This is a genomic window from Mesorhizobium sp. M0136 (assembly GCF_040322515.1).
Classification (GTDB): domain Bacteria; phylum Pseudomonadota; class Alphaproteobacteria; order Rhizobiales; family Rhizobiaceae; genus Mesorhizobium.
This window is the reverse complement of record NZ_JAMYTP010000035.1, coordinates 1-44,090: the sequence shown is the minus strand read 5'-3', so window position 1 is coordinate 44,090 and position 44,090 is coordinate 1. Positions and strand designations below refer to the sequence as shown.

55 protein-coding genes and 1 tRNA gene are annotated in these 44,090 nt (G+C 62.7%); 26 read left to right on the top strand and 30 right to left on the bottom strand.

The genetic code is table 11. The features are described from left to right. Window positions 1-159 precede the first annotated feature (159 nt). Together NKJ35_RS28360 and ykgO are read right to left on the bottom strand one after the other, a co-directional pair. A complete protein-coding gene (locus NKJ35_RS28360) occupies window positions 160-759 on the bottom strand; it encodes a tetratricopeptide repeat protein (RefSeq protein ID WP_352454860.1) in 600 nt (199 codons plus the stop codon). 95 nt (window positions 760-854) lie between these two features. Continuing rightward, window positions 855-980 carry a type B 50S ribosomal protein L36 gene (ykgO, locus tag NKJ35_RS28355; RefSeq protein WP_006203764.1) on the bottom strand — a complete coding sequence of 42 codons (126 nt, stop codon included), beginning with the start codon at window positions 978-980 and terminating at the stop codon, window positions 855-857. A gap of 235 nt (window positions 981-1,215) precedes the next feature. On the opposite strand from ykgO, the gene NKJ35_RS28350 reads away from it, so the two are divergent. After that, window positions 1,216-1,638, top strand: coding sequence for a lysozyme inhibitor LprI family protein (locus NKJ35_RS28350; RefSeq protein WP_352504986.1), 423 nt, complete (start codon window positions 1,216-1,218; stop codon window positions 1,636-1,638). A gap of 91 nt (window positions 1,639-1,729) precedes the next feature. On the opposite strand, the gene NKJ35_RS28345 is transcribed toward NKJ35_RS28350, so the two are convergent. The 12 genes from NKJ35_RS28345 to NKJ35_RS28290 form a co-directional block, all read right to left on the bottom strand. Continuing rightward, window positions 1,730-2,806, bottom strand: coding sequence for a 5-(carboxyamino)imidazole ribonucleotide synthase (locus NKJ35_RS28345; protein ID WP_352650818.1), 1,077 nt, complete (start codon window positions 2,804-2,806; stop codon window positions 1,730-1,732). After that, on the bottom strand, window positions 2,803-3,300 hold the full coding sequence (gene purE / locus NKJ35_RS28340) for a 5-(carboxyamino)imidazole ribonucleotide mutase (protein ID WP_352504988.1): 498 nt from the start codon (window positions 3,298-3,300) through the stop codon (window positions 2,803-2,805). Before purE ends, NKJ35_RS28345 begins: the two co-directional genes overlap by 4 nt. A gap of 124 nt (window positions 3,301-3,424) precedes the next feature. Next, window positions 3,425-4,258 carry an anti-sigma factor family protein gene (locus NKJ35_RS28335; protein WP_352650816.1) on the bottom strand — a complete coding sequence of 278 codons (834 nt, stop codon included), beginning with the start codon at window positions 4,256-4,258 and terminating at the stop codon, window positions 3,425-3,427. Further along, on the bottom strand, window positions 4,255-4,815 hold the full coding sequence (locus NKJ35_RS28330) for a sigma-70 family RNA polymerase sigma factor (protein WP_352880739.1): 561 nt from the start codon (window positions 4,813-4,815) through the stop codon (window positions 4,255-4,257). Before NKJ35_RS28330 ends, NKJ35_RS28335 begins: the two co-directional genes overlap by 4 nt. A 25-nt stretch (window positions 4,816-4,840) precedes the next feature. Continuing rightward, a complete protein-coding gene (locus tag NKJ35_RS28325; RefSeq protein WP_502904687.1) occupies window positions 4,841-5,083 on the bottom strand; it encodes a cupredoxin domain-containing protein in 243 nt (80 codons plus the stop codon). Window positions 5,084-5,199: 116 nt separating this feature from the next. Next, window positions 5,200-6,147, bottom strand: coding sequence for a metallophosphoesterase family protein (locus NKJ35_RS28320; protein WP_352650813.1), 948 nt, complete (start codon window positions 6,145-6,147; stop codon window positions 5,200-5,202). Between the two features lie 166 nt (window positions 6,148-6,313). Continuing rightward, the gene (locus NKJ35_RS28315) at window positions 6,314-7,519 is read right to left on the bottom strand and encodes an aminotransferase class V-fold PLP-dependent enzyme (protein WP_352650812.1); all 1,206 of its coding nucleotides are present in this window, start codon (window positions 7,517-7,519) and stop codon (window positions 6,314-6,316) included. 26 nt (window positions 7,520-7,545) lie between these two features. Next, window positions 7,546-8,004 (bottom strand): RidA family protein, encoded by a 459-nt coding sequence (locus NKJ35_RS28310; RefSeq protein ID WP_352504994.1) that lies wholly within the window; start codon window positions 8,002-8,004, stop codon window positions 7,546-7,548. 34 nt (window positions 8,005-8,038) lie between these two features. Beyond that, window positions 8,039-8,833, bottom strand: a complete 795-nt coding sequence (locus NKJ35_RS28305; protein ID WP_254816525.1) for an amino acid ABC transporter ATP-binding protein — start codon at window positions 8,831-8,833, stop codon at window positions 8,039-8,041. 4 nt (window positions 8,834-8,837) lie between these two features. Beyond that, on the bottom strand, window positions 8,838-9,488 hold the full coding sequence (locus NKJ35_RS28300; protein ID WP_352650810.1) for an amino acid ABC transporter permease: 651 nt from the start codon (window positions 9,486-9,488) through the stop codon (window positions 8,838-8,840). Between the two features lies 1 nt (window position 9,489). Next, window positions 9,490-10,155 (bottom strand): amino acid ABC transporter permease, encoded by a 666-nt coding sequence (locus NKJ35_RS28295; protein ID WP_352650808.1) that lies wholly within the window; start codon window positions 10,153-10,155, stop codon window positions 9,490-9,492. Between the two features lie 67 nt (window positions 10,156-10,222). Beyond that, entirely contained in the window at window positions 10,223-11,104 is an 882-nt protein-coding gene (locus tag NKJ35_RS28290) for a transporter substrate-binding protein (RefSeq protein WP_254816528.1), read from the bottom strand. A 128-nt stretch (window positions 11,105-11,232) separates the two neighbouring features. Here NKJ35_RS28290 and NKJ35_RS28285 point away from each other — a divergent pair, with 128 nt between their 5' ends. Beyond that, entirely contained in the window at window positions 11,233-12,036 is an 804-nt protein-coding gene (locus tag NKJ35_RS28285; protein WP_352650806.1) for an IclR family transcriptional regulator, read from the top strand. A gap of 32 nt (window positions 12,037-12,068) precedes the next feature. Here the strand turns inward: NKJ35_RS28285 and NKJ35_RS28280 are convergent, their stop codons facing one another. Then, a complete protein-coding gene (locus tag NKJ35_RS28280; protein WP_023678480.1) occupies window positions 12,069-12,272 on the bottom strand; it encodes a YdcH family protein in 204 nt (67 codons plus the stop codon). A gap of 239 nt (window positions 12,273-12,511) precedes the next feature. Here NKJ35_RS28280 and NKJ35_RS28275 point away from each other — a divergent pair, with 239 nt between their 5' ends. The 7 genes from NKJ35_RS28275 to NKJ35_RS28245 all read left to right on the top strand — a co-directional run bounded on the left by NKJ35_RS28275 (window position 12,512) and on the right by NKJ35_RS28245 (window position 19,241). Beyond that, window positions 12,512-12,691 (top strand): YdcH family protein, encoded by a 180-nt coding sequence (locus tag NKJ35_RS28275; protein ID WP_254816530.1) that lies wholly within the window; start codon window positions 12,512-12,514, stop codon window positions 12,689-12,691. Window positions 12,692-12,898: 207 nt separating this feature from the next. Beyond that, on the top strand, window positions 12,899-14,152 hold the full coding sequence (gene ispG, locus NKJ35_RS28270; RefSeq protein WP_352650803.1) for a flavodoxin-dependent (E)-4-hydroxy-3-methylbut-2-enyl-diphosphate synthase: 1,254 nt from the start codon (window positions 12,899-12,901) through the stop codon (window positions 14,150-14,152). A 4-nt stretch (window positions 14,153-14,156) separates the two neighbouring features. Next, window positions 14,157-15,011, top strand: coding sequence for a lytic transglycosylase domain-containing protein (locus NKJ35_RS28265; RefSeq protein ID WP_352650801.1), 855 nt, complete (start codon window positions 14,157-14,159; stop codon window positions 15,009-15,011). 160 nt (window positions 15,012-15,171) lie between these two features. Beyond that, the gene (locus NKJ35_RS28260; RefSeq protein WP_352650799.1) at window positions 15,172-16,368 is read left to right on the top strand and encodes a phosphoglycerate kinase; all 1,197 of its coding nucleotides are present in this window, start codon (window positions 15,172-15,174) and stop codon (window positions 16,366-16,368) included. Between the two features lie 140 nt (window positions 16,369-16,508). After that, on the top strand, window positions 16,509-17,534 hold the full coding sequence (locus NKJ35_RS28255; RefSeq protein WP_352650796.1) for a class I fructose-bisphosphate aldolase: 1,026 nt from the start codon (window positions 16,509-16,511) through the stop codon (window positions 17,532-17,534). A 151-nt stretch (window positions 17,535-17,685) separates the two neighbouring features. Then, window positions 17,686-18,423, top strand: coding sequence for a DUF899 domain-containing protein (locus tag NKJ35_RS28250; RefSeq protein WP_352650794.1), 738 nt, complete (start codon window positions 17,686-17,688; stop codon window positions 18,421-18,423). 86 nt (window positions 18,424-18,509) lie between these two features. Next, window positions 18,510-19,241, top strand: a complete 732-nt coding sequence (locus NKJ35_RS28245) for an SGNH/GDSL hydrolase family protein (protein WP_352650792.1) — start codon at window positions 18,510-18,512, stop codon at window positions 19,239-19,241. A gap of 115 nt (window positions 19,242-19,356) precedes the next feature. On the opposite strand, the gene NKJ35_RS28240 is transcribed toward NKJ35_RS28245, so the two are convergent. Then, entirely contained in the window at window positions 19,357-19,518 is a 162-nt protein-coding gene (locus tag NKJ35_RS28240; RefSeq protein WP_008873884.1) for a hypothetical protein, read from the bottom strand. Window positions 19,519-19,721: 203 nt separating this feature from the next. Between NKJ35_RS28240 and NKJ35_RS28235 the strand changes: the two genes are divergently transcribed. From NKJ35_RS28235 to NKJ35_RS28225, 3 genes are all read left to right on the top strand, one after another. Beyond that, window positions 19,722-19,889 (top strand): hypothetical protein, encoded by a 168-nt coding sequence (locus tag NKJ35_RS28235; RefSeq protein WP_254816537.1) that lies wholly within the window; start codon window positions 19,722-19,724, stop codon window positions 19,887-19,889. A gap of 141 nt (window positions 19,890-20,030) precedes the next feature. Further along, a complete protein-coding gene (locus NKJ35_RS28230; RefSeq protein WP_352476167.1) occupies window positions 20,031-20,432 on the top strand; it encodes a hypothetical protein in 402 nt (133 codons plus the stop codon). 18 nt (window positions 20,433-20,450) lie between these two features. Continuing rightward, a complete protein-coding gene (locus tag NKJ35_RS28225; protein WP_254816539.1) occupies window positions 20,451-21,170 on the top strand; it encodes a helix-turn-helix transcriptional regulator in 720 nt (239 codons plus the stop codon). 107 nt (window positions 21,171-21,277) lie between these two features. Here the strand turns inward: NKJ35_RS28225 and NKJ35_RS28220 are convergent, their stop codons facing one another. The 3 genes from NKJ35_RS28220 to NKJ35_RS28210 all read right to left on the bottom strand — a co-directional run bounded on the left by NKJ35_RS28220 (window position 21,278) and on the right by NKJ35_RS28210 (window position 23,595). Next, a complete protein-coding gene (locus tag NKJ35_RS28220; RefSeq protein WP_254816540.1) occupies window positions 21,278-21,973 on the bottom strand; it encodes a DUF1013 domain-containing protein in 696 nt (231 codons plus the stop codon). A gap of 342 nt (window positions 21,974-22,315) precedes the next feature. Continuing rightward, on the bottom strand, window positions 22,316-22,456 hold the full coding sequence (locus tag NKJ35_RS28215) for a DUF1127 domain-containing protein (RefSeq protein WP_023720976.1): 141 nt from the start codon (window positions 22,454-22,456) through the stop codon (window positions 22,316-22,318). Between the two features lie 128 nt (window positions 22,457-22,584). After that, complete coding sequence (locus NKJ35_RS28210) at window positions 22,585-23,595, bottom strand: NAD(P)H-quinone oxidoreductase (protein ID WP_352650790.1); 1,011 nt, start codon at window positions 23,593-23,595, stop codon at window positions 22,585-22,587. Between the two features lie 124 nt (window positions 23,596-23,719). Here NKJ35_RS28210 and NKJ35_RS28205 point away from each other — a divergent pair, with 124 nt between their 5' ends. The 3 genes from NKJ35_RS28205 (at window position 23,720) to NKJ35_RS28195 (ending at window position 25,576) form a co-directional block, all read left to right on the top strand. Beyond that, window positions 23,720-23,914, top strand: coding sequence for a DUF1192 domain-containing protein (locus NKJ35_RS28205; RefSeq protein ID WP_352650789.1), 195 nt, complete (start codon window positions 23,720-23,722; stop codon window positions 23,912-23,914). 95 nt (window positions 23,915-24,009) lie between these two features. Next, the gene (locus NKJ35_RS28200) at window positions 24,010-25,257 is read left to right on the top strand and encodes an MFS transporter (protein WP_254816543.1); all 1,248 of its coding nucleotides are present in this window, start codon (window positions 24,010-24,012) and stop codon (window positions 25,255-25,257) included. Between the two features lie 31 nt (window positions 25,258-25,288). After that, window positions 25,289-25,576, top strand: a complete 288-nt coding sequence (locus NKJ35_RS28195; protein WP_254816544.1) for an ArsR/SmtB family transcription factor — start codon at window positions 25,289-25,291, stop codon at window positions 25,574-25,576. Window positions 25,577-25,719: 143 nt separating this feature from the next. On the opposite strand, the gene NKJ35_RS28190 is transcribed toward NKJ35_RS28195, so the two are convergent. Beyond that, window positions 25,720-26,376: a glutathione S-transferase family protein gene (locus NKJ35_RS28190; protein WP_352650787.1), complete on the bottom strand. Its 657-nt coding sequence runs from the start codon at window positions 26,374-26,376 to the stop codon at window positions 25,720-25,722. 49 nt (window positions 26,377-26,425) lie between these two features. Beyond that, on the bottom strand, window positions 26,426-27,277 hold the full coding sequence (locus NKJ35_RS28185) for an alpha/beta fold hydrolase (RefSeq protein WP_352650785.1): 852 nt from the start codon (window positions 27,275-27,277) through the stop codon (window positions 26,426-26,428). Window positions 27,278-27,373: 96 nt separating this feature from the next. On the opposite strand from NKJ35_RS28185, the gene NKJ35_RS28180 reads away from it, so the two are divergent. The 3 genes from NKJ35_RS28180 to NKJ35_RS28170 all read left to right on the top strand — a co-directional run bounded on the left by NKJ35_RS28180 (window position 27,374) and on the right by NKJ35_RS28170 (window position 28,734). Beyond that, a complete protein-coding gene (locus NKJ35_RS28180; protein WP_352650783.1) occupies window positions 27,374-27,898 on the top strand; it encodes a winged helix-turn-helix transcriptional regulator in 525 nt (174 codons plus the stop codon). A gap of 76 nt (window positions 27,899-27,974) precedes the next feature. Continuing rightward, the gene (locus tag NKJ35_RS28175; protein WP_352650781.1) at window positions 27,975-28,205 is read left to right on the top strand and encodes a hypothetical protein; all 231 of its coding nucleotides are present in this window, start codon (window positions 27,975-27,977) and stop codon (window positions 28,203-28,205) included. Window positions 28,206-28,302: 97 nt separating this feature from the next. After that, complete coding sequence (locus NKJ35_RS28170; RefSeq protein ID WP_352650780.1) at window positions 28,303-28,734, top strand: GlcG/HbpS family heme-binding protein; 432 nt, start codon at window positions 28,303-28,305, stop codon at window positions 28,732-28,734. A gap of 10 nt (window positions 28,735-28,744) precedes the next feature. Here the strand turns inward: NKJ35_RS28170 and NKJ35_RS28165 are convergent, their stop codons facing one another. The 3 genes from NKJ35_RS28165 to NKJ35_RS28155 form a co-directional block, all read right to left on the bottom strand. After that, window positions 28,745-29,146: a hypothetical protein gene (locus tag NKJ35_RS28165; RefSeq protein WP_023720966.1), complete on the bottom strand. Its 402-nt coding sequence runs from the start codon at window positions 29,144-29,146 to the stop codon at window positions 28,745-28,747. A gap of 199 nt (window positions 29,147-29,345) precedes the next feature. Next, window positions 29,346-29,528 (bottom strand): 50S ribosomal protein L32, encoded by a 183-nt coding sequence (gene rpmF / locus NKJ35_RS28160; protein ID WP_006203806.1) that lies wholly within the window; start codon window positions 29,526-29,528, stop codon window positions 29,346-29,348. A 139-nt stretch (window positions 29,529-29,667) separates the two neighbouring features. Then, on the bottom strand, window positions 29,668-30,426 hold the full coding sequence (locus NKJ35_RS28155; RefSeq protein ID WP_352650819.1) for a biosynthetic peptidoglycan transglycosylase: 759 nt from the start codon (window positions 30,424-30,426) through the stop codon (window positions 29,668-29,670). 79 nt (window positions 30,427-30,505) lie between these two features. On the opposite strand from NKJ35_RS28155, the gene NKJ35_RS28150 reads away from it, so the two are divergent. Then, entirely contained in the window at window positions 30,506-31,423 is a 918-nt protein-coding gene (locus NKJ35_RS28150) for a polyprenyl synthetase family protein (RefSeq protein ID WP_352650778.1), read from the top strand. 173 nt (window positions 31,424-31,596) lie between these two features. Here NKJ35_RS28150 and NKJ35_RS28145 read toward each other — a convergent pair whose 3' ends face one another. The 3 genes from NKJ35_RS28145 to tkt form a co-directional block, all read right to left on the bottom strand. Then, window positions 31,597-33,486, bottom strand: coding sequence for a potassium/proton antiporter (locus NKJ35_RS28145; RefSeq protein ID WP_352650776.1), 1,890 nt, complete (start codon window positions 33,484-33,486; stop codon window positions 31,597-31,599). Window positions 33,487-33,704: 218 nt separating this feature from the next. After that, complete coding sequence (gap, locus tag NKJ35_RS28140) at window positions 33,705-34,715, bottom strand: type I glyceraldehyde-3-phosphate dehydrogenase (protein ID WP_352650774.1); 1,011 nt, start codon at window positions 34,713-34,715, stop codon at window positions 33,705-33,707. A gap of 158 nt (window positions 34,716-34,873) precedes the next feature. After that, complete coding sequence (tkt, locus tag NKJ35_RS28135; protein WP_352650772.1) at window positions 34,874-36,865, bottom strand: transketolase; 1,992 nt, start codon at window positions 36,863-36,865, stop codon at window positions 34,874-34,876. Window positions 36,866-37,125: 260 nt separating this feature from the next. On the opposite strand from tkt, the gene NKJ35_RS28130 reads away from it, so the two are divergent. The 4 genes from NKJ35_RS28130 (at window position 37,126) to NKJ35_RS28115 (ending at window position 39,740) form a co-directional block, all read left to right on the top strand. Further along, entirely contained in the window at window positions 37,126-37,398 is a 273-nt protein-coding gene (locus NKJ35_RS28130) for a DUF4164 domain-containing protein (protein ID WP_224615501.1), read from the top strand. Between the two features lie 4 nt (window positions 37,399-37,402). Next, on the top strand, window positions 37,403-37,768 hold the full coding sequence (locus NKJ35_RS28125; RefSeq protein ID WP_254816554.1) for a cell division protein ZapA: 366 nt from the start codon (window positions 37,403-37,405) through the stop codon (window positions 37,766-37,768). A 287-nt stretch (window positions 37,769-38,055) separates the two neighbouring features. Next, window positions 38,056-38,715 (top strand): peroxiredoxin, encoded by a 660-nt coding sequence (locus tag NKJ35_RS28120; protein WP_254816555.1) that lies wholly within the window; start codon window positions 38,056-38,058, stop codon window positions 38,713-38,715. Window positions 38,716-38,867: 152 nt separating this feature from the next. Further along, window positions 38,868-39,740 carry an MBL fold metallo-hydrolase gene (locus NKJ35_RS28115; protein ID WP_352650770.1) on the top strand — a complete coding sequence of 291 codons (873 nt, stop codon included), beginning with the start codon at window positions 38,868-38,870 and terminating at the stop codon, window positions 39,738-39,740. Between the two features lie 199 nt (window positions 39,741-39,939). Here NKJ35_RS28115 and NKJ35_RS28110 read toward each other — a convergent pair whose 3' ends face one another. From NKJ35_RS28110 to NKJ35_RS28100, 3 genes are all read right to left on the bottom strand, one after another. Beyond that, the gene (locus tag NKJ35_RS28110) at window positions 39,940-40,473 is read right to left on the bottom strand and encodes a hypothetical protein (RefSeq protein ID WP_352650768.1); all 534 of its coding nucleotides are present in this window, start codon (window positions 40,471-40,473) and stop codon (window positions 39,940-39,942) included. A gap of 334 nt (window positions 40,474-40,807) precedes the next feature. Further along, window positions 40,808-41,719, bottom strand: a complete 912-nt coding sequence (rpoH, locus tag NKJ35_RS28105; protein ID WP_023678514.1) for an RNA polymerase sigma factor RpoH — start codon at window positions 41,717-41,719, stop codon at window positions 40,808-40,810. Between the two features lie 187 nt (window positions 41,720-41,906). Next, a complete protein-coding gene (locus NKJ35_RS28100; RefSeq protein ID WP_352650767.1) occupies window positions 41,907-42,947 on the bottom strand; it encodes an RluA family pseudouridine synthase in 1,041 nt (346 codons plus the stop codon). A gap of 26 nt (window positions 42,948-42,973) precedes the next feature. Between NKJ35_RS28100 and NKJ35_RS28095 the strand changes: the two genes are divergently transcribed. The 3 genes from NKJ35_RS28095 to NKJ35_RS28085 all read left to right on the top strand — a co-directional run bounded on the left by NKJ35_RS28095 (window position 42,974) and on the right by NKJ35_RS28085 (window position 43,924). Further along, the gene (locus NKJ35_RS28095; protein WP_352650765.1) at window positions 42,974-43,357 is read left to right on the top strand and encodes a fimbrial protein; all 384 of its coding nucleotides are present in this window, start codon (window positions 42,974-42,976) and stop codon (window positions 43,355-43,357) included. Beyond that, a complete protein-coding gene (locus tag NKJ35_RS28090) occupies window positions 43,354-43,761 on the top strand; it encodes a VOC family protein (RefSeq protein WP_352650763.1) in 408 nt (135 codons plus the stop codon). The genes NKJ35_RS28095 and NKJ35_RS28090 overlap by 4 nt, the downstream gene beginning before the upstream one ends. Window positions 43,762-43,849: 88 nt before the next feature. Then, window positions 43,850-43,924 (top strand) — tRNA-Glu (locus NKJ35_RS28085). Window positions 43,925-44,090: the final 166 nt, after the last annotated feature.

Here is a 44,090-nt window from a genome sequence, read left to right as displayed (position 1 = left end):
GGGGAGTAGGGGAGTAGGGGAGTAGGGGAGTAGGGGAGTAGGGGAGTAGGGGAGTAGGGGAGTAGGGGAGTAGGGGAGTAGGGGAGTAGGGGGCATGCGTTCCGCAGTGCAATCTACACCACTCACATACTGCCTTACTCCCCTATTCCCCTACTGGCCTCAAATGCCTTCGCCGGCAAGCTCCTCGGAAAGTGCGGCGACCTGGTCCTGGGCGCTGCGCATCATCGGGTAGATGCCGAGAACGCGCTGCCAGGCCTCGAGTGCCGACTGCTTGTGGCCGGTTTCGGCCATGATCTGAGCCAGGCCCGAAAGCGCGCCGAAATGGCGTGGTTCGAGCTGCAGGGTGCGGTCGATGTCCGCCATCGATTTCCCGTAGTTCTTCATCATGAAATGAACAGTAGCGCGCCGGTTCCAGCCTTCCGCATAGGTCGGCTGCAAAGTCACCACCTGATCGAGGAAGTCGAGCGCGACATCGAATTTCTGGTTTTCGATCGCCTTCTGCGACCATTGCATCATCAGGTCGATAGAGGCGCTGCCCGACTGGGACCACTCGCTGCCGATCCGTCCGGCGATGCGCTCGGCCGCCTTTTCATTGCGTTCGCGCTTGAGATCGGCAAATAGCTGATCGAGCCGCGCCTGTTTCGTCTTGACGACCGGAGGCGCTGTCGGCGGAGTTGTGGTCGGATCTTCAGCCCACGCCGGCAGCGAGACAGCGCCGGACACGAGGAAAGCCGTGAAAAATGCAAAAAGAATCCGCATCGCGGGAATCTAGCCCCCGACGCCGGATCGTCAAACTGAAATTTAGCGTGAGTGTCGTATCATGCGAACGGAGGCGCGCAGCCTCCGTCGAAAACTCAACCCTGGCGCGCCTTGTAGCGCGGCGCGGTCTTGTTGATGATGTAGATGCGGCCCTTGCGACGAACCAGCTGGTTGTCGCGGTGACGCGCCTTCAACGCCTTGAGCGAATTCTTGATTTTCATGGTCTTGCCCGTCGGTCTGGGCCCGGTCACGGGCCGAATTATTAAGGCGCGCCCACAGACGCGCCTTTGAACTGTGCGTGGCTCATAGACGAGGAGCGTTGCCCGTGTCAACCGCAAGCGCGTTGCCTAAACGATACGGACCGTTTCGTATCATCAAATATCCGCCACTGGCGCCTTGCGGCATTGCGCAGGCTTGCGACGGCTGGAATGATGCGGTTGCGAATTGGAGATCGTCATGCGCCGAATTCTTGTGTCCGCCTGTCTTGTCGTCCTCGCGGCAGGCTCTGTTGCCCATGCGCAGGAATGCGACCGCAATGACGACAGCCAGCAGATGATGAACATCTGCGCCGACGCGGACTACAAATCCGCCGACGCCAAGCTCAACAAGGCCTACCAGGATCTCATCGGCGGAAGTGACGCAAAAGCCAGGAAGCTGTTGCAGACGGCGCAGCGCGCCTGGATCGCTTTTCGCGACGCGGAATGCAGCTATTCCGCCGCGGACAGCGAAGGCGGCTCGATCTATCCGATGCTGATATCGGAATGCCTGACGCGGCTGACCGACGATCGCACCAAGCAGCTCACCGCCGATTCGACCTGCGCAGAAGGCGATGTGAGCTGCGCCAGCCCCGACGAGGACGAGAGCGGCGACATCCAGTAAGCGTAGGTTCTAACGTTGTGTTTGAGCATGATCTTTTCCGATACCGGATTCCACTTTTCGCTAGCGCGGACCTTCGGTTCGGGATCATGCTCTAGCTGCGGCGGCTCACGCGCGTAAAATGGCCCATCTTGCGGCCGGGCCGCGCCTCGGCCTTGCCATAGAGGTGCAGCATCAGATCGGGCTCGGCGAGCAGCTCAGGAACGCGCCGGATGTCGTCGCCGATCAGGTTTTCCATGACGCAGTCGAACTGCCGGGCGGGACTTCCCAGCGGCAGGCCGGCGACGGCGCGGATGTGCTGCTGGAATTGCGAGATGGTGCAGGCGGCCTCCGTCCAGTGACCGGAATTGTGGACGCGCGGCGCTATCTCGTTGACCAACAGCGAACCGTCGGCAAGGACAAAGAATTCGACGCCGATGACGCCGACATAGTCGAGCGCTGCAAGGATCTCCGCCGCCGCCGTTTGAGCCGCAGCCGCCGTCTCGGATTCTACTCCGGCCGGCAGCGTCGAGCTGTGCAGAATACCGTTGCGATGGACATTCCACGCTGGATCGTAGGCGGCGAGCGAGCCGTCGCTGCCGCGCGCGGCGATCACCGAAACCTCGCGCTCGAAGGTGACGAAGGATTCCAGGATCAACGGCACGTTGCCCATCGCCTCGCAAGTGCCGGCAAAGCCGCCTGTTTCCATGTTGCGGAAGACACGCTGGCCCTTGCCGTCATAGCCCATGCGGCGCGTCTTCAATATGCCGCTGCCGTTGAACTGTTTCAGCGCAGCCGTCAGTTCCTCGTCATTGTCGACGGGACTGAAATCCGCGGTCGGTATGCCGATACCGTTGAGGAATTTCTTTTCCGCCAGCCGGTCCTGCGCCACTTCCAGTGCGCGTGCCGGCGGATAGACCGGCACCGTAGAGGCAAGTGCCGCGGCAGCCGCGACCGGAACGTTCTCGAATTCATAAGTAACGACGGCACTGGCCGCAGCCAGCTCGCCAAGCGCGGCCGCGTCGTCGTAGGCGGCGACGATCTGCCGGTTGGCGACCTGTGCCGCCGGGCAATCCGGCTGCGGCTCCAGCACGACGATGCGATAGCCGAGGCGGGCCGCGGCCATCGCCAGCATGCGGCCGAGCTGGCCGCCGCCGATGATGCCGATGCTCGATCCCGCCGGCAGGCTCACGGCGCGTCCGTGGGCTCGGCGGCCACCTTGGCGGTCTGCGCGGCGCGCCAGCTATCCAGCCGGGCGGCGAGCTTTTCGTCGCTCAGCGCCAGCACCGCGGCGGCGAGAAGGGCAGCGTTGGCAGCGCCGGCCTTGCCGATGGCCAAAGTGCCGACCGGAATGCCGGCCGGCATCTGCACGATTGATAGCAGCGAATCCTGGCCCGACAGCGTCTTTGATTCCACCGGCACGCCGAGCACCGGCAGCGGCGTCATCGCCGCCGTCATGCCGGGCAGATGCGCCGCACCCCCGGCACCGGCGATGATCACCTTGTAGCCGGCCGCCTTGGCGCCCTTGGCGAACTCATAGAGCCGGTCGGGCGTGCGGTGGGCCGAGACAATCAGCCGCTTGTGCGAAATGCCAAGCGCCTCAAGCGTTTCGGCGGCGTGGCGCATCGTCGCCCAGTCGGACTGGCTGCCCATGATGATGGCGACGTCGGCGCGGTGATCGTCCAAGCTTCTGCTCTCCGGCGGCAAAGGCGCGCATTAGCGGAAATCGAGGGGAGCCGCAAGGATGGCCGGAAACGGCAAAGCCGCTTGTGCCGTCTGCGTGGCTACGCACATGGACTTGGGCGGTCTGTCATCGGGCGGCCGCTGCTCGGAAGCGGTTGACGAAGTCGTCAAGTTCGGGCCGTTCGGTATCGGAAATCGCCCAGTAGGAAAAGGCGCTGTCGCTCCAGTGGACCAGCGAGAAGCCACCAGCAGAAAGATCGACCGGTCCGGCTGTCGAGCCGGTTTCCTCGGGCGCGGCGACGAGAGTGATCAGGTGCTCGCGGTGCCTGTAGACCAGTGCCGGCACTGGCTGGTCGGCGATCACCTCGACGCGGCCGCCGAGCAACGCGAAGCCGTCACTGGCAAGATCAGGTGCCGGTGGTGACAGGCCGACCCTGCCATCCAGCCAGGGTTTGACCGTGTGCCGGTCCGACGAGACGACGTCCACGGGGCTGGCTGCCAGCAGGCTGCGGCGGTGGCCGTTGGCGACCGCGGCGGCAAAGCTGTCGGGCGCCCTGCTCAGCATCATCCATTGCGTCGCGCCGCTGGCCAGCACGGCGGTAACGACGATCGACGCCGCCAGCGCGCGCCAGTCGAACGCGCCAAATCGGTGCATCGCCCTGTGCGCTGGCAGCACTCGAGCGGCGGGCGCCGGCCCCGGCAGCACTTTCTCCATACCGGCTGTCCCGATTGCAGCGATGCGAGCCTTGAAATCCTCACGGACATCGAGCCTCGGCAGCCCGCTGACGACCGTCTGCAGCGCAACGATGCGGGCATGCTCGGCGGCGAGCGCCGGGTCGGCCGCGATGCGTCGCTCGACAGCCAATGCTGCTGCTGCGTCGAGCTCGCCATCGACCAAGGCATGGATCATCAGCGCCACGCTCGCCGGGTCATCGGGCAGTCCATCGTTGTGCGCGCTCATGGCGCCCTCCCAAGTTGGGATATCAGCAGACCGCGCGCCCTCGCCAGCCGCGACATCACCGTGCCTAGCGGCACGCCAAGCAGCGTCGCGATCTCGCGATAGCTGAGGCCGTTGACGTCGCGCAGCACCACAGTCTCGCGAAATTGGTGCGGCAGCGCGGCGATCGCCGCCTCGAGTGCGGCCGTGTCGGCCTTGGCGATCAGGCTTGCCTCAGGATTATCCGTATCCGGCAGGCCGGCGCCATATGCAGCCGTCATGTCATCGAGGTCGCTCAGGTCGCCGACGGCGACGATACTGCGCGGCCGGTTGCGCGCCAGCCAGGAGTAAGAGGCGTTGCGCACGATCGCTAGCAGCCAGGCGCGCGCATTGCCGCCGGCATAGCCGGCGATGCCCGCATGCGCCTTCAAACAGGCCTCCTGCACCACATCCTCCGCATCGGCGGCGTTGCCCGTCAGCCAGCGGGCAAGCGCAAGCGCATCCGCGAGATGGGGCAGAACCACCTCGCGAAAGCGCTCGGTCGCGGCCTCTTGGTTCAACACCGTCGCATCGCCCGGCATCCCGGGCAGAACCTTCCGAAAATCCTCACGGAGCGATGGTGATCCTGCCCTGCATGTGCGGGTGAAGCCCGCAGAAATAGGCATAGTCGCCCACTTTGGTGAAGGTGAAGGCATATGTGTCACCGGTGTCAAGCGCCTTGGAGCGAAACGAGGCATCGTTGGCGACCACCACATGCGGGATGTCGTCGTCATTCTCGAAGGTCACGGTAGTGCCCTGCTTTATCGTCAGCACCGCCGGTGTGAAGGCAAAGTTCTCGATCTTGACCATTGGCTGGTCTGCTGCGTTCAGTGGCATGGCAACCATTATCAGGATCGCCGCCAAACCGAACGTGACAGGGGATACGACCAAGACGCGGGATGGGAAGCGGATCATCGCATTTCCCCTCAGGCCAGCGTGCTGTCGATGATGGCGAGGTCCTGCCCGCCTTCCTTGACTGTCACGCTGCTTGTGCCGAGCAGGCTGCGCAACTGGCCGGCAGGCACCGTCATCGGCCCGGGTGAGGCTGCGGTGCCCGGCGCCGGTTGCGGGAAAGCGGTCGAGCGCGCGGTATGAAAGGTAACGTTGCCTTCGACCTTCTGCATGATCTGGTGGATATGGCCGTTGAGTACTGTGACAGAGCCGAAGCGCTTGAGCAAGGCTAAGGCCTGCGCCGCGTCATCGGTGCCCCAGCCCCATTCGGGATAAACAGCCCATAACGGGATGTGGGCAAAGACGACGATTGGCGTCGAGGCGGTGACCGCCTTCAGATCATCGGCCAACCATGCCAGCTGGTCGGCGCCGAGATTGCCCAGCCCGCCAGCCTTCAGGTTGACGACGTTGACCAGCCCGATGAAATGGACGCCGTTCTGGTCGAACGAATACCAGCCGGCGCCCTTGGTGCCTTTGCCGTAGCGGTCGAGATAGGCCTGGCCATTGCCGTCGTCGATCAGGTCGTGCTCACCGGGCACATAATGTACGTCGAAGCCTGCGCCGCCGATGATCTGGGCAGCGTTGTCGAACTGCGCGACTTTCGACAAATGGGTGATGTCGCCGGTGTGGATCATGAAAGCGGGCTTTTGCGGCAACGCCTGGATCTTGCCGATGGCCTCCTTCAGCGTGTCGATGGCGTGCGGGTTGGCAGCCTTGTCGAAGCCGATGTGGCTGTCGGAGATCTGGAGGAAAGTGAAGCCGGTGGCCAAGGCTTCTGCGGCTTGCGCCGCGCCGAGCAGGCTGAGCGAAACCGGCACGCCGGCCGAAATCGTCCATAGCACTCCCGTGCCGGCCCAGATCATGCATTCCAGTGCATGACGGCGGCTGATGCCGTCAGCTTCATTGTCGTGGTGGTGGGTCATACCGGTCTCCTGCAACGCCGGAAATGGCGTCTGCATGGGAGACCAATGGGCGGGGTGGTTTATTCCGCCCGACGACCAAAAAATCATTCACAGTGCCGTGATGGCGCACTGGCCCGATGCCAAGCCGGCGCTGGAAGGCACTGGCTCGACCACGTTCTGGCGATGTCTAGTCCGGCCAGTGCAAGGCCCCGGCGGACTGCTTGCGAGCGGGTTTCATCGCATCCGCGGGCCGATCGGCAGCACTCAGCACCGCCCGCAGGCTTTCGGCGACGATCTCCGCCTCGCCGGGATGAAGATTGCATGGATCAAGGAAGAAGTGACCGCGCTCGACCTCGTGGTTGCGCACGATGATCGGGGGCGAGCCCGCCGCCAGCGCCGAGGCAAGGCCGGCGGCGGTGAACCTGCTTTCAGGCGTAACAAACACCTGCAGGCGGTCGAGCGGATTGGCGGTCGGATCGGGAATGATATGCGCGGCGATACCAGGTAGCCCATCCAATGCGTCTTTCCACAGGCGCAAAGCCGCTTCCTCCCGCTTGCGGATGCCGGCATGGTCGCGCCGCTCCCAGGCTTCCAGAGCCGCCATGGTGCCGGCAATGCTCTCCTTGCCCACCTTCATGGCGCGCGCAACGCCGCGGTTCTGGAGATAGGCGGCCCGCACCAGATCCTTGCGCCCCGTCACGATGCCGCTTGTCGGTCCGCTGAGGAACTTGTGCCCGCTATAGACGACGATGTCAGCGCCGCGTGCGAGAAAGCCGCGCAGGTCGTATTCGGAGGCGGCGTCGACGATCACCGGCACGCCCTTGGCGTGGCAGATCTCGCAGAACTCCTCGAGCGAAAGCATGCCGTATTGCACCGTGTGGTGCGCAACTACGTAGAGGCCGGCCGCGGTGCGGTCGCGGATCGCGTCGCGCACATGATAATCCTGCGTCACGCTGACCGTGCCGGCGGGTATTGTCTTCGCCCCGGCCAACCGGATCGACTGGTCGATCGGCGCGCCGTAATTGACGATATGACCGAGCTGGACGATGACCTCCGACTTGAGGCCCTCAGTGTCGTCCGGCAGCCGCTCGATCGCAAGAAGGCTTGTTCCGGTCATCGCGCCGGCAATCGCCATCGTTATGCCGCTGGCGCAGCACGCGGTGATGAAGCCGGCCTCGCCGCCGGTGAGGCGTGCAATCACAGTACTTGCGGCGCGCTGCAGATCGTCCATCTCGACCCATTGCGAGGCGATTTCCGACATTGCGGCAATCGCTTCTGGCACGATGATCGAAGCGCCGAGCGCCGTCATCGTACCGGAAACGTTGATGATCGGGCGAAGGCCAAGCCGTTCGCGGATTGTCGTGTTGGAACGGTCAGCGGCATAGGTCGTCATCTCTGCAGATCCTGTTTCGAACGATTTCAGGCGATCTCGACGACCGCCTCGATTTCAACTGTGATGTTGCCCGGCAGCGAGCCGACACCGATTGCCGAGCGGGCATGTCCGCCGATCTTATCAAAGACGGCGGCGAAAAGATCGGAACAGCCATTCACCACCTTGGGGTGCTCGCTGAATGTCGGCGTCGCATTGACAAAGCCAAGCAGCTTGACGACTCGCACGATGCGGCCGAGGTCGCCGGCCGCCGCATGCATGACGGCGAGCAGGTTTAGGCCGGTCAGACGCGCATGCCCATAGGCCTCTTCAACGCTGACGTCGTCGCCGACCTTGCCGGTGCAGAGCGCGCCGTCGGCGCGCAACGGCCCCTGGCCGGAGAGGAAGATCAGCCGTCCGCTCTCGGCATAGGTGACGAAGTTGGCGATGGGCTTCGGCGGCTCGGGCAGTGTCAGGCCCAATTCCGCGAGCCGGATGTAAGGCGTCATAAAAGCTCCTTGCGACAGCTTTCGCCGTCCGATGTCAAAAATGCGAGGCGCGAAACCGCGCCAGGAAGCTGCGAAGGCGTTCATTGTCGAAGCCCGCCGCCAGAATCTCGGCGGGTGGTCCGACGGCGCTGACGCCGCCGTCCGCCATGAAAACGATGCGGCTCGATGCATCGCGTGCAAAAGCCATCTCATGCGTGACCATCAGCATCGTCATGCCGTCTTCGGCAAGGCTGCGAACGACCTCGAGCACCTCGCCAACCAGTTCGGGGTCGAGCGCCGAAGTTATCTCGTCGAGAAGCAGTATCTTCGGCTCCATCGCCACCGCGCGGGCGATGCCGACGCGCTGCTGCTGGCCGCCGGACAGCTCGGCCGGCAGGCTGTCGGCCTTGTGGGCGAGGCCGACCCGGCCGAGCCAGTGCTCGGCAATGGTGCGGGCCTCGGCATTGCTCTTGCCGCGCACCTTGCGCAGGCCAAGCATGATGTTGCCGGCGGCAGTCAAATGCGGAAACAGATTGAAGCTCTGGAACACCATTCCGGTCTCGGCTCGCATCGCCGCCAGGTCGCGCTCGCTGCGTCGCTGGCGTGTTCCCGTCTCGCGATAGCCGACCTCCTTGCCATCGATACGGATCGAGCCGCTGTCGTAGCTCTCCAGGAAGTTGACGCAGCGCAGAAGCGTGGTCTTGCCGCTGCCGGAAGGGCCGATGACAGTCACCACCTCGCCGCGTGTCACCTTGAGACTGACGGAGCGCAGGACCTCGACGGATCCAAAGGCTTTGGAAACCTCGGAGACATCGAGAAGTGCCGGATTCTGGTGCGGGGCATTGGACATCTTGCTATTCCCGGATGAATGAGAAACGCTGCTCCAGCCGCCGGCTGGCCAAGGAGAGGGCGTAGTTGACGGCGAAGTAGACGAGCGCACCGAGAATGTAGAGCGGCATCGCCTCATAGGTGCGGCCGATGACCTGGTTGATCGCCTGCATCAGGTCGGTGATGCCGAGCAGCGAGACCAGCGCGCTGCCCTTCACCGCGTCGGTCACGCCATTTATCCAGGGTGGCAGGAAGCGCCTGAACGCCTGCGGAAAAATGACGTAGGCCAGCCGCTGGCGAAAGGTCAGTCCGATCGCCATCGCCGCCTCGGACTGACCCTTGGGAATCGAGCCGACGGCGCCCCTCAGATATTCGACCACCTGTGCGGTCTTGAAGAGGGTGAGGGCGAGTACGGCCGCCCAAAAGGATTCCAGATGCAGCCCCACCGCGGGCAGGCCGTAATAGACGAAGAAGATCAGCACCAGGATCGGAATGCCGCGTATGGTGTCGCTGAAGATGCGCACTGCCCAGCGCAGCGGAGCCGGACCGTAGACAAGGCCGACGCCCATCAGCACGCCGGCGATGAGCGATAACACCACGACCAGCAGCGACACCCACAAGGTTACCGCAAAGCCCTGGGCGAGGAACGGCAAGGCGTAGATGATCTGGCTCAGCATCTCAGCGCGCCGCCTTGAACCGGCGCTCGACCAGCCGCAACGCGAAAAGCAGTGCATAGCCGGTCAACAGGTACATCGCCGTCACCACCAGATAGACCTCGACAATGCGGAACGTGTTGAAGTTGATCCACTGGGCGCCGTAGGTGAGCTCGGGTACCGAGATGACCGATGCCACGGACGTGTCCTTGAAGAGCGATATGAATGTGTTGGAAAGCGCCGGCAGGGTTATGCGCAGCATCGTCGGCAGGCGCACGTGGAGCAGCCTTTGCCATGGCGTCAGGCCGATTGCCTTGCCGGCGTCGAGCTGTCCGCGCGGCACCGCCTCGAGCCCCGAGCGAAACACCTCGACCAGGTAGGCGCCGCTGTAGAGCGATAGCGTGGCAATAAATGAGGTTTGCGCACTGTAGGCAATGTCGATCACCGTCGGCAGGCCGTAGAAGACCAGATAGACGAGCAGGATCAGCGGCACGTTGCGGATGAACTCGACATAGGCCGCGATGATGGTCCGCACCGCACGTCCGGCCGATACGTACCAGACCGCCAGAACGAGCCCGATGACGATGCCGATCGCGATCGAGATGACGGCCAGTTCGAGGCTTAACAGCAGTCCGCCCCAGAGCTTGTCGAAATGCCGCCAGATCAGGTTGAAGTTGAGGGTATAACCCATGCATCCCCGTCATAGAGGGCTGTGATGAGAGGGGGCGGAAGGACGTTTGTCCTTCCGCCTGCTTGCATCAGATGACCGGGAAACCGGGATGGCGGGCCGGCGGCTCCTGTCCGAAATAATCCTTGAACGCAGCGTCGTAGAGTGCCGTTTCATGGCCGAACATGGCGATGGTGAAGGTCTGGTTGACGAAGGTCAGCCAGTCGAGGTCGCCCTGCCGCAGTGCGGCGCCATAAAGCATCGAGAACCAGCTCTTGCCGGCATCGAAGTATTTGTCCGGATTGCGCGAGGCGAGCCAGCGGACCGTTGACAGATCAACCGCGGCAGCGTCGACGCGCTTGGATTCCAGGGCCTGCAGCACGTTGGCCTGCGTGTCTATCTGCATCACCTGCGACTCCGGCAGCACGATATGCACATTTGCCTCGGCATCAACGTTTTGCAGGATGGAAATCCGGGTCGCCGAACCGGCGGCAAGCAGCTTGTCGAAGGTCTTGTTTTCGGCGTTCGGAAGGGTCAGCAAGGCGATGCCTTCGACGTAGTAGGGCCTGGAGAAGTGGATCAGCTGCGAGCGCTGGGCGGTCATGGTCATGAACTGGATGGTGATGTCGACCTTGTTGGTGGTCACGTTCGGAATGCGCTGAGCCGGATCCTGCATGACGAATTCGACTTTGGTCGGGTCGTCGAAGAGCCCCTTGGCGAGAATGCGACCCATGGTGATGTCCATGCCCACCAGTTCGCCGGCGTCGTTCTCGAAATGCCAGGGCGCATTGGTGCTGCCGGTGCCGACGATCACCTTGCCGCGCTCGAGGACGGTGCGCAGCAGGCTGTCCGGCGCTGCCTGGGCCGCCGCTTTCTGAACGTCGACCGCGGTAGCGGCGCTCATCACTCCGGCCGTTGCAAGCCCGGCCATTCCCAGTTTCAGAAATTCACGTCTTTTGGATGTGTCGTTCACGGCGACCTCCTTTCGTGTTGTGTTCCCCTTTGGACCAGCGATACAGGCATCGGTTGCAACTGATGTAATTGTCTCTTACAAGAGACGCCTGTACTCTGTACAAGACAGATTAACATCAGGGATCGATAATGCAAGATGGCAATGCATTGGCCGCTCGACCGGACGTCGGACTGGACGAAGACAAGACCTCGGGCTCTCGGGAGAAGGGTCTCAACCGGGTTCTCCAGATTTTGGAGTTTCTCCACACGACCCAGCGCGCGATCGGCGTTGGCGACCTTGCCAAAGGAGTGAACGCGCCGCGTTCGACGACTTATACGCTGGTGCGCTCGCTGGTCGACGCAGGCCTGCTTGAGATGGCCGGAGACGGCAATCGGGTCTATTTCGGAAAGAAGCTTTATCTCTACGGAATGGACTATGTGCGGGGCAACGACCTGCTCAGGCGAGGGCGCCAGGAAGTCGACCATCTGTCGCGCGAGACCGGCGAGACCTCGGAGCTGTGCATGCTGCAAAGCGGCCGCTACACCATCGTCCATTCAAGCCCGGGAACGAGGCCATTCAGGATCAGTTCGGCGACGGGTCTGCAAATACCGCTTCCCTGGACAGCTTCCGGGCGGCTGCTCCTCGCCGGGTTCGACAGGGCGGCGATCGAGGATATGGTCTCGGAAGACGATCTCGTGCTGCCGGACGGCCGCAGGTTGCGGCTCGACGATTTCATAGCCGACATCGCCGTCGCCAAGTCGGCCGGCTACTGCGTCACCTCCGGCCTTGTCGATGCCTACACGAAATGCCTGGCCGCGCCGGTCTTTTCCGCGCCGGGCAGGGTCGAGGCGACGATGTGCCTGGTGGTTCCGATCGATACCTCGACCGAAAAGACCGATGACCTGATAGCGCTGTTGCGCGAGCGCGCCGCACGGCTTTCGATCGCGGCATAGCGCTTTTCCAGCGGGCCGGCGCCGGCGTTCGTTCAAGCAATAATGTCTGGAATGATCTTGTCTTCCAGCGCCATCAGCCTGTCCTTCAGGAAAAGCTTCTTTTTCTTCATGCGCTGGATCTGCAGCGGGTCGCAATTCATGGCGATCATCGCATTGATGGCCGCGTCGAAATCGGCGTGTTCCTGCTTCAGCCGGGAATATTCGAGGCGGATATCCGCCTGTTCCTGATCGGACATTTTTACCGTCTGCACGTCTGCGGCGCCCAAACACTGGGCCTGATTGGGCGGGACCGGGGCCTTCTTGCACCGGCGCGCAGCCCATACCACATTTCACATTGTCGTGGAATGCTACCACGCAGCATTCGACATCGGTGCTCGATGGTGGCACACTGTCATTATGCCGTCACAGAAGCGAGCCTGCGGTGGACGTGCCTTGGCGGCTGCAATCGAGGAAACCATGAAAGGGAGAACCAATCATGTCTCTTGCATCCCATCTTGATGAGCTGCAGCGGAAACACGGCGACATCGAACGGGAAATCGACGATGCGATGGCCCATCCATCGGTAGACGACCTCGAAATCGTGAATCTCAAGCGGCGCAAGCTGGCGCTCAAGGACGAGATTGAAAAACTGAAGGCGAAACCGACGACGCACTGAAGCCCTTCCAGGACTAGAAGCGCGCGCCGCCCGGCGCGCGTCTCTTTCCGGTGGCATATCGCTATGCTGCCGGAAATGCCTGTGGATTTGCGGCAAGCTGCCGTCTTGTCATTTCCGATTTGCTAGGCCTGCGCGCCCGTCGCCATTGACAAGCCATCTTTGCTCCTCCACCTCATGCCCGGACCTTCAAGATTAAAGGCAGCCGGCATGACCGGATATTATTCCTCACCCTTCCCACGCCGCAGGTCGGTCGGTGTCGATGTCGGCGGCGTGATTGTCGGCGGCGGCGCGCCGGTCGTCGTCCAGTCAATGACCAACACCGACACGGCCGATGTCGATCAGACGGTCGCACAGGTGGCGGCGCTGCATCGCGCCGGCTCCGAGATCGTGCGCATAACCGTCGATCGCGACGAAAGCGCTGCCGCCGTGCCGGCCATCCGCGAGCGGCTGGAACGACTCGGCATCGACGTGCCGCTGGTCGGCGATTTCCATTATATCGGCCACAAGCTCCTGGCCGACCACCCGGCCTGCGCCGAGGCACTGGCTAAATACCGCATCAATCCCGGCAATGTCGGCTTCAAGGACAAGAAAGACCGGCAGTTCGCTGCGATCGTCGAGATGGCGATCCGATACGACAAACCGGTGCGCATCGGCGTCAATTGGGGTTCGCTCGACCAGGAGCTGCTGACCCGGCTGATGGACGACAACCAGGCCCAGGGCTTTCCGCTGACCGCCCAGGAAGTGACGCGCGAGGCAATCGTGCGGTCGGCAATCCTGTCGGCCGAAATGGCTGAAGAGATCGGCCTTGCCCGCGAGAAAATCATCCTGTCAGCCAAGGTCAGCGGCGTGCAGGATCTGATCGCCGTCTACACCGAGCTTGCCACCCGTTCCGACCATGCGCTGCACCTCGGCCTGACGGAGGCGGGCATGGGCTCGAAAGGCATCGTCGCCTCGTCCGCGGCCATGGGCATCCTGCTTCAGCAGGGCATTGGCGACACCATCCGCATCTCGCTGACGCCGGAGCCAAACGGCGACCGCACGCGCGAGGTGCAGGTGTCGCAAGAGCTGTTGCAGACCATGGGCTTCCGGCAGTTTGTGCCGATCGTCGCCGCCTGCCCGGGCTGCGGGCGCACAACCTCGACCGTGTTCCAGGAGCTTGCTCAGAACATCCAGGCCGACCTGCGCAAGAACATGCCGGTGTGGCGCGAACAATATCCCGGCGTCGAGAACCTCAAGGTCGCGGTAATGGGTTGCATCGTCAACGGTCCGGGCGAATCCAAGCACGCCGATATCGGCATTTCGCTGCCCGGCACCGGTGAGACGCCAACCGCCCCGGTGTTCGTCGACGGCAGGAAGGCGGCGACCCTGCGCGGCCCGTCGATCGCCGCGGATTTCGAGAAAATGGTTTCCGACTACATCGAACGGCGGTTTGGGCAACACGGCAAAGCCGCGGCGGAGTAGTTCGATGCGGCGTTTGCTTGGGGCGACGCTGGTTGTCATTTCCGGGCTGGGCTGGGCGACAGCCGTCCAGGCCGATCCGCCGCGGCCCGCCAAGCAGAAGCTGATCGATCGAGTTTGCGATCTTATAGAGACGCATGCCGACCAGAACGGCCTGCCTCGGGATTTCTTTGCCCGGCTGATCTGGAAGGAGAGTCGTTTCGATCCCAACGCGGTCAGCCCCGTCGGCGCGGAGGGTATCGCCCAATTCATGCCGGGTACCGCCAAGATGCGCGGGCTCGCCAATTCGTTCGATATCGAGCAGGCTATCCCGGCCTCGGCAAAATATCTCGCCGAAATGAAGACCGGCTTCGGCAATCTGGGCCTCGCCGCAGCTGCATACAATGCCGGCGAGAGCCGGGTGACGCGCTGGCTGAATTCCGGCGGATTCCTCCCGATGGAGACCGAAAGCTACGTCCTGGACGTCATGGGCGAGCCGGCCGACAGGTTCACCGATGCCGCCTACGCCGGCGTCATCCGGCCGCTCGACAAGAAGGCGAGTTTCGCTGCGGCTTGCCGCGAGCTGCCGGTGATCATGTCCAGAACCGTGCCGATGTCGTCGATCAACATCAAGCCGTGGGGCGTGCAGGTGGCCGGCAATTTCCGTCGCGCCGCGGCGCTCAATCAGTGGAGCAACGTGAAGCGCCGGTTTCCAGCCTTGCTCAGCGGTCGCGATCCGGTGGTCAGCCGGGTGCGCACACCGATCGGCAGGCGCGGCATCTATGCGGTGCGGATCGGCGCCGACACCAAAGCCAAGGCCGACGATATTTGCCAGAAACTGCACAGCGTGGGCGGCGCATGCATCGTGGTGCGCAATCGGTAAGCCATATGTCGGTGCGTTTCGCGCCATTGCTGCCCTCTTGCTCCCCGTGGGCACTTCGTCCTCGACACGTGAATCATATTTTCGGTGAACCGTTAGCCAGGTCTTGCATCGTCGTCGATGCGGGGTAAGGTCCCCGCGATTTTTCGCGAAAGGGATCAGCATGGCCGCCTTCAAGACACTGGACGACATCGGCAATACCAGCGGCAAGCGTGTGCTGGTGCGTGTCGACCTCAACGTTCCCGTCACCGAGGGCAAGGTCACCGACGCCACCCGCATCGAGCGCATTGCGCCGACCATCGCCGAGCTCTCCGGCAAGGGCGCCAAGGTCATCCTGCTTGCCCATTTCGGCCGGCCCAAGGATGGACCGGCGCCCGAATTCTCGCTCGAACCGATCGCCAGGGCGACGGCGGACGTGCTCGGCCGCCCCGTCGGCTTTGCCGCCGACTGCATCGGCGACAAGGCCGCAAATGCCGTTGCTGCCATGAACGGCGGCGACGTGCTGCTGCTCGAGAACACCCGCTTCCACAAGGGCGAGGAGAAGAACGACCCGGCCTTCACCGAAAAGCTCGCCGCTAACGGCGACATCTTCGTCAACGACGCCTTCTCCGCTGCGCACCGTGCCCATTCGTCGACAGAAGGGCTGGCGCATGTGCTGCCGGCCTTCGCTGGGCGCACCATGCAGGCCGAACTCGATGCTCTGGAAAAGGGGCTTGGCAATCCAGTCCGTCCGGTTGTCGCCATCGTCGGCGGCGCCAAAGTCTCGACCAAGATCGACCTGTTGATGAACCTGGTGAAGAAGGTCGACGCGCTGGTCATCGGCGGCGGCATGGCCAATACGTTTCTAGCGGCGCGCGGCACCGACGTCGGGAAATCCTTGTGCGAGCATGATCTCGCGACCACCGCCAAGCAGATCATGATCGAGGCGGCCGAGGCCGGCTGCGCCATCATCCTGCCCGCCGACGGCGTCGTCGCCAGGGAGTTCAAGGCCGGCGCCGCCAACGAGACCGTCGCCATAGCGGACGTGCCGGCCGACGGCATGATCCTCGATGTCGGCGCAAAGACCGTGAAAACCATTGCCGAATGGATCGACCGCGCCGCGACGCTGGTCTGGAACGGGCCGCTCGGCGCTTTCGAAATCGAGCCATTCGACCACGCAACGGTGGCGACGGCCAGGCACGCGGCAGCGCGCACCAAGGCCGGCAGACTGGTCTCGGTCGCTGGCGGCGGCGACACGGTGGCGGCGCTCAACCATGCCGGCGTCAGCGATGATTTTACTTATGTATCGACGGCCGGCGGCGCTTTCCTCGAATGGATGGAAGGCAAGCCCTTGCCCGGCGTCGACGTCTTGAAGCGCTGAGCGCGACCGCAAGAGCAGCGCGAAGGAGTGCGCCCGCGACTTTCAATCGATTCGCGCTTGTTTGACGAAATGGTTCGACTTGAACCTGCGTTGCTCTGGTGGTCTGCTGGGCGCGGATCAATTCTTTCAGGAGAAGCACGATGAGCGAACGTCTCGAGGACATTGCCGCCGCGATGGTGGCCGATGGCAAAGGCTTGCTGGCGGCCGACGAAAGCTCCGGCACCATCAAGAAACGCTTCGACGTCATCGGCGTCGAGTCGACCGCCGACAGCCGGCGCGACTATCGCGAGATGATGTTCCGCGCCAGCGAGGCAATGACCAAATACATTTCCGGCGTCATCCTCTATGACGAGACCATCCACCAGAACGCCGCCGACGGCACGCCGCTGGTCGACATCATCAAGGCAACAGGCGCCATCCCCGGCATCAAGGTCGATGCCGGCGCCAAGCCTCTGGCCGGCTTTCCCGGTGACACCATCACCGAAGGCCTGGACGGCCTGCGCGAACGCCTCGCCGACTATTACAAGCTCGGCGCCCGCTTTGCCAAATGGCGCGCGGTGATCGACATCGATGTTTCCAAAGGCGTGCCTTCCGCCACCTCGATCGGCTCGAACGCCCATGCGCTCGCCCGTTACGCCGCGCTTTGCCAGGAAGCCGGCATCGTGCCGATCGTCGAGCCGGAGGTGCTGATGGACGGCGCCCACGACATCGACACGTGCTACGAGATCAGCAAGGCGACACTGACAAAGTTGTACACCGAGCTCTATGCGGCCCGCGTCGCGCTCGAAGGCACCATCCTGAAACCGAACATGGTCCTCGCCGGCAAGAAATCGGGCAAGGTCAGCAGCCCGGAGGAAGTTGCCGAAAGGACCATAAAACTGTTCCGCGAGACGGTGCCGGCGGCGATTGGAGGCATCGCCTTCCTTTCGGGCGGACAATCGGACGAGGAGGCGACCGCCAACCTCAATGCCATCAACGCCATCGGACCGCATCCGTGGAAGCTGACCTTCTCCTATGGCCGCGCCTTGCAGGCCGCTCCGCAGAAGGCCTGGGGCGGCAAGGCAGCGAACGTCGCCGCCGCGCAGGCCGCCTTCGCCCATCGCGCCCACATGAACCATCTGGCGGCGCTTGGACAATGGCAGCCGAAGCTTGAGCAAGCCGCCTGACCGAAAACATCTTGCGTTTCTCCCGACCCGGGCCACGTGCCCGGGTTTTTGTTTGAAAGCAGCAAGGGCTGCAATTTCTTGCAACTGAAATGCAGCCGGGTGTCGGTATTGCTCGCTGCCGAACGTCCTCCGTGAAAAGAGGAGCAGACCTATGCCAAACAACAAGACCGTTTCGCAGGAAGACTGGTTTCAGGCGCACAAGGCGCATCTGGCGCGCGAAAAGGAATTGACGCGCTTTCGCGATCGTGTCGCCGCCGAACGCCGCGAACTGCCGTGGTTGAAGATCCGCAAGGACTACGTCTTCGAAACCGAGCAAGGGCCAAAGAAACTGCCCGACCTGTTTGGCGGCAACAGCCAGCTGATCGTCTACCATTTCATGTTCGGGCCGGGCGCCGATTATCGCTGCGAGGGCTGCTCATTCCTTGCCGATCATATCGACGCCGCCAACCAGCATCTCAGGCACCACGATGTCTCACTTGTCGTGGTAGCGCGGGCGCCATTGGCCGAATTGCTGCCCTACAAGCAGCGTATGGGCTGGAAATTCGACTGGGTGTCGTCCTACGCCTCGGACTTCAACTTCGATATGCAAGTGTCATTCACGGACAAGCAGATCGCGGCCGGCGATACGACCTACAATTTCGAGCGGCGTGCGCGAAACTCGAAAGACCTTCCCGGCGCCAGCGTGTTCTATCGCGACGAGAAGGGCGACATCTTCCTGACCTTCGTCTTGCGCTCCCGAGGCGGCGATCCGCTGATCGGCGCCTATCATTATCTCGACCTGACGCCGAAGGGTCGCAACGAAACCGGCCCGCATCATAGCCTCGTCGACTGGGTACGGCTGCATGACGAGTACGAAGACCAATCCGGGACACATGACTGCTGCCATTGAGGCGGCAAGGGTGTCATTGTAAGGTCGTTCACCTCCAATGCAACATGCGCTAAGTGCTGTTCGCTATGCCCTAAAAGGGACTTGCCATGCGGCGCTTTCCGACCCTTCTCACCTGGTTCGCCTTTCCGGTCTATGTCTGGCAAGGACTTGGCGTGCGTCGCCGCACCACCCGCATGCTGCCGGCGCAAGGTCCGGTCATGCACGAGATATCTGGCCTGGCGCCAGCAATCTCGGTTCTGGTGCTTGGCGATTCCTCCGCCGCGTCGGTAGGCATCGGCAATTCCGAAAACGGATTGGCCGCGCAACTGGCCGTTCTGATTGCGCAACGCACCGGCCGCATCGTGCGCTGGCGGGCAGCCGGCTTCAACTCGGCAACCTCTGGCCAGATCCGCGATCATGTGCTGCCCAATCTGTCGGCCGATCCGTGGACGCATATCGTGCTTGCCATCGGCACCAACGACACCAAGAATTTTCATTCGGTACCGCGGTTCAAGCGCGAGTTTGGCGGCCTGCTTTACGCGCTGCGCGCCAAATGGCCGGAGGCGCGCGTCGTGTGGTCGCCGGTGCTTGAGTTCACCCGGGCGCCGGCAATGCCGCCGCTGCTCGGCAAGATTCTCGAAATCCGTGCCGTCGAAATGAACCGGATGGGCGCGCGCCTTTGCCTCGAGCGCGGCGCCATACCGGCGCCCCGCCTGCCGATCACCGATGCTGATGCCGGCTTCGCATCGGATGGATTTCATGCTTCGGAAGCCGGCTATCGAGCCTGGGCGGAACATCTGGTCAGCCTGGTGCTCGGCAACGAACCGGGCGTCGCGTAGCGGGCCGCCGGCACCAAAGCGCGTCGCGTCCGACTGGCCTCATCCGACGTGCTTCAGGTCCTGTTTCTATGCATGTCGTTGTCGCAAAACCGCTGCACACTTTGCGCGACATGCATCACGTCCAGTGCCCGAGCACCGCCGTAATCGAAATCGCCGCCATCGCCAGCAGCGCCAGCTTCCAGAAATCGCTGCGCCGCTTCAGCCCGGGCCAGCCGAGCGGCTTGATGAGCTGGATGACCATCATGGCGATGATGACGAGCGCGAGAAGTTTCGACATGCCGCCTTTGATCAGCATCGCGGCTGGCTGTCAAAGCGGCTCCGCGATCGCCGTCTTTCCAGTGTGGCAGGCCTCTTTTCAGCACTGCCTGATCACTTCGGTCGACAAATCAAAACGCCAGTCAGGAGAGACGCACCCTCCTGACAGACTGCTGTCAGCAGGGGTGTGCGATAGTGCCTGCATCGAAAGAGAGGAGACCAGCCATGAACGGTTTTACCATTCTGCGTAGCGTGCAGCACTATGTCGGCAAGATCCGGACGATGCGCAATGAGATCCGCACCCAGCGGTTCATGAATACCCTGCCGGCGGACATCCGCAAGGATATTGGTTGGCCGGACATGTATGGCGACCGCCGCAATGGCGGCAATTAAGGCAAGCTTTCTGGGTGGCGTTTGGATGCAACCTGGCGACGAGCTGAAATGAGCATGCTGAAGCCTCCTGACAGTATGGTGTCAGGAGGCTCGTGCCATAGTGCGATGGCCGCCGGAGACGGATGGCTGAGAGGACGATCGATGAAAAGCTGGAGCGACAGGCTGAACATGCCTGGCATCAACGGCATAAAACCGTCGCCACGCACCATCGGCGACGTCGTCGAAGGGCAGCCGATGCTGGTTCCTACAGCTCGCCAGGTCGATGCATTCATCCGCTCCATCCCCGGAGGCATGGATATCCGCGCTTTGCGCACCGTTCTCGCCATCGAGCACGGTGCCGAGGTGACATGTCCGGTCACCATCGGCTATCATCTGCGCACTGTCGCCGAGGCCGCCAACGAGGATCTTGAGCGTGGCATGGCGCTGAGCGACATTGCGCCGTTCTGGCGGGTGCTCGACGCAAGCATGCCGACAACGAGGAAACTGTCCTTCGGCGCGGCCTTCGTCGCCGCGCAGCGCAAGCGCGAAGGGCTGGAACGATAGACGCCGAGGGTCCATACGATGCGCCGCGCCGACAGGCTCTTCCAGATCGTGCAGCATCTGCGTGGTGGCCGTCTGGTCACTGCCCAGAAGCTGGGCACGTGGCTCGAGGTTTCCGAGCGGACGATCTATCGCGACATCGCCGACCTGCAGTCGACCGGCGTGCCGATCGACGGCGAGGCCGGTGTCGGCTACATGATGAGGGAGGGTTTCGACCTTCCGCCGCTGATGTTCACGCGTGACGAGATCGTCGCGCTGGTCGCCGGCGCCCGCATGGTGCGCGCTTTTGGCGGCGCGGCCATGGCACGAGCCGCCGACGAGGCGCTGGTCAAGATAGGCGCCGTGTTGCCCGACGCCGAAAAGGACCGCATCGCCCGTACCGAGATCCACACGCCGATGTGGGTGGTAAGCGATGCCGCCCGCGAAGCCATCGACCTGATCGAGCGGTCCATCGAGAAACGTCAGGTGCTGACCATCGACTATTCGGATGAGGCCGGCCGCAGCACCGCGCGCGACATCCGCCCGCTCGGCCTGTGGTTCTGGGGCAAGGTGTGGACCTTGGTCGCCTGGTGCGAGATGCGCAGCGATTTCCGCGCTTTCCGCATTGACCGCATCGCCTCGGTGGTCATCGCCGGCCGCACCTTCAAGCCGGAGCGCGGCAAGCAGCTCGCCGATTTCTATCGCGCGGTGGAGCGCAGCGAGGATTACGGCATGGCGCCGGACCGGGCGGCGCGGAGCTGACACGGAAGATCACAAAAAAGCCCGCTTGAAAGCGGTCTCAGACCGCTGACAAACCCCGCCGATTCGGCCGGCTTGAAAGCGGGCGTTTTGTTTTGGATGCGAGATGCCTACTCCTCTTCGTCGGCATCCTTGTCCTTCGACTTTAGCGCCGAAAGCTTGGCGAAGACGGCGTTGGCGTCGAGTTCCTGGTCCTCGTCTTTCGGCTTTTCCGGCGCCGGCACCAGTCGTTCGGTCAAGGCGGCCGGCAGCAGCGTATCGCCGACCGGCTGCGCCTGCTCACGGCCGCGCGAGGCGCGGTTGATTTCCATATCGAGGTCGATCTGCGACGTCAGGCCGAGCGTCACTGGATCCATCGGCTGGAGATTGGCGGAGTTCCAGTGCTTTCTGTCGCGGATCTGGTCGATCGTCGACTTCGTCGTGCCGACAAGGCGGGCAATCTGCGCATCCTTGAGCTCGGGATGGTTGCGCACCAGCCAGAGGATGGCGTTGGGCCGGTCCTGGCGCTTCGACAGCGGCGTGTAGCGCGGACCCTTGCGCTTGGATTCCGGCACACGCACCTTGGGATCGGAGAGCTTCAGTCGGTGGTTCGGGTCCTTCTCGGCGCGCGCAATCTCGTCGCGAGTTAGCTGGCCGGTCATGATCGGGTCCATGCCCTTGATGCCTTGCGCCGACTCGCCGTCGGCGATCGCCTTGACCTCAAGCGGATGCAGTCCGCAGAACTGCGCGATCTGCTCGAAGGAGAGCGCTGTGTTGTCAACCAGCCAGACGGCGGTCGCCTTTGGCATCAGCAGCGTATTGGCCATCACAAAAATCCTTCTCGTTCGCCCGCGTTCCCGCGCGGGCGGTGGTTTAGAGCCACCAAAATGGGAAAATCGCGGTCTATATAACCGCTCGCTCGCCGTTTCGCAATGTTTTTGGGAGGCGCGTGTCAAGGACGGCCGGCAGACCGCGACGGGATCGGCAGATGACGCCATGCAGTCGAAAGCTTCAAAAAGACAAAGCCCGCCAGACCAAGGTCGGGCGGGCTCGGAACCGGCGACGGAAATCCGTCTGCTGCGGCTCTGGCTTCTAAGGCTTGATCCCGAACCGCGGGTCGGCGTTACGGAAAAGCAACGCCCGGTCTTCGGGCGGGATCGTGCTCGAGATCAAAGCCCTTGGCGGGCGATTCTCTCGATGTCGCCGCGGTTGATGCCGAGGTCGTTGAGCTGACGAGCGTTCAGCCGGTTCAGTTCGCGCACGGTTTCGTTGTACATGCGCCAGTTACGGAAAGCGCGGATCGGGTTCATGGTAGTCCTCCATCGTTTCGATGCCGCGTAAGTAGGCATCGGCGATGAAAAATTGAACAGACGCTTTTGCATGGCCGCAATGCGTTTGTTGCATTGCACCATTAAGCTTTCGTTCAGCCTGTTTGCCGTCAGGCGACATCGAGCACAATCTTGCCGATGTGCTCACCCTCCTCCATCCGCTCATGCGCCCGCCAGGCTTCCTTGAGCGGGAAGATCGTGTCCATCACCGGCGCAACCTTGCGCGTGCCGAGCAGCGGCCAAACCTGCGCCTCCAGTGCCGCCGCCACTGCCGCCTTGAACTCCACGGTGCGTGGCCTGAGCAGCGATCCCGTATGCACGAGCCGCTTTGCCATGATCTTGAAGAAATCGGCGCTCGCCACCGCTCCGCCCTGCGTCGCGATCTGGACGATGCGGCCTTCCATGGCTGCAGCCTCATAGTTCCGCGCCACATAGTCGCCGCCGACCATGTCGAGGATGACATTGGCGCCCTTGCCGCCGGTTGCCTCCTTGACTGCGGCGACGAAGTCCTCCTCGCGGTAGTTGATCGCCCGGTCGGCACCGAGCTTGAGGCAGGCGTCGCATTTCTCCTTGCTCCCGGCGGTGGTGATGACATAGGCGCCGAAAGCGGCAGCAAGCTGGATCGCCGTCGTGCCGATACCCGACGAGCCTCCATGCACGAGCAGCGTCTCGCCGCTCTTCAGGCCGCCGCGCTCGAAGACATTGTGCCAAACGGTGAAGTAGTTTTCCGGCAGCGCCGCCGCTTCGGTGTAGGTAAAGCCGGCGGGCAGCGGCAGCACGCTGCCGGCGTGCACTCTGACATATTCGGCATAGCTGCCGCCCGCGGTCAGCGCACAGACCCGGTCGCCGACGCGCCAGCGTGATATCTCGTCGCCGAGGGCGGCGACTTCGCCCGCCGCTTCCAGGCCCGGCAGATCCGATGCTCCCGGCGGTGGCGGATAGGCGCCCTTGCGCTGCTGCACGTCCGGCCGGTTGACGCCGGCGGCACGCACCCGGATCAGGATCTCGCCGGGACCGGGAACCGGCACGTCGCGGGTTTCCGGTTTCAGCACCCGCGGCCCGCCCGGTTCCGATATGGCGATCGCCATCATCTTGGCCGGAATTTTCTGTGCGTTCGCCATGAGTTTTCCCGTCGTGTTTCGCCGGTTTCTCGCGCCAGCTGTTGCCGGCCATTTGCATCCATACCCCTGCCCTATGTATGCTCATTGGCAAATCAGGCAAATGGGCAATCACGGAGCAGCGACGATGGCGGTCTTCGACGACGAACCCAAGAAGAAAGCGCGCCCGCACGAGATCGGGCAGGATCTGTCGCTGCTTTCCGTCGATGAATTGTCCGAGCGGATCGGCATCCTGCGCGACGAGATCGCCCGGCTGGAGGCCGAGCTCAAGACCAAGGGCTCCACCAAGTCGGCGGCAGAGGCGCTGTTTCGCCGCGGATAGTGCGGCGGGTAATTCCAAAAGCTCGGGCACGCCGCCGAAAAGCCCGAATGCCGCTGTCTCCAGACTTGTGCCTTAAACCCCAGCCGGATTGAAAAATGTTCGCAAGCTACAGACCGATTCTCTCGCTGCTGCGCGGCACCGCGTTCCTGCTGGCGGCATCCGGGCTGCACGGGCTGCTGTTGCCGCTGCGCGGCCAGGTGGAGGGCTTCTCGACAGCATCGCTCGGCCTGATGGGCACGGCTTGGGCCGGCGGCTTCGTCACCGGCTGCTTCTTTGCGCCACGCATCGTGCGCCGCGCCGGTCATGTCAGGGCTTTCGGCGCCTTTGCCGCATCTGGGGCGATCGTCGCACTCCTCACCGGCCTGATCATCGACGAATATACCTGGATCCTGCTGCGCGCCTTCACCGGCTTCACCATGGCCGGCGCCTTCATGGTCATCGAAAGCTGGCTGAACGAGAAGGCCACCAACGAAAACCGCGGCACCGTCTTCGGCCTCTACATGATGGTCACCTATGCCTCGATCATGGGCGGTCAAATGATCGTGGCCGGCGGCGATGTGAAATCGGCGTCGCTGTTCATGATCACCGGCATTCTGTTTTGCCTGTCGCTGATCCCGACGGCGGTCTCGACGGCGTCGCACCCCAAGCCGCTGCAGGACGTGTCGCTTGACGTCAAAGGTCTCTATGTCAATTCGCCGGTCTCGGCGATCGCCTGCGTGCTGATCGGCATCGCCAACGGCGCCTGGGGCACGCTTGGTGCCGTTTATGGAGCGCGCATCGGCATCTCGACGGCCGAGATCGCGCTGATGATGAGCCTGGTGGTCATCGCTGGCGCCGCCATGCAGCTTCCGGCCGGGCGGCTCTCCGACACGACGGACCGTCGTTTCGTGCTGGCGGGCGCGGCTTTCGGCGCTGCGCTGTTCGCCATCGCCATCTTCCTGTTCGAACCGCGCTCAGGCGTCTTCGTCATCGTCTGCACCGCCGCCTACGGCGCCTTCGCCTACACGCTCTATTCGATCGCGGTGGCGCATGCCAATGACCATGCGCGATCGGAGGACTTCGTCAAAGTGTCGGGCGGCCTGCTGCTGCTTTATGGCTTCGGCACGATGATCGGTCCGCTGCTGGCCGCCGGCCTGATGGGCTGGATGCGCCCCGAGGGGCTGTTCCTGGCCACTGCGCTCGCGCATCTCTGCCTGGCCGGCTACACGCTGCTGCGCATCAGCCGTCGCGCGCCGGTGCCGATCGAAGGCCGCGATGCCTTCAAGACCCAGCCGGCCGATCGCTCGGTAACGCCGGAAGCGTTGCGGCTCGACCCGCGCAGAAAAGCTGAAACCGACGGTTGAGATTCGAGGCGCTTTGCCCCACAAATAAGGCATGATGCTTTCCGACGCCTTCATGGCGATTGCCGATCCCAACCGGCGCCATCTCTTGGAAGAGCTCCGGCGCGGACCGAAGACCGTCAACGAATTGGCATCCGGCTTGCCGGTGTCCCGCCCGGCCGTTTCGCAGCACCTGAAGGTGCTGCTTGATGCCGGACTGGTCAACGCCAAGCCGGAAGGCACCAGACGCGTCTATACGGTCAGCAACGCCGGCTTCCTGAAGCTCAACATCTGGCTCGACCAGTTCTGGGATGCGGAGCAGCTCGGTTCATCCGGAAGCTGAAGGGCGTCGTCAGCACGTCGGCAACTATGCAGCTTCAGGCCTAAAGCAATCCAGGAAAAAGTGTGAAACGGTTTTCCGTCCGGAGTTGCGCAAAAACAAAAGAGATAGAGCGGTCCGGCGTTTCCGTGAAACGATGAACCACTCTAGCCATTGTTGTAGGGGAAGAGCTTGAAATAAGGCTGCGCTTCCTCGATCACACGGGCAACCGAGGGGCGTTGCAGCAACCGGTCGTGATAGCGCCTGACCGCAGGATATTCGTCTCCGAACGGCTCGACCTTGTTGGCGTAGAACAGCGCGGGGGCGGCAGCGCAGTCGGCCATGGTGAAGCTCGCGCCCACCGCCCATGTCCTCGACTGCATGTCCTGTTCAATGATGGCGTAGGAGCTGCGCAGCTGGGCGCGGGCCTGCTCGACGCCGAACGGATCGGTCTTGCCCTCCGGCCGCAGCCGGTCGCCAACGATCTTCTGCATCGGTTCCTGGACGTAGAAGTCATAGAAGCGGTCGGCGAGCCGGGTCTGGCGAGCGAGATCGAAATCGGCGGGGATCAGTTCGACTGGCCCAGGATAATACGCGTTGAGATATTCGATGACGATCGTCGATTCCGGTACGGTCCGGTCCAGCGCTTCATCGCGCAGCACCGGCATCTTGCCGAGCGGCCACAATTTCAGAAACGCCGCGCGCGACTGTTCATTGCCGAGATCGACAACGACGGATGTGAATGGCGTGCCGTTCTCATAGAGCGCGATCAGCGGTTTCCAGCAGAAGGAGGCCAGTGGATGAAGGTGCATAATCAGGGACATTGTTTGTCGTTCCTTGGGTTGTTTGTCTCGCGGCGTCGGGGTCGGATAACTATCTGGCCTGGCTGTGGGCGACGATGGCATCGATGATCGCGGCCCAGTCGTCGGGATGCAGCTCGTGGCCGCCGCCCTCGATCCGGAGCAGCCTTGCACCGGCGACCGCGTCGGCAAGAGCGGCGCCATGCTCGACTGGAAAGATGGGATCGTCGGTGCCGTGGATAACAAGGAGCGGGATTTTCATGTCGCGCAGCCGACCGGTCCAGTCCTCGCCGCTCCCATCTTCGCCACTCTTGAGCATGAAATGATTGGTCGCACTTAGAAAACCGCCGGACCGGTCATAATCTTCTTCGACGAAAGCCCGTGTTCGCTGCTCGTCGAAAGAGTGCGCCGCACCGGTGAGCGCATGCGCGTCCTTAACGATGAAATCGACCACTTGGCCCCGGTTCGCCCAGTCGACCTTCGCGCCTTCGGCCGAATGTCTCCTATAGGCCTCGGTGGTTCCGGGCAGATGCGACGTATCGATGCCCAAGGGCGAGCTGCTGATCACCGTCAGCGAAGTGACACACGACGGGTATTTCAACGCCACGAGCTGCGCGATCATGCCGCCCATCGACATGCCGACCATATGCGCCTTTCGCATTCCATGGTCGTCAAGGACGCGGATAGCATCCTCCGCCATGTCGTCGAATGTATAAGGCGGCTCGCCCGGCGCGTATTTGGTCGAACGGCCGGTATCGCGATTGTCGTAGCGGATCACGAAGCGACCCTCGCCGGCCAGCTTCCGGCAAAACGCTTCGGGCCACCAAAGCATGGAAGCCATCGCGCCCATGATCAACAACACCGCCGGATGGGCCGGGTCGCCGAAGGTCTGGGATACGATTTCGGGGTGTCCGGCGCTTTTCATGGCTCTCCTCCGTGGGCTTCCAATCTGGTTGCAATTTACAATCAGTTGCACGATATTAAAACCGATACAATAATGCAACCGGTTTTGGAGATTCGCATGAACATCGATCGCCGGTCCGGATGCCCCATCAACCTGTCGCTCGAAGTGTTCGGCGACCGGTGGAGCCTGATCATCCTTCGCGACATCATCTTCGGCGGCAGACGCCACTTTCGCGAACTGCTCAACGGCTCGATGGAGGGCATCGCTTCCAACATCCTCGCCGACCGGCTGAAGCGGCTGATGGAGCTCGGCATGCTGACCAAGACGGGCGATCCCTCCCACAAGCAAAAGGCGATCTACAGCCTGACCGAAATGGCGATTACGCTGGTGCCGATCTTGGCCCATCTCGGCGCCTGGGGCCGCGTCTGGCTGCCGGTCAGCGACGAGCTCTCGATCCGTGCCGAGCTTCTGGAAAAAGGCGGCCCGCCGATGTGGGAGCAGTTCATGAACGAGTTGCGCTACGAGCATCTGGGCACATCTCCCGCGCCAACTGGACCCACTGTCCGCGCGATCTTGCAGGCCGGATACGATGCGGTGATCGCCCGCAAGGCGGAGCGAGTCGGCTGCGATCCAGCGCCATGACCAACTTATTTTCCCAATTGCGGGCTGGCTCTGCTATCAAAGGACTGAAGATAATTTACGGGATGGGATAACGCTCTTGGTCGAGAACTCTAAGGACACTGCCCGTGCGCGGGCCGATTTGCGTTTCAAGAAACAGGAAGAGGCAGCCACGGTGCGCCAGAAGGCGATGGCGGAATATGTCGCCGAGAGCGACGCGCGCCAAGCCAAAACCAACAAGCTGCGGGCGCTGCGCCTCGCCAAGGAAGCGGAAGACCTGGCCAATGCGCCTCCGGTGCCGGTGAAGAAGCCTCGCGCCAAGAAGAAATAAGCCGGCGCTCCCTGGATCCCACTGCTTCCTTTCGTACGCGAAACAGTTTCACCGCGATCTGTTCTGCCGGTTGATAACTGGCGTTTAGGAGACGGCCATGACCGCACTGACGCTCGACAAAGCCCTTGAAATCATCGCCGCCGCCTTTGCCAAGGGTGCCGAGCTCAAGCTCAGGCCGCTTGGCGTCTCGGTGCTCGACGCCGGCGCCCATCTGGTCGCGTTCCAGCGTCAGGACGGCGCGTCGTTCCTGCGTCCGCAAATGTCGGCCGGCAAGGCCTATGGCGCGCTCGCTATCGGCATGGGCTCGCGCCGGGTGGAAGCCTTCGCCAAGGAGCGCCCGCATCTGATCGCCGGCGTCTCCGACGTGTCGGGCGGGCGCGTCCTGCCGGTCGTCGGCGGCGTGCTGATCCGCGACGAGGCCGGCACGATCATCGGCGCCGTCGGCATTTCCGGCGACACGTCCGACAATGACGAAACGGCAGCCATCGCCGGCATCGAGGCGGCTGGCTTTAGCGCCGACCCGGGCTGAGCCGGGATCCTTAATTCATATTGATGTCGCGGCTGGCCGACCGCATCGACACCGAAAAGCCGGCCAGCACGTCGATCAGCGCTATGACCATCAGTGTGAAGAAAACAGAATGGGCGGCGCCCTTCACCAGCAGGAACTCGACTAGATAGGCCACAAAGACGAAGGTCGACAAAAGGTGGTCCATGATCGAGGCATTTGTCGTACGCGTCGACTTCACCACTTCGACGAACAAGAAGATCAGTGCGATCAGCACGATGAGATCGCCGAGGGTCATCGAGAACACGCCACCCGACATCATCCGGACCGAAAACATTTCGGTCGCCCACGGATCGTCGCCGCTGCCGAATATTCCTAGAAGCCCGAGATTGTAGAGGATGAAAGGCACGATCAGCAGCGGGATGGCACCGAACATGTGGCGGCTCCGGTTGGACTGATCTTTGTAGAGTGCGCCCGGCGTTCGCCGTCAAGAATTTTCGTGCGACCGATAAACACGGACAAAGACGGCGTGAAACAACAATGTCAGGCCCGGCTGATACGATCAGTTGTCGCAAACGCAAAAAGACCGGCCAATGGCCGGTCGTTTCGCAACCCATAAACCGTCGAAAGCTCTCTCAGCTTTCCTTCGGCTCCAGAACCTGGCGACCGCGATACATGCCGGTCTTCAGGTCGATATGGTGCGGACGGCGCATCTCGCCGGAGTTCTTGTCCTCGACATAGGTCGGGGCCTTCAGTGCGTCGGCGGAACGGCGCATGCCGCGCTTCGACGGAGAGGTTTTTCGTTTCGGAACGGCCATGGACATGCTCCACTACATGGTCAAAACGCCCCGGAGGCCCTCGTGAAAGGGCCACATCAGGGGCCGGAATCTGAGAAAGTCGGCTGCCTATACACGCCCGATGGCGTTTTGGCCAGCGTCGCCGTGTTTTTTTTTGACACTATCGCAGGCAACCGACATAGGCGCCGGCGCGGCCCGCGCGCCGCTCGATCAACGCGGCAAGCCGCCTCAGTCCTGGCCCGGGCTTCGCTGGATTGCGCACGATCGGGTTCGGCAAGGTGACGGCAAGCAGCGCTGCCTGCCGGCGCGACAGCTGTTTTGCCGAGACGCCGAAATGATGCTGGGCGGCGGCCTCGATGCCGTAGACGCCCGGTCCCCATTCGGCGATGTTGAGGTAGATCTCCATGATCCGCCGTTTCGACAGCACCGCATCGAAATAGACGGCCAGCGGCAGTTCGACGACCTTACGGACCGAGCCCAACGGCCGCGACCATAGATAAAGGTTCTTTACCGTCTGCATGGTGATGGTCGAGGCGCCACGTGTCATCTCGCCTGCGAGCGCATCGTCGACGACGCCGCGCAGCTCGCCCAGATCGACGCCGCGATGGAAACAGAACTGCCCGTCCTCCGACATGATGACCGAATATGCCAGCACCGGCGCGACCTCGTCGATGGAAACCCAGCGCCGATCGTAGCCGGAAAACGTCGCCAGGTCCTTCAGCATCAATGTCGACACCGGATGCACGAATGACGGCAGGTACAGGAAGGTCAGCACCACCGGCACCAGCGCCAGCACGACGGCGACGGCGATGCCGCGCCGGACCCAGCGTTGAAGACCGATGCGGCTGCCGCGTCTCGGTCTTGCCATGTCCAACCCTTCGGTTTCGTGATCGACGATCGGTTCCGCCAAGCCATCCAGTCCGCGCTACTCCCTGCCCCCGGCATAATGGCGCTTGGCTTCTTGCGCAACGTCTGAGTGTCGGCTACCGCTCCCGACCATGACGAAAGACGACCAAATGGCGTTCGAAGCCGCACTTATTGCCCGGGCAGTTCCACTTGAGGCGCTGCTGAGACGGTTGCTCGATGGACGCACGCTTTCGGGCGAGGTCGCGCGGCCCGAACGCCTGATGGCGGCAATGCGACATGGCGTGCTGAACGGCGGCAAACGACTGCGTCCCTTCCTGGTTATGGAAAGTGCTGCACTGTTTTCAGCCGACGGCGAGGCGGCGCTGCGCGTGGCGGCGGCGCTCGAATGCGTGCACTGCTATTCGCTCATCCATGACGATCTGCCGGCCATGGACGACGACGATTTGCGCCGCGGCCAGCCGACCGTGCACAGGGCTTTCGATGAGGCGACCGCCATTCTTGCCGGCGACGCCTTGCTGACGCTTGCCTTCGACATCCTTGCCGACGAGGCGACAATGCTGCCGGCCGAGCGCAGGGCAGCGCTGGTGCTGGCACTGGCCCGTGCCGCCGGGGCGGGAAGCATGGTCGGCGGCCAGATGCTCGATCTCGAGGCCGAACAAAGCCGGCCGGACGAGGCCGGCATCATCCGGCTTCAGGCGATGAAAACCGGTGCGCTGATCCGCTTTGCCTGCGAAGCGGGAGCCATCCTTGCCGGCGCGCCGTCGCGCGACCGCGAAAGGCTGGCCGAATTTGGTTCGGCGATCGGGCTTGCCTTTCAACTTGCCGACGATCTGCTCGACCTGACCGCCGACGCGCATCAGATGGGCAAGGCCACGGGCAAGGATGCCGCGGCCGGCAAGGCGACGCTGGTCGCGCTGCACGGACCGGGCTGGGCGCGGGACCAGCTCCAGGGCCTCGTCGACCAGGCTCATGCGCTGCTCGAGCCTTTTGGCGCACAAGCCGCGCTTCTGAAACAAGCAGCGCAGTTCGTAGCGGCCCGCAACAATTAAAAGCGCCCCCATGGCGCCGTACAGTCACGGTGAATTGCCGACTGTTCGGCCAGATGCCTTGGAGCAGCCGATCGCGACTCCGGCGATGTCGGACCATATGGCTCGCCACGCCAGTTGCCCGGCCCACCTTCAACCCTCGGCGGCAGGGGTTCGGCGGCTAGCGTCGACAGCGGTCAGCCTTCGCCAGTTGCCTTTTCCGCCACGGGCTGCGGAACCGGTTCCAGCTCGGCCTCCGCCTCGACCGCCTGCGCTTCGGCCGGCTTGCGCCGGTTGCGGATGAAGGCGGCGATGCGGTCGCGGATTTCGCCGGCGCTGAGGAACACCGGAACGCGCGCCACCGGCGCGGTCGGCTCGAAGGACAGGCCAAGGCCGGTGATCCTGCCCTTGTCGTCGACGTCGCGCACGATCAGCTCGATCGGACCGAGCAGCACGCGGTCGGCGTATTCGGCGTGGCCGCCGAGCCGCGTAGTGACCAGGTCGCCGATGCTGAGCTTGCGTTCCGCTTCGGTCAGGCCCGGCGCATAGGCGGTCTCCAGTTCCTCGGCGGAGCGTGACGGATCGACAGCGAAGGCGCCGAAGAAATCCGCATCCTCGGGATCGACGACGGCGCGGCTGGCGAACAGCTTGTCGAGCAGGCGCGGATAGCGGTCCGGCACGAAGATGTAGACGTGGTCGCCGGCCGCCAGCCGGCCCATATCCTGGAAGCGCATCGAGCGTCCGTCGCGCAAGACAAGCGATGGCCGCGCCCAGCGCGGAATGCGTTCGCCGCGCGCCACCGGGCTGCCGGGTGCCACGCGGTAGGCGAGAAGCTCATGATGGGCGGAGCCCGGCAGTTCCAATTCGACCTTGTCGAGCGGTCCCAGGCGGGCCGGCACGATAAGGCCGAGGCGGCGCGCCAGCGGCCCGACGGTCCATCCCTGGATGATCAGCGAGACCAGCACGATGATGAAGGCGGTGTTGAAGATGAGGCGGCCGTTCTCCAGGCCGCCGAGCAGCGGCGTGATGGCAAGCAGTATCGACACGGCGCCACGCAGGCCAACCCATGAGACAAAGGCGACTTCCGGGCGTGGCAGGCGGAACGGCACAAGGCAGAGCCAGACCGCGATTGGCCGTGCCACAAATATCAGGAACAGGCCGAGCAGCACTGCCGGCATCAGGATCGCCGGAAATTGCGAAGGCGTCGCGAATAGGCCGAGGATCAGGAACATGATGATCTGCGCCAGCCACGACATGCCGTCCTGGAAGCGCTTGAGGATGGTGACGGCCCGAATATCGGAATTGCCGGCGATCAGGCCTGCGAGATAGACCGCCAGGAAGCCGGACCCGCCGACGGCGCCGGCGGCAGCAAACACCATCAGCGACAGCGTCAGCACGAAGATCGGCAACAGGCCGTGATCGAGATTGAGGCGATCGACAAGACGCACAATGGCCATGCCGCCGAGAATGCCGATGACCGCACCGAGGCCCATGTTGACCAGGAAACCGACGGCAAGATCGGTAACCAGCACCTTTGCCTCGGGGTGGATGTTGGCGGCGATGACCTCGACCAGCGTGATGGTCAGGAAGATGGCGATCGGGTCATTGGTGCCGGATTCCACCTCGAGCGTGGACCGCACTCGCTCGCGCAAATTGATCTCGCCGGCGCGCAGCAGGAAGAACACCGCCGCGGCGTCGGTCGAGGCGACGGCGGCACCGAGCAGGAAGGATTCCAGCCAGGTCAGGTCGAGCAGATAATAGGCGGCGGCGCCGAACAGGCCGGTGGTCAAAAGGACGCCGAATGTCGCCAGCGACAGCGCCGGCCCGGCCGCCTGCCGCAAGGCGTTGAGCGGCGTACCGAAGCCGGAATCGAAAAGGATGACCGCCAGCGCCAACGAGCCGGCAAAATAAGCAACTCGGGCGTTGTCGAAGTGGATGCCGAGACCGTCGGTTCCGGTAGCGAGGCCGATGCAGAGAAACAGCAGCAGGAGAGGGGCGCCGAAACGGAAGGCGATCAAGCTCGAAAACGCGGCGGCAACGACAAGTGCTGCACCAACAAGCGTCACCAGATAGATACCATGCTCCATTCGTTGGTCGCCCCTAGTCGATATGCTCCGGCATCACGGGAGAGTGGGGCGAAGACATGGCCGCTGCAAGGCAGCAGCGTGGCTTTTTGCCCCACGCTGCCGATCGTCGAAAGTTTTGGCATCCCCGAGCAGCAGAGCGTGCGTTGGCGGTTCGTGCTGCAACGAAAAACGCCCGGACTGAGCCGGGCGTCTTCCAGGTCGAGAAGATGGTTCTGCGATCAGGCGATGGTCTTGCCGAAGGCGACGGCGGTATCGCCCATGCGGTTCGAGAAGCCCCACTCATTGTCGTACCACGACAGCACCGAAACGAAGTTGCCGTCCATGACCTTGGTCTGGTCGAGCGCCACGATCGAAGAATGCGGATCGTGGTTGAAGTCGATCGAAACATTGGGGTGACGGGTAACGGCGAGGATGCCCTTCAGCTTGCCGTTTGAAGCGGCGATCACCGCGTCATTGATCTCCTGGACGGTGGTCGACCGCTTGGCGATAAACTTGAAATCGACGAGCGAAACGTTCGGCGTCGGCACGCGGATGGAGATGCCGTCGAGCTTGCCCTTGAGCTCGGGCAGTACCAAGCCGATGGCCTTGGCGGCACCGGTCGATGTCGGAATCTGCGACAGCGCGGCGGCACGGGCGCGGTAGAGGTCCTTGTGCATAGTGTCCAGCGTCGGCTGGTCGCCGGTATAGGAATGGATCGTCGTCATCATGCCCTTTTCGATGCCGACCGCCTCATTCAGCACGGCCGCCAGCGGCGCCAGGCAGTTGGTGGTGCAGGAGGCGTTCGAGATGACGATGTGGTCCTTGGTCAGCTTGTCGTGGTTGATGCCATAGACGACGGTGAGGTCGGCGCCCTCTGCCGGAGCGGAGACGAGAACGCGCTTGGCGCCGGCGGTCAGATGGGCGACGGCCTTGTCGCGGGCGGTGAAGATGCCGGTGCATTCGAGCGCGATGTCGATGCCGAGCTCCTTCCAGGGCAGTTGCGTCGGATCCTTGATCGCGGTGACCTTGAATTTTTCCTTGCCGACGATGATCTGGTCGCCGTCAACCGTCACCTCATGCGGAAAGCGGCCATGCACGCTGTCGAAGCGCAGCAGATGCGCGTTGGTCTCGACCGGGCCGAGATCGTTGACCGCGACGACATCGATATCCTTGCGGCCGGATTCATGGATGGCGCGCAGAATGTTTCGGCCGATGCGGCCGAATCCGTTGATGGCAACTCTGACGGTCATTGTTCTCTCCCTGGGAGTTGGAGGCCGAAGATCAAGTCCGCAGCTTCATAACGGCGGACGGGCAAAGAATCCAGCCGCCGAGGCTTGGATTTAAATCGATTAATGCTCCACTGCCCGGCAAAAACCGCTATGCCAGCCTTTGCCGGGCGGGCTCACCTTCATTTGCCGTGCAGACGGGCTTCCGCCGCCTTGACCGTTGCTTCGGCGGTGATGCCGAAATGCGGGTAGAGCTGTTCGATGGTGCCGGAGGCGCCGAAGCCGGTCATGCCGATGAAGATGCCGTCGGTGCCGATGAAGTGATCCCAGCCCTGGCGGATGCCGGCTTCGATGGCAATCTTGAGCGGCGCATTGCCGATCGTCCTGCTGCGATAGTCGGCGCTCTGCTTATCGAACAATTCGAAGCACGGCACCGAGACGACGCGGGTCGCATGGCCGTGCTTTTCCAACGCCTCGCGGGCGGCCAACGCGGCCTCGACCTCGGAGCCCGAAGCGAAGATCGTCACCGCGGCCTCACCGCTCGCGGCGGCAAGTTCATAGGCGCCGCGGCTGCTGAGGTTTTCCGCAACGAAGTCGTTGCGTACCGTCGGCAGGTTCTGCCGGGTCAGCGCCAATGTCGACGGTGTCTTTTCCGACTCAATGGCCAACTGCCAGCATTCGGCGGTTTCGACCGCGTCGGCAGGGCGGAAGACATTGTGGTTCGGGATGGCGCGAAGTGCTGCCAGATGCTCGACCGGCTGATGGGTCGGGCCGTCTTCGCCAAGGCCGATCGAATCATGGGTCATGACGAAGATCGAGCGGATGCCCATCAACGAGGCAAGCCGCATCGCCGGACGGGCATAATCGGAAAAGCACATGAAAGTGCCGCCATAGGCGATAATGCCGCCATGCAGCGTCAGCCCGTTGAGCGCGGCCGCCATGCCGTGCTCACGAATGCCGTAGTGGACATAGCGCTGGCCATAATCGTCGGCGGTGATGTTTTTGGTCTGGCTGGTCTTGGTGTTGTTGGAGCCGGTCAAATCGGCCGAGCCGCCGATGGTTTCGGGCACGGCGCCGTTGATGACCTCCAGCGCCATTTCCGATGACTTACGGGTGGCGACCTTCGGCTTGTCGGCGGCGAGCTTCTTTTTGTAGTCGCCAATGACGGCGTCGAAGTTGGCCGGCAGTGTGCCACTGATGCGGCGTTCGAACTCTGCGCGCAATTTGGCGTCGGCCTTGGCAAGCCGGCTTTCCCAGTCGGTGCGCGCGTTGACGCCGGTCCGCCCGGCGGTACGCCATGCGTCGAGGATATCGGCCGGAACCTCGAAGGGCGGATAATCCCAGCCGAAGAATTTTCTGGCGCCAGCGATTTCCTCGGCGCCGAGCGGCGAGCCATGCGCCTTGTTGGTGCCGGCCTTGGTCGGCGCGCCGAAGCCGATCGTCGTCTTGCAGGCGATCATCGTCGGCTTGTCGGAGTGGCGGGCCGCTTCGATGGCATAGGCGATCGCTTCCGGGTCCTGGCCGTCGATATGGCTGGCATTCCAGCCAGACGCCTGGAAGCGGGCGACCTGATCGGTGTTATCGGCGAGCGACACCGGGCCATCGATCGAGATGTTGTTGTTGTCCCAAAAGACGATCAGTTTGTTCAGCTTCAGATGCCCGGCAAGCGCGATAGCTTCCTGGGATACGCCTTCCATCAGGCAGCCGTCGCCGGCCAGCACATAGGTGTAGTGGTCGACGAGATCTTTGCCGAAAGCGGCATTCATGATGCGCTCGCCGAGCGCGAAGCCGACCGAATTGGCAAGGCCCTGGCCGAGTGGGCCGGTCGTCGTCTCGATGCCGGCGGCATGGCCGTATTCCGGGTGGCCCGCCGTCCTCGACCCCAATTGGCGGAACTGCTTGATCTGGTCGATGGTGATGTCTTCGTAGCCGGTCAGATAGAGCAGCGAGTAAAGCAGCATCGAGCCATGGCCGGCCGACAGGATAAAGCGGTCGCGGTCCGGCCAATGCGGGTTTTTCGGATCGTATTTGAGAAAGCGGGTGAACAGCACCGTGGCGATGTCGGCGCAGCCCATGGGCAGCCCGGGGTGGCCGGAATTTGCCTTCTCGACGGCGTCCATGGCGAGAAAACGGATCGCATTGGCCATCCGGTCATGTTGTTCGCGCGAGGTCATACTTCCTCCAAAATGGGGGTTTGGGCCTTGGGAAAGCCCTTGAAAAGGGTGCGCGACACATAGCAGGCGCGGCCTTTTAGTCAACAAATCGGTGTGCTTTTGCCGGTCTTGTGATGGCCATGCGCGACCTACATTAGCGTTAGTAGGGGACAGTCGCGACAGCTTTATTGACGTGCGGTTCACACGACGCGTAATGTTTCAGGGATAACGCGTTCTGACCGTGGATGATTCGGTGATGGGCAGGGCGCAGGACGAAAGCCATGACCGGGGAAACGACCCTCAAGGAAGTCATTGTCAGGCTGGGTAAGGCCATCGAAGGGCTGGAAAACGCCGTCGCGGCCAAGCTCGAGCACGAGCGGGACTATTCGGAAGCCGAGGCCGAAGTGCAGCGGATGAACGCCGACCGCTCGCGGCTGGCGCAGGAGCTCGACAATTCCGAAGCTCGCGCCGAACGGCTGGAAGATGCCAACAAAGAAGTGTCGCGAAGGCTGGTGACAGCCATGGAAACCATCCGCGCGGTACTGGACAGGTAGGCTAATGGCACAAGTCACGGTTTCCATCGACGGCAAGCAATATCGGATGGCCTGCGACGAAGGCCAGGAAGAGCATCTGATCGATCTTGCCGAGCGCTTCGACCGCTATGTCTCGCATCTGAAGGATTCTTTTGGCGAAATCGGCGACCAGCGGCTGACCGTGATGGCCGGCATCATGGTCATGGACGAGCTTTCGGAACTGCAAAAGCGGGTCAAGGGCATGGAAAGCGAAGTGCTGACGCTGCGCAAGACGCGCGACGATGCACTGACCAAGGCCGATAAGAATGATTCCGTGCTGACCGGAGCGCTCGGCGCGCTGGCCCAGCGCATGGAAGACCTGGCGACGACGCTGGCAGTGAACAAGGCGTAGCGCGTCGCGTCGCCTCATCGACCCGACGCCACTTAACGGCGGAATGGGCAACATATGAGCCGAACAATCGGCGGAAATGTCTGCACGTTTAACCAACCTCCGGTGCTTTTTCGCCAGCGCGGAAATCACTGCTGTATTTCCCGCCTAAGTGACAAAAATTTTTTTGAGGCCGGCCACTATCCTAGCGTCAACAGCCACTTGAAGGATGACGCCGCAGTGTTAGAAATGCAAGCAACGCCGGTGGGGCGTTCAATGCCAGCGGCAAGCCAAACAGGTAGGGACACGCCATGAGCCTTCGCATCAACGACATCGCACCGGACTTCACCGCGGAGACCACGCAAGGACCGATCAGCTTCCATGAATGGATCGGCGACGGCTGGGCGGTATTGTTCAGCCATCCGAAGAACTTTACGCCGGTTTGCACGACCGAACTCGGCACGATGGCCGGGCTCGAAGGCGAGTTCAGGAAGCGCAACGTCAAGATCATCGGCATCTCGGTCGATCCCGTCGAAAGCCACGAAAAGTGGCAGAATGATATCAAGATCGCGACCGGCCATTCGCTGAACTACCCGCTGATCGGCGACAAGGATCTCAAGGTCGCCAAGCTTTACGAGATGCTGCCGGCGGGTGCCGGCGAGAGCTCGGAAGGCCGTACGCCGGCGGACAATGCCACGGTGCGTTCGGTCTACGTCATCGGGCCCGACAAGAAGATCAAGCTGGTTCTAACCTATCCGATGACGACGGGCCGCAACTTCGACGAAATCCTGCGCGCCATCGATTCCATGCAGCTGACCGCCAAGCACCAGGTGGCGACGCCGGCGAACTGGAAGCAGGGCGAGGACGTCATCATCACCGCTGCCGTCTCCAATGAGGATGCCATCAAGCGCTTCGGTGCCTATGAGACGATCCTGCCATATCTCAGGAAGACCAAGCAGCCTTCCGCCTGAGCAGGCAGGGGCGGCACGGAGAAATTTTCGGTTTTCCTGATCCTATGAGCATGGGGTGCTTGACGGCGCCTGGTTGACGGACAACCATGCCTTTCATTTGCCGTGGCAGAGAAAATCCTTCCTGCCGTGGTGAGGGGCGAAGGAGGCTGGGATTGGACGCATTATCGGCCAGGTCGCAGGTCACCGGCTTCTATGACGAGCCGAGCGGGTCCGTCCAGTATGTGGTCGCCGACATGGCGACCCGCAAATGCGCCATCATCGATCCGGTGCTCGACTTCGACGAAAGGTCCGGTGCAACGGCAACGAAGAACGCCGACGCCCTGCTCGACTTCGTCAGGGAAAGCGGGCTGGAGGTCGAGTGGATCCTCGACACGCATCCGCATGCCGATCATTTCTCCGCCGCCCATTATTTGAGGGGGAGAACCGGAGCGCCGACGGCAATAGGCGAAAAGGTCATCGACGTCCAGAAATTGTGGAAGGTGATCTACAACTGGCCGGAATTCTCCGCCGACGGTTCGCAATGGGATAGGCTATTCGCCGACGGCGCAACTTTTTCGGTCGGCGGCCTTCCGGCGAGAGTGCTGTTCTCGCCGGGCCACACGCTGGCCTCGATCACTTACGTCATTGGCGACGCCGCCTTCATCCACGACACGTTGTTCATGCCGGACAGCGGCACCGCCAGGACAGACTTTCCGGGCGGCAGTGCCGAGCGGCTCTGGCGTTCGATCGAGGACATCCTGGCGCTGCCGGACGAGACACGTCTGTTCGTCGGTCACGACTACCAGCCGGGCGGTCGTGAAGCGCGCTGGGAAAGCACGGTCGCGGAGCAGAAAGCCAGCAACATCCATGTTGCCGGCGGCAAGACGGAAGCCGACTTCGTCGCGCTCCGCCAAGCCCGCGACAGGACGTTGCCGATGCCGCGGCTTATCCTGCACGCGCTGCAGGTCAATATGAACGGCGGACGCCTGCCGGAACCGGAATCCAACGGGCGGCGCTATCTGAAGTTTCCGCTCGATTGCCTGTGAGGAGATGGGTCGCTGGCACTACAGTGCCATCCAAACTTGGCGCCGCCCTCATCGTTCTGCGACGGTCATCCAAGTTATTGATCCTTATTGATCCTGATTCGATTTTTGCGATGTTTGAATCCGATAGGTCCATGCGGGAAGACGATGGCGGCAGCCGGATGAGGAGCGGCGCAGACGTCAGCTAGGTGTTTACTCAGTGTCAGGGTTTTGTTCGGCGCGCTAAATGTTCATACGTGATTTGCCAAGGGTCGCCCTCGGAAGATCTTTCCTCGCCGATCCAATGGAAGTTGTTGGCAGTGATCTCTGTGAAACGCCAACGAGTTTTCAGACCGCGCGAGTCATCGCCGAGCTGGACAATGTCCTTACCCTCGGCTCGGCCGATCTGGCGCGAGTGATCCCGGTTGAGCGGGTCGTTCCATATGATGTGCCAGCCATCGATCCCAGGGTCGAAGATGCGCAGGGTCGTGCCGTACATCGTGGACGGCGCAGGGCGCTTGGGCCTGATCCAAACGTCCTGAATCGCGCGGCCTTCGAGCACCCAGCCAAAATGGCATTCGCTATCCCATTTCTGGATTGTGCCGCCGTCGAGAAAGCGGACCGAGTCCATTTCCCAGCTTCCAATTAGCCATCCATAGAGGGCCATGTCTTTCGCCCGATCGGCTGGGGGACCTTCGGATCCAAGAGCGGTCAGAAACGGGGAAATCGTCATCGTCATACTGCCTTTCGTTTCCAACAGACGAGCTCCAACTGCCTGAGGCAGCCCCAGCGGCCCGTTATCAGCGGCCCGTTATCGCGCCACTTGCTGCGAGCGCCGGGTTGTGGAATGCGCCGGTCGGCGCCGGAATATCGACGCCACAACTTGCAGCGTTACGGTTATCAGGGCTTGGGGAAAATTGCGGTAATGCCGCTATCAATGCGATCGTCTGCGGACGCCATGGCGAGGCTACGGCAGTTACGGCGGCGGATCGGACATCCGCGAAGGCGCCGCCGGTCGAACGCGACGCACTTTAGAAAAACGGCGGCGCCAGTTACCTGACGCCGCCGTTTTTTGTTTCTCCTGGAAGGCCTTACGCCGCCGGCTGCGCCTCGATGGTGCGCAACGCCTGCGTCTGGCGCTTGGCCGCGGCCTTGACCGCGTCCTGCACCTTCTCGAAGGCACGCACCTCGATCTGCCGCACGCGCTCGCGGCTGATATCGAACTCGGCCGACAGCTCTTCCAGCGTCAACGGCTCATCGGCGAGGCGGCGCGCCTCGAAGATGCGGCGTTCACGGTCGTTGAGCACGGCAAGAGCGCCGGACAGCATGCCGCGCCGGTTTTCCAGCTCGTCCTGCTCGATCAGCATCTCTTCCTGGCTTTCGTGGTCGTCGACCAGCCAGTCCTGCCATTCGCCGGACTCGCCTTCACTGGCCCGGATGGGCGCATTGAGCGAGGCGTCGCCCGACAGACGGCGGTTCATCGACACGACTTCCGCTTCCGAGACGTTCAGCCGGGTGGCAATCTCGGTGATCTGGTCGGGCTTCAAATCGCCTTCATCGAGCGCCTGGATCTTGCCCTTCACCTTGCGCAGGTTGAAGAACAGGCGCTTCTGGTTGGCGGTGGTGCCCATCTTGACCAGGCTCCACGAGCGCAGGATGTATTCCTGGATCGAGGCCTTGATCCACCACATCGCATAGGTGGCGAGACGGAAGCCGCGCTCCGGTTCGAATTTCTTGACGGCCTGCATCAGGCCGACATTGCCTTCCGAGATCACCTCGCCGATCGGCAGGCCGTAGCCGCGATAGCCCATGGCGATCTTGGCGACGAGCCGAAGGTGGCTGGTGACGAGCTTGTGCGCAGCCGTGGTGTCCTCATGCTCGGCGTAGCGCTTGGCGAGCATGTACTCTTCCTGCGGCTGAAGCATCGGAAAGCGGCGGATTTCTTCCAGGTAGCGGCTGAGACCGCCTTCGCCGGAAACGATACTGGGTAATGACTGGGCCATGATAGCGCCCCCTCTCTATTGGAGTGATGCCCCCGAAACGCGGCGGGCATGTGGCACGAATGCCAAAGGCACATTCGCGCCAACCGACATATATAGGAACAAAACCAGAAAGACAGGCATTTGTTCAACACGAAACAGTGTGTCACGCTGAAGTGAACAACGCCGATCAAGTTTTCAGGTGGTTGGTTCAGAGCTTGCGGAAGCCGTCGACGAGTTCCTCCATGTCCCACGGTATCGGTGCTTCGAACCTCATCGTTAAATGGGTATCGGGATGGCGAAATGCAAGGAGGCGGGCGTGCAAAGCTTGTCGCGGAAACGCCTTTACCTTGCTCTTTAGGGGCTCGGGCAACCGATTGGCCTTGGTGCGGAAAGCCTGGCCGTACTCGGGATCGCCGATCACTGGATGGCCGATATGGGCCAGGTGGACGCGTATCTGGTGGGTGCGACCGGTCTCCAGCCGGCATTCGACCAGGCTCGCCGTGGCGAATTCCTGCTGCTGCTCGCCAAAGCGCTCGACGACGGTGAAATGCGTTATGGCATGGCGCGCATCGTCGCGGCCTTGCGGCACCACGGCACGGCGTACCCGGTCGGCGGCGCGGCCGAGCGGCGCGTCGACCGTCCCGGTCGGCCTTGCCGGTGTGCCCCAGACCAACGCCAGATACGCCCGCTCGAGATCGCCGGTCAGGCCGTGGTCGGCAAAGGCCTCCGACAATGCCTTGTGGGCGCGGTCGGTCTTGGCGACGACCATGACGCCGCTGGTCTCCTTGTCGAGGCGGTGGACGATGCCCGGCCGTCTCACGCCGCCGATGCCGGACAGGCTGTCGCCGCAATGATGGATCAGCGCGTTGACCAGTGTACCGGTCCAGTTGCCGGCGCCGGGATGCACGACCAGCCCGGCCGGCTTGTTGATGACGATCAGCGCGTTGTCCTCGTAGAGGACGTCCAGCGCGATATCTTCGCCTTGCGGCGCCGCCGGTTCAGGCTCCGGCATGTCGACCGACACGCTGTCACCTTGTGCCATCTTGCGCTTCGTCTCTTCGACCTGCCTGCCGCCGATCCTGACCGCGCCCTGCTTTATCAGCATCTGCACCCGGCTGCGCGACATGTCGGGGCCGAGCCTGGCCACCAGCCATTGGTCGAGCCGCTGGCCGGCGGCATCGGCGCCCGCCTCCAGCACGATCGATCCGGCCCCTATCAATTGTCTGACCTCTTCGTTATGAGCGCTCATCGAAAACAGTTCCGGAATCTGCTGCCATGGCCCGGCCGCTTGCCGACGAAGACGAGGAAAAGCCGCTCGACCCCGAGGTCGAAAAGGTGCGGAGGAAGCTCGTCCGCTTCGTCGCCATCAATCTCGGCCTGCTGTTCCTCGCCCTTATGGTGGTGATAGCAGCACTTGTCTACAAAGCGCGCAACGCGCCGCCTGCCGCCCCGCCGTTGACCAGTGACATCCAGGTGCCGATCGGCGAACCGGTCAACGGCGACATCGTGCTGCCGGTCGGCGCCAGGGTGATCAGCCAATCGCTCTCCGGCAATCACCTGTCGATCGACGCCGAGCTGCCCGACGGCAGCCGCGCCATCTTCGTCTATGACATCACTGAGCGCCGCATCATCGGCCGTTTTTCGATCAGGAACAAATGACCGGTTTTGCCGAACGCCGCAGCATTGCCACGGTCGCGCTTATCGTCGCAAACTATGACGAAGCGATCTCGTGGTATGTCGACCGGCTGGGTTTTGTCCTCACCGAAGATGTCGATCTCGGCGGCGGCAAACGCTGGGTCACCATCACGCCGGGCAAAGGGCAGGGCGCGCGGCTGCTTCTCGCCGAAGCATCCGGCGATGCGCAAAGGGACGCCGTCGGCAACCAGACCGGCGGGCGGGTCTTTTTGTTCCTCGAAACCGACGATTTTGCCCGCGACCATGCGCTGATGCTCGAAAAAGGCGTCGAGTTCCGCGAAGCGCCACGCCACGAGGCTTATGGCACGGTTGCGGTTTTCGCCGACCTTTATGGAAATCTCTGGGATCTGATCGAGCCAAAACGATAGGCTTGCAGCGGATATTTCGTCTATGCGAGCAGTGGCCTTGAGCCTAGTTGCTTTTTCCCAGCCGTCAGCCTATATCCGGTTCTTGAACGCGCCCATCGTCTAGCGGTCAGGACACCGCCCTCTCACGGCGGGAACAGGGGTTCGATTCCCCTTGGGCGTACCAAGTCTCTCCAAGGTCTCGGCAAACCATCGATCCGATCCATCGCCTAGGGTCGCGGCGGATTTGGCTCATTGCCGCTTCTGGGTACGCCTCCGGCGAAGGCCGCCTTGCGGGAGCATGGCATGGTAGCGAGGCTGCGCTCTTAAGGTCGTCCTTACGAGCGTAGTTA

Bases quoted from the DNA above. Each gene is read 5' to 3' on its own strand.
- NKJ35_RS28180 (WP_352650783.1), top strand. From the start codon at position 27,374: ATGAACATCGATCGCCGGTCCGGATGCCCCATCAACCTGTCGCTCGAA.
- NKJ35_RS28240 (WP_008873884.1), bottom strand. From the start codon at position 19,518: ATGTCGAAACTTCTCGCGCTCGTCATCATCGCCATGATGGTCATCCAG.
- NKJ35_RS28205 (WP_352650789.1), top strand. From the start codon at position 23,720: ATGGCGGTCTTCGACGACGAACCCAAGAAGAAAGCGCGCCCGCACGAG.
- NKJ35_RS28300 (WP_352650810.1), bottom strand. From the start codon at position 9,488: ATGCTGAGCCAGATCATCTACGCCTTGCCGTTCCTCGCCCAGGGCTTT.
- NKJ35_RS28185 (WP_352650785.1), bottom strand. From the start codon at position 27,277: ATGAAAAGCGCCGGACACCCCGAAATCGTATCCCAGACCTTCGGCGAC.
- NKJ35_RS28305 (WP_254816525.1), bottom strand. From the start codon at position 8,833: ATGTCCAATGCCCCGCACCAGAATCCGGCACTTCTCGATGTCTCCGAG.
- NKJ35_RS28120 (WP_254816555.1), top strand. From the start codon at position 38,056: ATGAGCCTTCGCATCAACGACATCGCACCGGACTTCACCGCGGAGACC.
- NKJ35_RS28095 (WP_352650765.1), top strand. From the start codon at position 42,974: ATGGCCCGGCCGCTTGCCGACGAAGACGAGGAAAAGCCGCTCGACCCC.
- NKJ35_RS28230 (WP_352476167.1), top strand. From the start codon at position 20,031: ATGAAAAGCTGGAGCGACAGGCTGAACATGCCTGGCATCAACGGCATA.
- NKJ35_RS28220 (WP_254816540.1), bottom strand. From the start codon at position 21,973: ATGGCCAATACGCTGCTGATGCCAAAGGCGACCGCCGTCTGGCTGGTT.
- NKJ35_RS28200 (WP_254816543.1), top strand. From the start codon at position 24,010: ATGTTCGCAAGCTACAGACCGATTCTCTCGCTGCTGCGCGGCACCGCG.
- tkt (WP_352650772.1), bottom strand. From the start codon at position 36,865: ATGACCTCGCGCGAACAACATGACCGGATGGCCAATGCGATCCGTTTT.
- NKJ35_RS28130 (WP_224615501.1), top strand. From the start codon at position 37,126: ATGACCGGGGAAACGACCCTCAAGGAAGTCATTGTCAGGCTGGGTAAG.
- NKJ35_RS28350 (WP_352504986.1), top strand. From the start codon at position 1,216: ATGCGCCGAATTCTTGTGTCCGCCTGTCTTGTCGTCCTCGCGGCAGGC.
- rpmF (WP_006203806.1), bottom strand. From the start codon at position 29,528: ATGGCCGTTCCGAAACGAAAAACCTCTCCGTCGAAGCGCGGCATGCGC.
- NKJ35_RS28325 (WP_502904687.1), bottom strand. From the start codon at position 5,083: ATGGTCAAGATCGAGAACTTTGCCTTCACACCGGCGGTGCTGACGATA.
- ispG (WP_352650803.1), top strand. From the start codon at position 12,899: ATGACCGGATATTATTCCTCACCCTTCCCACGCCGCAGGTCGGTCGGT.
- NKJ35_RS28215 (WP_023720976.1), bottom strand. From the start codon at position 22,456: ATGAACCCGATCCGCGCTTTCCGTAACTGGCGCATGTACAACGAAACC.
- NKJ35_RS28235 (WP_254816537.1), top strand. From the start codon at position 19,722: ATGAACGGTTTTACCATTCTGCGTAGCGTGCAGCACTATGTCGGCAAG.
- NKJ35_RS28225 (WP_254816539.1), top strand. From the start codon at position 20,451: ATGCGCCGCGCCGACAGGCTCTTCCAGATCGTGCAGCATCTGCGTGGT.
- NKJ35_RS28190 (WP_352650787.1), bottom strand. From the start codon at position 26,376: ATGTCCCTGATTATGCACCTTCATCCACTGGCCTCCTTCTGCTGGAAA.
- NKJ35_RS28245 (WP_352650792.1), top strand. From the start codon at position 18,510: ATGCGGCGCTTTCCGACCCTTCTCACCTGGTTCGCCTTTCCGGTCTAT.
- NKJ35_RS28145 (WP_352650776.1), bottom strand. From the start codon at position 33,486: ATGGAGCATGGTATCTATCTGGTGACGCTTGTTGGTGCAGCACTTGTC.
- NKJ35_RS28150 (WP_352650778.1), top strand. From the start codon at position 30,506: ATGACGAAAGACGACCAAATGGCGTTCGAAGCCGCACTTATTGCCCGG.
- NKJ35_RS28335 (WP_352650816.1), bottom strand. From the start codon at position 4,258: ATGAGCGCGCACAACGATGGACTGCCCGATGACCCGGCGAGCGTGGCG.
- NKJ35_RS28125 (WP_254816554.1), top strand. From the start codon at position 37,403: ATGGCACAAGTCACGGTTTCCATCGACGGCAAGCAATATCGGATGGCC.
- NKJ35_RS28165 (WP_023720966.1), bottom strand. From the start codon at position 29,146: ATGTTCGGTGCCATCCCGCTGCTGATCGTGCCTTTCATCCTCTACAAT.
- NKJ35_RS28295 (WP_352650808.1), bottom strand. From the start codon at position 10,155: ATGGGTTATACCCTCAACTTCAACCTGATCTGGCGGCATTTCGACAAG.
- NKJ35_RS28195 (WP_254816544.1), top strand. From the start codon at position 25,289: ATGATGCTTTCCGACGCCTTCATGGCGATTGCCGATCCCAACCGGCGC.
- NKJ35_RS28255 (WP_352650796.1), top strand. From the start codon at position 16,509: ATGAGCGAACGTCTCGAGGACATTGCCGCCGCGATGGTGGCCGATGGC.
- NKJ35_RS28330 (WP_352880739.1), bottom strand. From the start codon at position 4,815: ATGCCGGGCGATGCGACGGTGTTGAACCAAGAGGCCGCGACCGAGCGC.
- NKJ35_RS28250 (WP_352650794.1), top strand. From the start codon at position 17,686: ATGCCAAACAACAAGACCGTTTCGCAGGAAGACTGGTTTCAGGCGCAC.
- NKJ35_RS28360 (WP_352454860.1), bottom strand. From the start codon at position 759: ATGCGGATTCTTTTTGCATTTTTCACGGCTTTCCTCGTGTCCGGCGCT.
- ykgO (WP_006203764.1), bottom strand. From the start codon at position 980: ATGAAAATCAAGAATTCGCTCAAGGCGTTGAAGGCGCGTCACCGCGAC.
- NKJ35_RS28260 (WP_352650799.1), top strand. From the start codon at position 15,172: ATGGCCGCCTTCAAGACACTGGACGACATCGGCAATACCAGCGGCAAG.
- NKJ35_RS28100 (WP_352650767.1), bottom strand. From the start codon at position 42,947: ATGAGCGCTCATAACGAAGAGGTCAGACAATTGATAGGGGCCGGATCG.
- NKJ35_RS28265 (WP_352650801.1), top strand. From the start codon at position 14,157: ATGCGGCGTTTGCTTGGGGCGACGCTGGTTGTCATTTCCGGGCTGGGC.
- NKJ35_RS28275 (WP_254816530.1), top strand. From the start codon at position 12,512: ATGTCTCTTGCATCCCATCTTGATGAGCTGCAGCGGAAACACGGCGAC.
- NKJ35_RS28170 (WP_352650780.1), top strand. From the start codon at position 28,303: ATGACCGCACTGACGCTCGACAAAGCCCTTGAAATCATCGCCGCCGCC.
- gap (WP_352650774.1), bottom strand. From the start codon at position 34,715: ATGACCGTCAGAGTTGCCATCAACGGATTCGGCCGCATCGGCCGAAAC.
- NKJ35_RS28315 (WP_352650812.1), bottom strand. From the start codon at position 7,519: ATGACGACCTATGCCGCTGACCGTTCCAACACGACAATCCGCGAACGG.
- NKJ35_RS28090 (WP_352650763.1), top strand. From the start codon at position 43,354: ATGACCGGTTTTGCCGAACGCCGCAGCATTGCCACGGTCGCGCTTATC.
- rpoH (WP_023678514.1), bottom strand. From the start codon at position 41,719: ATGGCCCAGTCATTACCCAGTATCGTTTCCGGCGAAGGCGGTCTCAGC.
- NKJ35_RS28210 (WP_352650790.1), bottom strand. From the start codon at position 23,595: ATGGCGAACGCACAGAAAATTCCGGCCAAGATGATGGCGATCGCCATA.
- NKJ35_RS28285 (WP_352650806.1), top strand. From the start codon at position 11,233: ATGCAAGATGGCAATGCATTGGCCGCTCGACCGGACGTCGGACTGGAC.
- NKJ35_RS28310 (WP_352504994.1), bottom strand. From the start codon at position 8,004: ATGACGCCTTACATCCGGCTCGCGGAATTGGGCCTGACACTGCCCGAG.
- NKJ35_RS28320 (WP_352650813.1), bottom strand. From the start codon at position 6,147: ATGACCCACCACCACGACAATGAAGCTGACGGCATCAGCCGCCGTCAT.
- NKJ35_RS28280 (WP_023678480.1), bottom strand. From the start codon at position 12,272: ATGTCCGATCAGGAACAGGCGGATATCCGCCTCGAATATTCCCGGCTG.